42 protein-coding genes and 1 other RNA gene (1 of these 43 only partly in view) are annotated in these 49439 nt (G+C 34.2%); 32 read left to right on the top strand and 11 right to left on the bottom strand.

Annotated features, from left to right (window positions below; genetic code table 11):
* The first annotated feature begins 129 nt into the window (after positions 1-129).
* The 17 genes from hisA (at position 130) to pdxH (ending at position 16695) form a co-directional block, all read left to right on the top strand.
* The gene (gene hisA / locus J8281_RS15450) at positions 130-861 is read left to right on the top strand and encodes a 1-(5-phosphoribosyl)-5-[(5-phosphoribosylamino)methylideneamino]imidazole-4-carboxamide isomerase (RefSeq protein ID WP_210198553.1); all 732 of its coding nucleotides are present in this window, start codon (positions 130-132) and stop codon (positions 859-861) included.
* Complete coding sequence (locus J8281_RS15445; RefSeq protein ID WP_210198552.1) at positions 854-1195, top strand: tRNA-binding protein; 342 nt, start codon at positions 854-856, stop codon at positions 1193-1195. The genes hisA and J8281_RS15445 overlap by 8 nt, the downstream gene beginning before the upstream one ends.
* Before the next feature lie 234 nt (positions 1196-1429).
* Positions 1430-2185, top strand: coding sequence for an imidazole glycerol phosphate synthase subunit HisF (gene hisF, locus J8281_RS15440; RefSeq protein ID WP_210198551.1), 756 nt, complete (start codon positions 1430-1432; stop codon positions 2183-2185).
* Between the two features lie 150 nt (positions 2186-2335).
* A complete protein-coding gene (locus J8281_RS15435) occupies positions 2336-2587 on the top strand; it encodes a hypothetical protein (protein WP_210198550.1) in 252 nt (83 codons plus the stop codon).
* On the top strand, positions 2587-2853 hold the full coding sequence (locus J8281_RS15430; protein WP_210198549.1) for a type II toxin-antitoxin system RelE/ParE family toxin: 267 nt from the start codon (positions 2587-2589) through the stop codon (positions 2851-2853). The genes J8281_RS15435 and J8281_RS15430 overlap by 1 nt, the downstream gene beginning before the upstream one ends.
* The gene (gene hisIE, locus J8281_RS15425) at positions 2854-3468 is read left to right on the top strand and encodes a bifunctional phosphoribosyl-AMP cyclohydrolase/phosphoribosyl-ATP diphosphatase HisIE (RefSeq protein WP_210198548.1); all 615 of its coding nucleotides are present in this window, start codon (positions 2854-2856) and stop codon (positions 3466-3468) included.
* Between the two features lie 92 nt (positions 3469-3560).
* On the top strand, positions 3561-3950 hold the full coding sequence (locus tag J8281_RS15420; RefSeq protein ID WP_210198547.1) for a hypothetical protein: 390 nt from the start codon (positions 3561-3563) through the stop codon (positions 3948-3950).
* Positions 3951-3952: 2 nt separating this feature from the next.
* On the top strand, positions 3953-6403 hold the full coding sequence (locus J8281_RS15415; RefSeq protein ID WP_210198546.1) for a gliding motility-associated C-terminal domain-containing protein: 2451 nt from the start codon (positions 3953-3955) through the stop codon (positions 6401-6403).
* Positions 6404-6406: 3 nt separating this feature from the next.
* A complete protein-coding gene (locus J8281_RS15410) occupies positions 6407-7327 on the top strand; it encodes a type IX secretion system membrane protein PorP/SprF (RefSeq protein ID WP_210198545.1) in 921 nt (306 codons plus the stop codon).
* Entirely contained in the window at positions 7328-9421 is a 2094-nt protein-coding gene (locus J8281_RS15405) for an OmpA family protein (RefSeq protein WP_210198544.1), read from the top strand.
* 20 nt (positions 9422-9441) lie between these two features.
* Positions 9442-10482, top strand: coding sequence for a hypothetical protein (locus tag J8281_RS15400; protein ID WP_210198543.1), 1041 nt, complete (start codon positions 9442-9444; stop codon positions 10480-10482).
* 158 nt (positions 10483-10640) lie between these two features.
* On the top strand, positions 10641-12467 hold the full coding sequence (rpsA, locus tag J8281_RS15395; RefSeq protein WP_210198542.1) for a 30S ribosomal protein S1: 1827 nt from the start codon (positions 10641-10643) through the stop codon (positions 12465-12467).
* 394 nt (positions 12468-12861) lie between these two features.
* Entirely contained in the window at positions 12862-13401 is a 540-nt protein-coding gene (gene pyrR, locus J8281_RS15390; protein WP_210198541.1) for a bifunctional pyr operon transcriptional regulator/uracil phosphoribosyltransferase PyrR, read from the top strand.
* Between the two features lie 254 nt (positions 13402-13655).
* Positions 13656-14585 (top strand): aspartate carbamoyltransferase catalytic subunit, encoded by a 930-nt coding sequence (locus tag J8281_RS15385; protein WP_210198540.1) that lies wholly within the window; start codon positions 13656-13658, stop codon positions 14583-14585.
* 4 nt (positions 14586-14589) lie between these two features.
* Entirely contained in the window at positions 14590-14925 is a 336-nt protein-coding gene (locus J8281_RS15380) for a ribonuclease Z (protein WP_210198539.1), read from the top strand.
* Positions 14926-15044: 119 nt separating this feature from the next.
* On the top strand, positions 15045-15950 hold the full coding sequence (locus J8281_RS15375; protein WP_210198538.1) for a ribonuclease Z: 906 nt from the start codon (positions 15045-15047) through the stop codon (positions 15948-15950).
* A 100-nt stretch (positions 15951-16050) separates the two neighbouring features.
* Positions 16051-16695 (top strand): pyridoxamine 5'-phosphate oxidase, encoded by a 645-nt coding sequence (gene pdxH, locus J8281_RS15370; RefSeq protein WP_210198537.1) that lies wholly within the window; start codon positions 16051-16053, stop codon positions 16693-16695.
* 162 nt (positions 16696-16857) lie between these two features.
* Here pdxH and J8281_RS19995 read toward each other — a convergent pair whose 3' ends face one another.
* Positions 16858-19053, bottom strand: a complete 2196-nt coding sequence (locus J8281_RS19995) for an OmpA family protein (protein ID WP_210198536.1) — start codon at positions 19051-19053, stop codon at positions 16858-16860.
* Between the two features lie 473 nt (positions 19054-19526).
* Here J8281_RS19995 and J8281_RS15360 point away from each other — a divergent pair, with 473 nt between their 5' ends.
* The 4 genes from J8281_RS15360 (at position 19527) to J8281_RS15345 (ending at position 23810) form a co-directional block, all read left to right on the top strand.
* Positions 19527-20012: a histidine phosphatase family protein gene (locus J8281_RS15360; RefSeq protein ID WP_210198535.1), complete on the top strand. Its 486-nt coding sequence runs from the start codon at positions 19527-19529 to the stop codon at positions 20010-20012.
* On the top strand, positions 20012-22117 hold the full coding sequence (gene ppk1 / locus J8281_RS15355; protein ID WP_210198534.1) for a polyphosphate kinase 1: 2106 nt from the start codon (positions 20012-20014) through the stop codon (positions 22115-22117). Before J8281_RS15360 ends, ppk1 begins: the two co-directional genes overlap by 1 nt.
* A gap of 5 nt (positions 22118-22122) precedes the next feature.
* A complete protein-coding gene (locus tag J8281_RS15350) occupies positions 22123-23037 on the top strand; it encodes a Ppx/GppA phosphatase family protein (protein WP_210198533.1) in 915 nt (304 codons plus the stop codon).
* Positions 23038-23249: 212 nt separating this feature from the next.
* Positions 23250-23810 carry a porin family protein gene (locus J8281_RS15345; RefSeq protein WP_210198532.1) on the top strand — a complete coding sequence of 187 codons (561 nt, stop codon included), beginning with the start codon at positions 23250-23252 and terminating at the stop codon, positions 23808-23810.
* Positions 23811-24006: 196 nt separating this feature from the next.
* Here J8281_RS15345 and J8281_RS15340 read toward each other — a convergent pair whose 3' ends face one another.
* The 4 genes from J8281_RS15340 to J8281_RS15325 all read right to left on the bottom strand — a co-directional run bounded on the left by J8281_RS15340 (position 24007) and on the right by J8281_RS15325 (position 27696).
* The gene (locus tag J8281_RS15340) at positions 24007-24588 is read right to left on the bottom strand and encodes a tRNA-(ms[2]io[6]A)-hydroxylase (protein ID WP_210198531.1); all 582 of its coding nucleotides are present in this window, start codon (positions 24586-24588) and stop codon (positions 24007-24009) included.
* Positions 24589-24764: 176 nt separating this feature from the next.
* Positions 24765-26549 carry a DNA polymerase III subunit gamma/tau gene (locus J8281_RS15335; protein WP_210198530.1) on the bottom strand — a complete coding sequence of 595 codons (1785 nt, stop codon included), beginning with the start codon at positions 26547-26549 and terminating at the stop codon, positions 24765-24767.
* A gap of 599 nt (positions 26550-27148) precedes the next feature.
* Positions 27149-27439 (bottom strand): type II toxin-antitoxin system RelE/ParE family toxin, encoded by a 291-nt coding sequence (locus tag J8281_RS15330; RefSeq protein WP_210198529.1) that lies wholly within the window; start codon positions 27437-27439, stop codon positions 27149-27151.
* Positions 27439-27696: a hypothetical protein gene (locus J8281_RS15325; protein WP_210198528.1), complete on the bottom strand. Its 258-nt coding sequence runs from the start codon at positions 27694-27696 to the stop codon at positions 27439-27441. The genes J8281_RS15330 and J8281_RS15325 overlap by 1 nt, the downstream gene beginning before the upstream one ends.
* Positions 27697-28085: 389 nt before the next feature.
* Here J8281_RS15325 and rnpB point away from each other — a divergent pair.
* An RNA gene (gene rnpB, locus J8281_RS15320) (RNase P RNA component class A) lies at positions 28086-28396 on the top strand.
* A 105-nt stretch (positions 28397-28501) separates the two neighbouring features.
* Positions 28502-29629 carry an N-acetyl-alpha-D-glucosaminyl L-malate synthase BshA gene (gene bshA / locus J8281_RS15315; protein WP_210198527.1) on the top strand — a complete coding sequence of 376 codons (1128 nt, stop codon included), beginning with the start codon at positions 28502-28504 and terminating at the stop codon, positions 29627-29629.
* Between the two features lie 39 nt (positions 29630-29668).
* On the opposite strand, the gene J8281_RS15310 is transcribed toward bshA, so the two are convergent.
* Both J8281_RS15310 and J8281_RS15305 read right to left on the bottom strand, forming a co-directional pair.
* A complete protein-coding gene (locus tag J8281_RS15310) occupies positions 29669-30175 on the bottom strand; it encodes an outer membrane beta-barrel protein (protein ID WP_210198526.1) in 507 nt (168 codons plus the stop codon).
* A 102-nt stretch (positions 30176-30277) separates the two neighbouring features.
* Complete coding sequence (locus J8281_RS15305) at positions 30278-31090, bottom strand: DUF1338 domain-containing protein (protein ID WP_210198525.1); 813 nt, start codon at positions 31088-31090, stop codon at positions 30278-30280.
* A gap of 327 nt (positions 31091-31417) precedes the next feature.
* Between J8281_RS15305 and J8281_RS15300 the strand changes: the two genes are divergently transcribed.
* Positions 31418-34357, top strand: a complete 2940-nt coding sequence (locus tag J8281_RS15300) for an FAD-binding and (Fe-S)-binding domain-containing protein (RefSeq protein WP_210198524.1) — start codon at positions 31418-31420, stop codon at positions 34355-34357.
* Here the strand turns inward: J8281_RS15300 and J8281_RS15295 are convergent.
* On the bottom strand, positions 34354-35196 hold the full coding sequence (locus tag J8281_RS15295; RefSeq protein ID WP_210198523.1) for a UDP-2,3-diacylglucosamine diphosphatase: 843 nt from the start codon (positions 35194-35196) through the stop codon (positions 34354-34356). The two genes, J8281_RS15300 and J8281_RS15295, sit on opposite strands and share 4 nt — an antisense overlap.
* 202 nt (positions 35197-35398) lie before the next feature.
* Between J8281_RS15295 and aroC the strand changes: the two genes are divergently transcribed.
* The 4 genes from aroC (at position 35399) to J8281_RS15275 (ending at position 40318) form a co-directional block, all read left to right on the top strand.
* On the top strand, positions 35399-36463 hold the full coding sequence (gene aroC / locus J8281_RS15290; protein WP_210198522.1) for a chorismate synthase: 1065 nt from the start codon (positions 35399-35401) through the stop codon (positions 36461-36463).
* A gap of 512 nt (positions 36464-36975) precedes the next feature.
* A complete protein-coding gene (locus J8281_RS15285; protein ID WP_210198521.1) occupies positions 36976-38304 on the top strand; it encodes a dicarboxylate/amino acid:cation symporter in 1329 nt (442 codons plus the stop codon).
* A 51-nt stretch (positions 38305-38355) separates the two neighbouring features.
* Positions 38356-39798 carry an aminotransferase class I/II-fold pyridoxal phosphate-dependent enzyme gene (locus J8281_RS15280; RefSeq protein ID WP_210198520.1) on the top strand — a complete coding sequence of 481 codons (1443 nt, stop codon included), beginning with the start codon at positions 38356-38358 and terminating at the stop codon, positions 39796-39798.
* A gap of 106 nt (positions 39799-39904) precedes the next feature.
* On the top strand, positions 39905-40318 hold the full coding sequence (locus tag J8281_RS15275; protein ID WP_210198519.1) for a hypothetical protein: 414 nt from the start codon (positions 39905-39907) through the stop codon (positions 40316-40318).
* A 649-nt stretch (positions 40319-40967) separates the two neighbouring features.
* On the opposite strand, the gene J8281_RS15270 is transcribed toward J8281_RS15275, so the two are convergent.
* The 3 genes from J8281_RS15270 to gcvT all read right to left on the bottom strand — a co-directional run bounded on the left by J8281_RS15270 (position 40968) and on the right by gcvT (position 43521).
* Positions 40968-41381: a thiol-disulfide oxidoreductase DCC family protein gene (locus J8281_RS15270; RefSeq protein WP_210198518.1), complete on the bottom strand. Its 414-nt coding sequence runs from the start codon at positions 41379-41381 to the stop codon at positions 40968-40970.
* Between the two features lie 56 nt (positions 41382-41437).
* Entirely contained in the window at positions 41438-42253 is an 816-nt protein-coding gene (locus tag J8281_RS15265) for a sugar nucleotide-binding protein (protein ID WP_210198517.1), read from the bottom strand.
* A gap of 185 nt (positions 42254-42438) precedes the next feature.
* Complete coding sequence (gene gcvT, locus J8281_RS15260; protein ID WP_210198516.1) at positions 42439-43521, bottom strand: glycine cleavage system aminomethyltransferase GcvT; 1083 nt, start codon at positions 43519-43521, stop codon at positions 42439-42441.
* A gap of 528 nt (positions 43522-44049) precedes the next feature.
* Between gcvT and J8281_RS15255 the strand changes: the two genes are divergently transcribed.
* The 4 genes from J8281_RS15255 to J8281_RS15240 all read left to right on the top strand — a co-directional run.
* Positions 44050-44622: an RNA polymerase sigma-70 factor gene (locus J8281_RS15255; RefSeq protein WP_210198515.1), complete on the top strand. Its 573-nt coding sequence runs from the start codon at positions 44050-44052 to the stop codon at positions 44620-44622.
* Between the two features lie 65 nt (positions 44623-44687).
* On the top strand, positions 44688-45662 hold the full coding sequence (locus tag J8281_RS15250; protein WP_210198514.1) for a FecR family protein: 975 nt from the start codon (positions 44688-44690) through the stop codon (positions 45660-45662).
* Positions 45663-45833: 171 nt separating this feature from the next.
* Positions 45834-49112: a TonB-dependent receptor gene (locus J8281_RS15245; RefSeq protein ID WP_210198513.1), complete on the top strand. Its 3279-nt coding sequence runs from the start codon at positions 45834-45836 to the stop codon at positions 49110-49112.
* Positions 49113-49124: 12 nt separating this feature from the next.
* On the top strand, positions 49125-49439 hold the 5' portion of the coding sequence (locus J8281_RS15240; RefSeq protein WP_210198512.1) for a RagB/SusD family nutrient uptake outer membrane protein. 1092 nt of this gene lie beyond the right edge of the window; 315 of the gene's 1407 nt are visible here — the first part of the coding sequence; the start codon lies at positions 49125-49127; its stop codon lies beyond the right edge, outside the window.

Genomic DNA, 49439 nt, shown 5'->3' with positions numbered 1-49439 from the left:
ATTTTTATAAAGTTAAATGATAAGCTGAAACAAGTTCAGCTTGACAAACACTTTTTAGATAGCTTAACAGATATTCAAATAAAAGGTAACACGTTTCGTTTTTCAACTTTCTAATTTCAACTTTAATATATGCGAATCATCCCAGCCATAGATATCATAGACGGAAAATGCGTGCGTCTCTCTAAAGGAGATTACAACACCAAAAAAATATATAATGAAAATCCTGTAGAAATTGCAAAGGAATTTGAAGACCACGGAATTCAATTTTTACACTTAGTAGATCTCGACGGGGCAAAATCTAAGCATATCGTAAATCATAAGATATTAGAACAAATTGCCACAAAAACAGCGTTAAAAATTGATTTTGGAGGCGGTTTAAAATCCGATCAGGATCTTAGAATTGCTTTTGAAAGTGGTGCAAACCAAATAACAGGAGGAAGTATTGCAGTAAAGAATCCCGAAGCGTTTATCTCTTGGTTGCAGACCTATGGATCAGATAAAATTATTTTAGGAGCTGATGCAAATAATGAAAAAATTGCTGTCAGTGGTTGGCAAGAGGAGAGTGATAAAGCGTTAATTCCCTTTATACAACACTATCAAAACGAGGGTGTAGCCTATGTAATTTGTACAGATATCAGTAAAGATGGGATGCTGCAAGGACCATCTTTCGAATTGTATAGTAGAATACTATCTGAAACCCAAAACCTAAAACTTATAGCTTCTGGAGGCATATCAACATTCGATGAATTGCCAAAATTAGCCGAGTTAGGTTGCGAAGGAACAATTATAGGAAAAGCTATTTATGAAAATAGGATCTCCCTGAAACAATTAGAACATTTTATACTAGAAAATAATGCCTAAAGAAGAAATAAACTGGAGTGACTTTGCGAAGATAGATATAAGGATAGGAACTATCGTATCAGCAGAGATATTTGAGGAAGCACGAAATCCGGCATACAAGCTAAGTATTGATTTTGGAGATATAGGAATAAAGAAATCCTCGGCTCAGATCACTAAATTATATGAAACCAATGATATTGTTGGTAAACAAGTGGTTGCTGTGGTTAATTTTCCACCAAAACAAATTGCTAATATCATGAGTGAATGTTTGTTATTAGGTGGTTTAGGCATAAATAAAGAAGTCGTTTTATTACAACCTGAGCGTTTCGTACAAAATGGAACCGAAGTAGGATAAAAATAATGATACCTTAAACGTAAGACTTTATACTCAATATCAATACTGAATACCGAATACCGAATACTGAATACTGAATACTGAATACCGAATATTGAATATTGAATATTGAATATTGAATACTGAATACTGAATACTGAATACTGAATACCGAATATTGAATATTGAATATTGAATATTGAATACTCAGTACTTAATACTTAGTACTTAGTACTAAATACTATATACTAACCTATGTTAACAAAAAGAATCATTCCTTGCCTCGATATAAAAGACGGGCGTACTGTAAAAGGAGTCAATTTTGTAGACCTACGAGATGCAGGAGACCCTGTAGCATTGGCAGACATATACTCAAAAGCCGGAGCCGATGAATTGGTTTTTCTTGATATTTCGGCAACCGAAGAAAAACGAAAGACCCTAGCAAATCTTGTATTACGCGTAGCTGAAAAAGTAAATATTCCATTTACAGTGGGTGGTGGTATATCTTCGGTAGAAGATGTAGATATCCTTTTACAAAATGGTGCCGATAAAGTTTCCGTAAATTCTTCAGCCGTAAAAAACCCAAAGCTGATCAATGATTTAGCAGCAAAATTTGGAAATCAATGTATTACTGTAGCCATTGATGCAAAACAAATTGATAACGAATGGAAAGTACATTTGGTGGGAGGAAAAGTACCTACAGCACTTAACTTGTTTGAATGGGCAAAAGAAGTAGAAGAGCGCGGAGCAGGAGAAATTTTATTTACCTCAATGGATCATGATGGAACAAAAGATGGCTTTGCCAATGAGGCATTAGCTAAATTGTCTGAAGAGCTCAATATCCCTATTATCGCTTCTGGCGGTGCTGGAAGCATGAAACACTTTGTAGATGCATTTAAAAAAGGAAAAGCTGATGCAGCTCTTGCCGCTAGTGTTTTTCATTTTAAAGAAATAGAAATTAAAAACCTAAAAGAAATATTGCAAAATCATCATATATCGGTAAGGTTATAACAGCATCTTTTAAAACACAATTTTTTGAGCCTTATTTTAAATATGCTCTAATTAAAAACTAGTACTTTATTAGTTTCAACGAGCAAAGAATTAGTTAAGTTTGAAATATGTATATAATGTATACTTTGTATATTTGTAAAAAACGAAATAATGAGAAAAAACATAGACTTAGATGAATTAACACTTACCAAATTAAAAATAATCTCGGCTTTTGAAAATCTCAGTGTTAAAAAATTGATAGAAAAAGCTGTAGAAACCTATGTTTTAGAAAAAGAAAAAGAAAGTATTGAAGCAATGACTGATGAGGAAAAACAAGATTTTGGTTTGTGGTTACTTCTTCAAAAAGCCGATACATCTGAGCAGGTATCTAAAAATGATATTTTCAATATTTTAGATGCTTAATGAAAACTATTTATCTCCGTAGCTTCGAAAAAGATATCAAAAAGATCAAAAACAACAAAATAAAGACACAACTTAAAAATGTTCTATTAGACATAGAAAAAGTAGATTCTGTTGACGATATAGCGAATATCAAGAAGTTAAAAAGTTTTGATGTAGCTTATCGAGTTCGTGTAGGTCAATATCGCCTTGGAATGTTCATAGAAAATAAAACCGTTACTTTCGCTCGCTTTGTAAAGAGAGAAGATATTTATAAAATTTTTCCTTAAATGAGTACATCAAAATTCCATTTTTCCATTTGGAAACAATCAAAAGAAACTTTAATTCCAGCTATTATTCAAGATGCAACTACCAAAAATGTACTTATGTTAGGGTATATGAACAAGGAAGCCTATGAAAAAACGATTGCAACGAATAAAGTAACTTTCTATAGCCGTTCAAAACAACGCTTGTGGACAAAAGGAGAAGAAAGTGGTAACTTTTTACATCTTGTTGATGTTAAAAACGATTGTGACCAGGATACTTTACTCGTTTATGTAAATCCTGAAGGTCCTACCTGCCATACAGGTTCAGATACTTGTTGGAGTGAAGATAATAATCAATCTTTTGGGTTCTTGTCAGAGTTAGAAGAGATCATAAAAGACAGAAGAGAGCATCCGGATAACGAAATATCATATGTAGCTTCTTTGTTTCGAAAAGGAATAAATAAGGTAGCACAAAAGGTTGGCGAAGAGGCAGTCGAAGTTGTTATAGAGGCCAAAGATGATAATGAAGATTTATTTCTTAATGAAAGTGCAGACCTACTTTTTCATTACTTAATCCTTTTACAGGCAAAGGGATATGAATTAAATGATATTGTAAAAGTTTTAAAATTAAGGCATTAATTAAGTTTTAAAATATAAGTTATCCAAAACCGTTAAAGTTTTACGGTAAAAAGATATTTTTTTTACTTTTGCCCCACCTAAACCAATTTATTTTGAAAGCAAAAGGCAATGTGCTAGGCTTTTTTGGGAGAAGCCTATCAATTATACTTATTGTATTCTTTCCCTTTGTTTCCTCTTATGCACAATGTACGCCAGATCCAGCGACAATTGATATTGAGGTATGTAGTATGGAAACCCTTGATTTTGATGGCGATACTAATCCTGATGGTATCATTAGTATGTATGATGAAACCAGTACTACCTCTGTAGATGGTACATGGACAATCGCTCCAGAATATGCAGCGGCTTTTGATTCAAGTACAGGTAGGTTATCTACCTGGGGCTTACAAAATTCGACAGTTACTGCTACAGAAAATGAATACTTTTTTGAATTACGAAACGCTAGCTGTGGTGACGTTGTACTAAAGACAGCAAGAGTATAATCTTGGGGCCTTATTCCGGAGTAGCATTACCGCGTTCTGGAGCGCTTAATGTGAATGCACAAGGGTGTGATTCTGAGACATTTTTATTATTTTCTGCATTTGTTCAGGATAATACGATTCCGCCACCTCATGCGAATGGAGAATGGATATATAACGGTTCTAGTCCGAATTTTGTAGGATTTAATGAAGATCAAACTGGTTTTGAAGCTCGTATCCCTTACGGATTTACTTCAGAAACACCATTCATAGATCAGGAAGCTTTTGAATTTACATATAGAGTTCCTGGAATCTTGCCTTGTGATCCTTTTCAAGAAACCACAGTTCGTATCGCGATTGTACGACAAGTGGATGCAGGATCTGCAAACTTTATTAATATCTGCGAAGATGAAATACTAGCAGGCGATTATGATGCAGATATCAATTTACGAGATGATATATACCTTAACGGAGAGGATAACGAAGGCATTTGGTTGCCAGGTTTAGATCCCACAGGGCAAATAGCAGATGAGAATGACCCAATTATTAATCTTAAAGAGTTATATACTACCTTAACCGATGGAGGAAGAAACCTCCGTTTTGGCTGTAAAACTTATGATTTTCATTATAAAGTGGATCAAAGAGCTCGAGTGTGCGAAAATGACACAAGTATCGTTTCTTTTAAGATATATGAACAACTACGACCCTTTCGCCAACCCAATCCGCCACCACGAATTTGCACAAATCAGGGACCAGGGAATTTGAATTTGTTTAGTTTACTAGAGTTTTCAGAAGAAACTAATGCCGATGGAGCAACTATTGATTTTACCTATGCATCAGACAGCGCAACCAACTGGCGATTGCTTAGTGGTCCGGCACCTAGTGGTTTCGATTTAGAATTAGAACAGTTGCTTACAGAATTAGGGAATCCTAACCCAGAATATACACATTTAGGAACGATTAACACTCAAAACGCTCCACCCGGAACCTACGTGTTTGAATATGCTGTGAGTCCTGCTATCAATTGTAAAGACGAAAATGATGTTTGTGATCCATATAGTGGGGGAGCAAGTACCTCTTGTCTAAATCCGTGTGCAGTCGAGACTGCTACGGTCACTATAGAAATATTACCTTTTGATTATGCAGGAGAAAATACTTCAGATATTTCTATTTGCGAATCTGTCGGTCAAGTGGATTTAAGAAGTCTTTTAAATACAAACGGTTTTAATACGATATCGAATTCGGGAGTTTGGACAAATATTTTTGGTGATGTTGTTCCAAATCGCTATAGTATACAAGAACGAGATATCGCGCAAACATTAACCTTTACCTATACTACAACAAACGCTTCAGGTTGTGAAGCTAGTGCAACGCTGGTATTTACTGTTGATAAAGAACCTAATGCGGGAGAGGATGGTACTATAACTTTATGTTCTGATGACCTTACCGTAACGCTTTTTGAAGTCCTGGGAGGAGATCCAGATACTACAGGAGTATGGACGGGACCATTTGGATATACTTCTCCGGATCACTTAGGATTTTTTGATGCAAGCGATACCATGCTACCAGTACTAGGTGAAGGCGTATATACGTACACTGTTCCTGCTAATGGAGACTGTTCTGATCCTGATCAGGCTATAGTAACTATTTCTGTAGTAGAGCCCTTAACTATTGGGACCGATAGAGCAGAAACGTTTTGTAAAATTGATGGTAGGGTAAATCTGTTCTCATTATTAGATAGAGATACTCCACGCGGAGGAACCTTCGAAGATACAGATAACACCGGGGCTCTGTTAGCAGATGGCGTTTTGGAATTTGAAACATTAACCAATGAAATTTACAATTTCAGATACGTGCTGTCGAATGCGGCACCTTGTGATCAGTCATCGCTCATTGTTTCGGTTCAAATCGTAGATTTACCGATTCCGAATGTACCCGATCAGGAATTTTGTATTCTGGATGCTGTACGTTTAGATGATATTGAGGTAGATGTCTTAAATTATAATTGGTATGATTCTTTAGAAAGTAGCACTGCTGTTGTAGATAATCCGATTTTATTGGATAATCAAATATATTATATTACAAATGTTGATGTAGATGGCTGTGAATCAGAACGCCTTCAGGTTACCATGAATATTCTAAATACAGGTGAACGGTCTTCGACAAATGAATTATGCGCATTTGACTTTCAAGATGGTGTTACACCTAATGGCGATAATCAAAATGATACTTTTGACTTGCTTATCGAAGACGAGTTTAACCTACCAGAGGCTTTTCCTGATTTCGAATTGAAAATTTTTAACCGTTACGGAACGCTGGTTTATGATGCAAGAAAAGATACTGAAGAATTTCGGGGTGAAAGCAATGTTTCAGTACGATTAGGAGATGACCTTCCATCCGGAACATATTTCTACATTTTTACACCAAATTTCGAAAATAATTTACCTATTCAGGGAAGTTTTTACCTAAGCAGATAAACAATGATAAAGTTAAGACTAATTGTAATCATAAGTGTGGTTTTCTGTGTGGTTATTTCGGCGCAGCAAGAACCCCAGTACTCTCAATACATGTATAATATGAGTACCGTAAATCCGGCTTATGCTACAGGACAAAGTGGTTTGATTTCTACGGGAATATTGTACAGACAACAATGGACCGGTATCGAAGGTGGACCAAGAACAGCGAATGTTTTTGCCAATATTCCGATAAGTGAGAAGATAGAACTTAGTGTAAACTATGTTAATGATAAAATAGGAGACGCGATTCCGGTAAACAATGATTACGCCAATATTGACTTTGCATACGTAACCAGAATTTCAGACAGAGCACGACTTTCGTATGGATTAAAAGCAGGTATCAATAGTTTTAGAATCGATCCTTCTGGATCAAATGTAGCCAGCGATCCTGTATTTATGGATAATACGGCCACTACGCAGCTAAATATAGGTGCAGGACTATACTTGTTTACCAGTAACTTCTATGCTGGGGTATCTTCACCAAATTTACTTCCTAGTGACGTGGATTTTAATGGTATAGGTGTGGCTCAAAATAAAACGCATCTTTATGGAATTGCAGGATTTGTGTTCGATTTTGTTGATGAGGTACGATTAAAGCCTTCATTAGTGGTCAAGCAAGTGATTGATTCTCCATTAACCTTCGATGTTTCGTTAAACTCAATGATTTATGATGTCTTTGAACTAGGAATTTCATATCGATATACAGATTCATTTATTGCATTAGCAGGATTCAATATAACTTCGAGTCTTAAAGTTGGATACTCTTATGATTTTAGTGTTAGTGATTTAAGCGGTTATAATAACGGAAGTCATGAAATTGTGCTGTTGTATAATTTCGATCTGTTAAGATTTGGTAATAAACATACTTCTCCAAGATTTTTCTAAATGGCAAATACAAAAATAATACTCGTATTGTTGTTATTGGCAACTCAAATTGTAGTTTCACAAAGAAAGAGTAGGGCTGATCGCTTTTTTGAACAAGGCGATTATATAAACGCAGCTAAACAATATGAAGAAGAATTGAATAGAGAAGGATATACTAAGCATATTTTAGAAAATATAAGTACTTCCTACTATAACACCTTTCAATTCAGAAAAGCATATCGATATTTAAGGTATCTAACTTCAGGAAAATTTTATAACCGTGATAAGACCTACGACAATCGATATAATTATATGATGTATCAGGTGGTTTCTGCCTTGGGGGAGTATGACAAAGCAATAAAATATCTCGCTACCTATACTGAAGAAAGAAGTCAGGAAAACTTTAATACATCAGAAGCTATTGCTATTATTGAAGATTTCAAATTAAAAGATGATGATTACAAAATTGCACCCATCAGCTTTAATTCAGAAGCTTCAGAATTTGGAGCAATTAAAAAAGATAGTACAGTTTATTTTACTACTGATCGCTTTCCTCACGGTGTTCTTGATAAAAAGTATAAATGGACGCATCGTCCATTTCTTGATATCTACAAAGTTAGTGTTGATGACAAAAATCAACCAGTTTCAGAGATCACTTCTATTTCAGAAGCTATTAACTCTAAATTGCATGAAGGTAATTTCTGTTTCTCGAATGACGGTAATACAATTTATCTTTCAAAAAGCAATGCCGAAAAAGGTAAAAAGAAATATGACAGCCTAAACAATAATGCTATTCATCTCTATAAATCAATTAAGGTTGAGGGTACATGGTCGGTACCAGAAAAATTAGAATTTAACCATACACAGTATTCTATAGAGCATCCCTCGATCTCTGTAGACGGATCAAAATTGTATTTTGCCTCGAATATGCCGGGAGGTTATGGTGATTTTGATCTGTATTATGTAACTGTGAATGTAGATGGAACCTTTGGTCAACCTATTAATTTAGGACCAAATATCAATACCGAAAACAGAGAGCAGTTTCCATTTATCTCGAACGACGGACATTTGTTTTTTTCTTCAAATGGTCATCTGGGATTAGGTATGATGGACATTTTCGTTGCTGAAGCAAAGCAAGGAAAATTTAATACCCCGATTAATCTGGGAGCTCCTATTAATTCGAGTTTTGATGATTTTTCGTTGTCATATTACAACGCAACTGATGGTTTTTTTGCCTCTAACAGGAAAAAGGGAAGTGATGACATCTATGAATTCACGCAGATAGGAGAAATTTTTCCAAGAGAATACAGAACCAGGTTCGAGGTAAGAGATTTTGCAAATGATGGGTATATAGCTAATGCAGATGTAGTTCTTTTTGATACTAATAATGAAAAATTATATGAAAGTCAGTTAGATGCTATCGCTGCTTTTGATATTAAATTATTCCCTGGAAAATACAATTTCAAAGCAGCCGCTCCAGGCTATAAAACCAAAACTAAAGTAGTACTTGTCAAAGAAAAAGACGAAGCGATTTATGTAATTTATCTGGATAAGGGAACAGATATTACAAGTACCGAGAATGTTAAACGTAAAAACACCAATAGTAGTAGTGAAAGTAATACAAAGACAAACGAAATAACTAGTACAAACATACACACAGAAACGAAGTTAAGGTCAACAGAAATTACCAAAGCAAAACTGAGAGAAACACTTCTGGAAGATACCGAAGGCCCACCAGTAATAGAAAAAGACGGTAGGTTGTTTTTTAAAATGCCACCTATTTATTTCGATTATGATAAATGGAATATTCGTTCTGATTCGAAAAGGGTATTAGATGAACTAGCAGCCAAACTTGAAAAATATAAATCGGTTTATATTAAAATCAGTTCACATACCGATAGTAGAGGTACAGATTCTTACAATCAAGTACTTTCTGAAAAAAGAGCAGAATCTACCAGAAATTATCTGGCGCTTGTAGGGTATGTAAATGCTCGAAGAATTCAATTTATAGGTTTTGGAGAGTCACAACCACTCATTGATTGTGATAACAAAGTATGTTCTGAAGAAGATCACCAAACCAACAGACGAAGTGAATTCGAAATAGTGAAGTATTAAATCAATTTTAAAATAATATTATGAAAATCAGGGTTTTACTTATATTGGTCATTGTTGTTACAAAGACTTTTTCTCAAGTTTCAGTAAGTTCCAAGCATTATGGAAAAGTAGGGAAAATAGATTCTAAAACTTTTCAACGTTTTAAAAACACTACAACAGTTTTTGTTCTATCTAAATTTTATGATCAAGAGGCTTACAAGGCTATATTAAATGAGGTATGGACTGTTACTCCTTATATTATTGCGGATATCAATAATTTCAATATAGAGGATTATTTGAATGATGATAATTCAATAGTTCATATAGGGGCATTCCAAAAAGAAATTACTAGAAAAAGTGGAAGTATTAGTATTAGAAGATATATATATATTGATTTTAACATGTACGACAATGAAAAAATACTAGATAAACTTAAGAATATAACTTCTAAACAAAAAGAAAGAAAATTTCAGAAAATTTTAAATAAATACGAAATTCCAATCGCCCGCTTTTATATTTACCCTAAAGGTGATGCATGGGGAGACATAGATAAAGTTATAAATGACAAGATAGTAATAACTAAGAGTAAAATATACTCAGATGATATGTTTTACAATTATAACCCCGGATTTTTAAAAAATTATTTTCAGAAAGTTAATTCGTTGATAGAGAGTGAACAAGAGTATTGGTTATATGATAATAGTTATCTGCCAGAGCTAAAAAATTTGTCGACTACAAAACTATTTGTACCATCCTATTTAGATAATAAAATAAATCCTACTTTCTATATACCTGTTGGAGATAAAAAAGAAGACTATATATCTAAACTTTTCAAAAATTATACTTTCGAATATGAAGTAATGTCGGAAGAACATATAAGTGCTAAAATTTTGAAAGGCGAAGAATTTTATTATGTGAGGTATGCAAGAATGAATTCAGAGAGGTTTCTGGAAGTAGTCAATTCCAAAACTGGAGAAATTATTTATCGTGATTATATAACGGGTCTTTCAAGTAATTTAAAACCGAAGCATATCGAAGACTTAAAGAAGAAAATAAGTAAAGCGATCAAAAAAAATAATTGATAAATGAGGATTTGTAATTGATTAGAACTTATTGTATTTTTGCACTCCTTTTTGGTGAATAAGAGAATCTAAAAAGGATACATATAATTAATTTTAACGCTTCTGTATAGTTTTCGCTTTGATTCTCAATACTGTACAGGATACAAATTTAATCTTCAATGTCTGAAGAAACTAAAAACGCAGACGTTCAGGAAGTGGAAACTAAAAATGCAGCTCCTGCTGTATCTCCACAACAAGAAAATCCTGAGCAATTTTTAAAAGATTTTAACTGGCATAATTACGAAGAGGGTATTGATCCTATTGCTGATTCTAAACTCGAAGAGTTTGAAAAGTTAGTAGCAGAGAATTTTGTAGATACCCTTAATGACGAAGTAGTAGACGGTACTGTGATTAATATTACAGATCGAGATGCTATTATTGATATTAATGCTAAAAGTGAAGGTGTTATCTCGCTGAACGAATTTCGCTATAACCCTGATCTAAAAGTAGGTGATAAGGTAGAGGTGTTAATCGATGTACGTGAAGATGCTACAGGTCAATTGATCTTATCTCATCGTAAAGCTCGTGTTATCAAAGCATGGGATAGAGTTAATGCCGCTCATGATACTGGCGAAATCGTAAATGGGTTTGTAAAATGCAGAACCAAAGGAGGAATGATCGTTGATGTATTTGGAATTGAAGCCTTCCTGCCAGGTTCTCAGATCGATGTAAAGCCTATCCGTGATTATGATGCTTATGTTGGAAAAACTATGGAATTTAAAGTGGTAAAAATTAACCACGAATTCAAAAATGTAGTAGTTTCTCACAAAGCACTTATCGAGGCAGATATCGAGGAGCAGAAGAAAGAAATTATCGGTCAGCTAGAAAAAGGTCAGGTATTAGAAGGTACTGTTAAGAATGTTACTTCTTACGGTGTATTTGTTGATCTTGGAGGCGTTGACGGACTTATTCATATCACAGATCTTTCTTGGTCACGAATCAATCATCCTAATGAGATTGTAGAACTTGACCAGAAACTAAACGTAGTAATTTTAGACTTTGACGAAGCCAAAACACGTATTCAGCTAGGTCTTAAGCAATTGAAACCTCACCCATGGGAAGCTCTTGATAAAGAACTTAAAGTAGGTGATAAGGTGAAAGGAAAAGTTGTAGTTATCGCAGATTACGGTGCTTTTATAGAAGTAGAAGAAGGTGTAGAAGGATTAATTCACGTTTCTGAAATGTCATGGTCTACTCATTTACGTTCTGCACAAGACTTTGTAAAAGTAGGGGATCAGGTAGAAGCTGTTATTCTGACTTTGGATAGAGAAGAGCGTAAGATGTCGTTAGGTATCAAGCAATTAACTCCGGATCCTTGGACAGATATTACCTCTAAGTATCCTGTAGGTTCTAAGCATAGCGGTATAGTAAGAAACTTTACAAACTTTGGTGTTTTTGTTGAGTTAGAAGAAGGAATTGATGGACTTATTTATATCTCGGACCTTTCTTGGACCAAGAAAATCAAGCACCCATCAGACTTTACTAACGTTGGTGATACACTAGATGTGATTGTTCTAGAACTTGATGTTGAAGGACGTAAACTAAGTTTAGGTCACAAACAAACTGAGGATAATCCATGGGATACCTATGAGACTGAATTTGGTGTAGGAACCAAACATACTGCAAAAATTGCAGATATTGTAGATAAAGGTGCTACTATCGAATTTAACGATAATATCGTTGCTTTTGTACCTTCTCGCCATCTAGAGAAAGAGGACGGAAGTAAAATCAAAAAAGGTGAAGAAGCAGAATTCCAGATTATAGAATTTAATAAAGAATTCAAAAGAGTGGTAGCTTCTCATACTGCATTGTTTAGAGAAGAGGAAGCTAAAATCGTGAAGCAAGCTGCAAAGAAGGCTGCTGCAAATTCAGCAGAAAAAACTACGCTTGGTGATATCGATGCACTAGCTGATTTGAAAGCAAAAATGGAAAAAGGAGGGAAGTAGTTCTTCTTCCTTTCAAAATAAAAAAAGGTCGTTTGTTATAAACGGCCTTTTTGATTTTGGTTTGTACTGTATCCATAGCTACAACTATGATTGAGTTTTTTTGTCTAAACAAAAAATGACTGCTTTTTATTTGAACAATTTTAAAGTATAACGGGTATTATCCCGAGTTCGATGATTATTTTATTGAATAGTATTCATTTACTTTCGCCTGTCTGGTCGAGCGCAGTCGAGACCTGTTTAATGCACCTAAAAATACTCTTTCGACCTCGCGTAGGATAACTGAAGCAAAAAAGATTTTCTAATGCATATAGTGAGTTAAAGTTCTAAGACTCATAATGTGTTAAAATTCTAATTTTTCCTTATTTTTGTACTCCAAAGTTTCATTTGGGTAATTATGAGTCAAAAACTACTACTTAGTGCAAAAGAAATAGATATTATTCTGCACCGTTTGGCTTGTCAACTTATCGAAAATCATACACACTTTAAAGATACAGTACTTATTGGAGTGCAACCTAGAGGTACATTTTTGGCAGATCGAATCAAACAGATTTTGGTGAATGACTATACAATTACAAATGTATGCCTAGGTTATCTAGATATTACTTTTTATCGAGACGATTTTAGACGAGGAGAGAAACCATTAGAAGCCAACAAAACACATATCGATTTTGTAGTAGAAGATAAGCGAGTCGTTTTTATTGATGATGTTTTGTATACAGGCCGAAGTATTAGAGCTGCCTTAACTGCAGTGCAATCTTTTGGAAGACCTTTGGAAATAGAATTGCTAACACTAATCGACAGAAGATTTAGCAGGCACTTACCTATACAGCCTAATTATAGAGGTCGGCAGGTGGATGCTATTAATCAAGAAAAAGTGAAAGTACACTGGGTAGAAAATGAAGGAGAAGATGCAGTATATTTAATTAATCCTTAAATCAGACTTATGCAGGAGACCTTCGTTATAAAGGTTGAAAAAGCATTAAAACCTGCTTTTTTCTTAGTTTTGACATAGCAGTTTAACCTGAGTGGAGTCGATGGGATAAGGTTAAACTTAAAAATGTAATCGTAAGGTTAGGTTTTAGGATTTTCAAAATGTAGTAGATTTTATAACGGATAATCCCGGTTAAACTAAATAAATTTCAATAAGTATATTAAATTAATTGTATCTAAATATTTGAAAGTAGAAGAATGAGCGAACTAAGTGTAAACCACTTATTAGGAATAAAGTATCTGAAAAAGGAGGATATTGATTTGATTTTTGAGACAGCTGATCATTTCAAAGAAGTGATTAATAGACCTATTAAAAAGGTTCCATCACTACGAGATATTACTATTGCTAACCTTTTTTTTGAAAACAGTACGCGCACACGATTATCTTTTGAATTGGCCGAGAAAAGACTTTCTGCCGATGTTGTTAATTTTTCTGCAGCCTCATCTTCAGTTAAAAAAGGAGAAACGCTTATTGATACGGTCAATAATATTTTATCTATGAAAGTAGATATGGTGGTTATGAGACATCCTAATCCGGGTGCTGGTGTTTTTCTTTCTAAACATGTAGGGGCCAGTATTGTAAACGCCGGGGACGGAGCACATGAGCATCCTACCCAGGCGCTCTTAGATACGTATTCTATACGCGAACGATTAGGTGAAGTAAAAGGAAAAAAGGTAGTTATAGTTGGGGATATTCTCCATTCTCGAGTAGCGCTATCGAATATATTTGCGCTACAATTACAAGGCGCCGAAGTAAAAGTTTGTGGTCCTAAAACCTTATTGCCAAAATATATCGACAAGCTTGGTATTACGGTAGAAACCAATTTGAGAAAAGCACTTAATTGGTGTGATGTGGCAAACATGTTGCGTGTTCAAAATGAGCGAATGGAAATAAGTTATTTTCCTTCATCAAGAGAATATACACAACTATTTGGAGTAGATAAAAAGGTATTGGATAGTTTAGATAAAGAAATTGTAATCATGCATCCGGGACCCATCAATCGTGGCGTAGAAATTACGAGCGATGTGGCAGATTCTAATCAGGCCATTATATTAGATCAGGTACAAAATGGAGTTGCAATACGTATGGCAGTTATATATCTTTTAGCGTCAAAAATTAAACGATAAACTTATGATTTTCAATAAGGAAGGTTCTACAACAATTATAACCCAAGAGAAAACAACCATCGTAGAGTTTGTAAAAGGTCTAGAGAATAAATATGATGTTCTTAAAAACGATAATATCATTGTTAATCTCTTTTCATTACAGCAAATTTCACCAAAGGATATTCAAGAATTCTTAAGGATTTCTAACCAGCATAAAGCAGCCAAACGCTCTTTTGTTATTGTTACCGATAAAGTTTCTTACGAAGAGGTGCCAGAAGAGATTACTATAGTACCTTCTTTACAAGAAGCTTATGATTTGGTAGAAATGGAGGAAATCGAAAGGGATCTAGATTTCGAATAGTCTAAATGATTGTCTGCTAGCCTTAATTACACCGAGGCTTTTTAACGAAAAAATTCGAAGTTTTTTCTATAAGGATTTGTGTTATTTTATATTGATTTAGCTCTAAATAAAACTTAAATTTGAAAATTACCATATTAGGCTGTTACTCGGCGACACCCAGAACATTTACCAATCCTACTGCCCAGGTTTTAGAAATCAATAACCACATCTTTCTTATTGATTGTGGTGAAGGCACACAAGTACAACTAAGACGAAACAAAATTAAGTTTTCAAGAATAAAGCATATTTTTATTTCACATTTGCATGGAGACCATTTTTTTGGTTTAATAGGTTTGATATCGACCTTTCGACTTTTAACCAGGGAAACACCTTTACATATCTATGGACCTAAAGGAATTAAAGAAGTAATCACATTACAATTAAAATTATCCAATTCATGGACCGACTATCCGTTGCATTTTCATGAGCTTACCAATATGGATACTGAAGTGATCTTGGAAGACGAAAAAGTGAGAGTTAGCACCATTCCTTTACAGCATAGGGTATATTGCAATGGATTTCTGTTTCAGGAAAAACCCGGGGATAGAAAACTGTTGATGAGTAAAGTTCTGAATTATGATATTGATGTCGCTTATTATCGATCCATAAAAAAAGGGAATGACGTGGTGTTACAAGATGGTTCTGTCGTCTTGAACAAAAATATTACCGAAGATCCAAAACCTGTAAAAAGTTATGCGTTTTGTAGTGATACGAAGTACGATGAAGCTAAAGTTCCGTTACTGCATAACTGTTCGGTATTGTATCATGAATCTACATTTTTAGAGGTACATCAACATCTCTGTGCCAAAACCGGTCATAGTTCTGCAAAAGAAGCTGCTTTAATTGCAAAAAAAGCAAATGTAGGAACACTTATTTTAGGGCATTATTCTACGCGCTATGGTGATATTGAGTTATTCCGCGAAGAAGCAAAAACGATTTTTGATCGTGTTGAAATAGCTGATGATGGTAAGGTTTTTACTTTTTAAAACAAGTGATACCAATTCTACATATGATTTGGGTTAAAATCATAATATTTGGAATCGATTTACACAAGTAAATAGTACATTTGAATACTAATGACATATTATGAACAGAGATCTTACTGATTATAGAAAATCTTACGAGAAAAATACCTTAAGTGAAGACAATTTACCTGATACCCCATGGAAACTCTTTTCTGATTGGTTTAGAGAGGTAGAAGAAGACGGTGGTGTTGAAGAAATTAATGCGATGACGATTGCCACTATAGGTCTAGATGGCTTTCCGAAAAATAGGGTAGTGTTGTTGAAACATTATGACGAACAGGGTTTCGTTTTTTACACAAATTACAGTTCAGAAAAGGGAAAATCACTATTGCAAAATCCAAAGACTTGTTTATCTTTTTTTTGGCCCAATGTAGAAAGACAGGTTATCATTAAAGGAGAGGCTATAAAGCTTGCTACGTCAGAAAGTGAGCAATACTTTGCATCCAGACCCAGAGGGAGTCAACTTGGTGCATGGGCATCAGACCAAAGCGCTATTATTTCGTCTAGAGAATCTCTTGAACAAGCATTGCAGTCTTTAGAAAATAAGTATCAAAATAAAGATATACCGAAACCGCCATTTTGGGGAGGGTTTAGGGTAATCCCGAATACTATAGAATTTTGGCAAGGCAGAGCAAATCGTTTGCATGATCGTATTCTGTATTCCCTTGAAAATAAAACATGGATAACAAATAGATTAGCTCCTTAAATTAGGGAAACTCCGCCTATACTTTCGAAAATCAAAGTAAACTACCTCGGAACAAGCCAGCAAGATATTGGTAAGAAACTGAATTTTAATTTTCGAAACTAATCATTAGGGTATTATACCCGTTAATGGTGTCATTTAAATAGTGTAGTAGATAAGTTGGTCCTACATGATTACAAAACTTGATCTTCGGTTTTTCTGATACTCATCTTCAGAACAGTCCTGACCATCTTTACAATCATTAACAGGGCGACTTTCACCAAAACCAATATAAGATACTATTCTGTTTTTAGATATATTTTTACTAATAAGATAGTTATAGATAGATTCTGCTCTCTTTTGCGAAAGATCTAAGTTATAATGTTCACCTCCTCGACTGTCTGAATGAGTTTCTATTTTAATAATCATTTCAGGATATTGTTGAGTCATTACCTCCACAACACGATCCAATTCTACTTCAGCTTTCTTGGTGATGTCCCATTTATCAAAGTCGAAATAAATTTCATTAAGATGAATAAGGTCGTTAATAGTTTTAGTTAATTTTAATCGAGACGTTAAAGATGACTCAGGATCTTTTTTAACTTGTACGATGTCTTCGGGTTGTATACCGCCATTATCAGATTGATTGGATTTTTTGGTCTTATCAAAATCTCCTGGTGCTACCTGTGCAAGTTTGCCATCTAACTGTTTTTTAGGGATGGCAACCAAACTGCTTGCATTTGGACAGTTAAGTGTGCTTATATCGATAGCAAGTCTAAATTGGTAGTAATCAGGTAAATTACATGCATTGATATGATTATACCCTTTTGAATATTTTGTCGTTTCATTTAAAGTACCATTAAATTCGGCAATTACAGGTTGATCAATTATGGTGATATCGTCTATAGAATCAATAGATTCGCAGGAGGTATCTACAACCACGTTGTACTTTATATGAAAAGGTTCGCTGTCCATTTTTACCATCTTATTCGGAACTATGAAACTTAGCGTACCAGAAGCTTTATCAAATTTGGTTTTTATTTTTTTAGATGGAAGTACAAGAGATTCTTCAGAAAAAATAACGTTTGTTGGAAGCACATCCTTGATGATCGTATTTTTTGCATCATCATTACCATCGTTGTAAATAGTAAGATTATAGGTAAGTTCTTGTTTTGGAGATAAAACATCCTCAGGATGTACATAACTTTTATCTGCGTATTGTGATCTTTTTATAATTTGAATGGCAGGTTCATAAATATCGACACTAAAAGCAACAGCCATTACCGAATACCCATCATTGTCTGTAGACAACCTAAATTTAGCTTCCGTTTGATTATTACCTATAATACTATTACGAATATTTTTTATTTCAAATAAATCGGCATCGTATCCTAAGGTGTTAGAACTTGCAGGAACTCTAGTTCTTACATTTCTACCATTTTCGGTAATATTAGCATTAAAAAAATTGTTCATTGGGTTGGCACCGTCTGTCAAGCTTTTGTATTTATGAGTTTCATTTGACATTACTTGAAAACGATCTCCTCGTATCCCTTTGTCACCTTCAAAAGCGATCACTCCAATTTTTCCATGTACCGCTCCATTCGGAATGGTTTGAAAATTATCAAAAGAAAAAGCTACAGGTTTTGCTTTAGAATCTATATTTACAAAACCGTCGTATACATAAAATCTTTTTCTAGGTTTTGTATGATCTTCGTAAATAATAATCATAGTCCAACCACCTGTAAGACCATTACCTAATGTTTGATCGTTATTCACCTCAGATGTAGTTGCAGGAATATTAGCAAGCGTATACGTTCCAAAAGGATTGTCTAAATCTAAAACTTCTTCAGTAATATCTTTAAAACAAGAATATTGCTTAAATAAAGCATCACTATCCTTATAATAATCATGAATTATCTGCCCATCAGTAATATCGGAGTATGATTGATGATCTGGGTATTTTATTTTGATGGATGTAATATCATGATCACGCTTTTCATCGGCGTAAGCTGCCGTCCAATATAAGCCTACATGCTTAATAGCATTACACTGTGCATCAATCACAAAATCTGCACTACTAGAGTTAAACGTGGTAGGATCGTTATCTATATCGATAAAGCCCATTTGAAACTGATTATTCAGTCCTCCTTCATTATAGCTTTTATTCGGATCAAAAATACCTGATCCATCATCATTGCTTACTTTGCCTAAAATAGTATTGGATACAAATTTAAAATCTCCTCTAAAAGTAAACTCTGTACGCTTTTTTAGAGGAACTTCTACTTGCCCATGACTCATAAAAGAACATACGAGGTATGCTATGAGTAGGTGTATGATTTGAAATCGGGCTTGACTTCTTACTATTTTTCTATCTTTTTCCACTTCTCTATCTTTTTACCCTTTAAATGATAATGACAATTACTATTCAAACTGTCGCTGGGAAACACTTTAATCTGAGGGAAAACCGTATGTAAATTTATATGATAGCACTTAATAATTTAAGGAAAAAACATGTTTTTCGATATAAGTGATGCTTTTATCGATTAAAAACAGATGTTTATGGTATTCATTTTCAATCATTTGTGCCCTTTTTAGTTTATAAAAATCATAGTTTGAATATTAATTTATTCAACTTTACAGTCTTAAAACTGTTTACCTTTTCTTAAAGAACGCTTTTTATAATCTAAATATTTAGAATTGTTAAACCTTATGCTTAAACTTGTATTCTTATAACTTTTTTTTTGAAAAAATAGTATCTGGTAGATAAACTAAACCCTGGTGTTGAAGTTGTTATTGATCAAAAGATTTCTGGAAAGAATCCAATTGGAATATTGATAAAAAATAAAAATAGGTAAATGAAGACTTTATACATGATAAGGCATGCTAAATCCTCTTGGGAGTTTGATGTGTCAGACAAAGAAAGACCTCTTAATGCAAGAGGGTTAAGAGATGCCGATTTAATTGGTGAAAAGCTAGGGACTATAGTAAAATCGATAGATAAGGTGTTGAGTAGTCCTGCGAAAAGAGCACATCATACAGCTCAAATAGTAGTGAAGCACTTATCCTTTCCTGAAGAAATTTTAGAAGTAATTTCTGATTTGTACGATTTTGAAGGCAATCAGGTTCTTGATGTTATTAAAAATTGTGACGACAATATTAATGATTTGATGATTTTTGGGCATAATCATGCCTTTACTTCTATCGTAAATATGCTTGGGAGCGAAAGGATCGACAATGTGCCAACAGCAGGAGTAGTCGTTTTGCAGTTTGATGTGGAAAAATGGCAAAAGATTAATGTAGGAAAAACCTTATTAATACTTTTTCCTAAAGCATTGCGATAATGATAGATGTTGTTACTAATCAATATGTGAATAGAGAATTAAGCTGGTTACAATTTAATGCCAGAGTACTTCAGGAAGCTGCAGATGATAGTGTTCCACTACTAGAAAGGTTACGATTTATTGGAATATTCTCAAACAATCTTGATGAGTTTTTTAAGGTGAGATATGCAACAATTAAAAGAATAGACCTCGCTGGTAAAGATGGAAAAAACGTATTAAAGGGAACTACGGCGAGCGATCTGTTGGAAAGAATTACAGATATTGTGATCAAACAACAGGCTCAAAGTTTAGAAACCATTGAAGAGATACGCAACAAACTCAAGGATCACCATATTTTTATTATTGATGAGAAGGAAGTAGCTCCTGATCAGGATGCTTTTATTCGAAACTATTTTGTAAGTAAGGTTAGTCCTGCCTTAGTTACCTATATCTTAAATGATCTCGAACAGCTTCCTCACCTTAAAGACAGTGTAGCATATCTTGCCGTAAAACTTGTGCTGAATGAAAAAATACCAAAGGAAGGAAGAATCTCAAAGATTTTGCAGCAAACCACTAAAGAACGAATCTATGCGCTTATCGAAATACCAAAAGATACAGATCGGTTTGTGGTACTTCCTGAAAAAGAAGGGAAGCAATATATCATTATGCTAGATGATCTCATACGATATTGTATGCATATCAATTTTAGTATCTTTAATTATAATAGAGCTTCAGCTCATATGATAAAAATAACCAGAGATGCTAAGTTGGATTTTGATAATGATCTTAGTAAAAGTTTTATTCAAAAAATATCAAGTAGTGTAAAATCCCGTAGAGATGGCGAACCCGTTAGATTTGTATATGACAAAACTATAGAAAAAGATACCCTTGATTTTTTAATGCAAAAAATGGGAGTAGATAATAGCGATAGTATTATTCCTGGTGGGCGATACCATAATCGTAGAGATTATATGAATTTTCCAGATTTGGGAAATCAAGATCTTGTTTATCAGCAAATTACACCCTTAGCTATACCTGGGCTCGTGCTACAAGGCAGTCTTTTGGATAAAATTGCAAAAAAAGACTTTTTACAATACACACCCTATCATACATTTTCATATACAGTAAAATTTCTAAGAGAGTCGGCTATCGATCCCAAAGTAAAGAGTATTAAAATTACGATTTACAGACTAGCTTCTATATCTCACATTGCGAGTTCATTAATTAACGCCGCAAAAAACGGAAAAAAAGTAACAGTACAAATCGAGCTACAAGCCCGTTTTGATGAAGCTGCCAATATTACATATGCCGAGCAAATGCAAAGAGAAGGCATTCACTTGATTTTTGGAGTTCCTGGGTTGAAAGTACATTGTAAAGCTTGTGTAATTGAACGTGAAGAAAATGGAAAATTAAAACGATATGGTTTTATAAGTACTGGGAATTTTAATGAATCTACTGCGCGAATATATACTGATTATACACTATTCACTACCAATGAAGCTATCTTAAAAGAAACCAACAAAGTGTTTAAGTTTTTTGAAATAAATTATAAAGTAAATCGATACAAGCACTTATTGGTTTCTCCACATTACACGCGGTCTTCTTTGGTGAAGTTGATCGATAAAGAGATTGCAAACAGTAAAGAAGGAATCTCGGCTTCTATCAAATTGAAACTAAATAGCTTGAGTGATTATGATATGATTGATAAATTGTATGAGGCTAGTCGGGCAGGTGTAACTATAGACTTGATCGTTCGCGGAATATGTTGTTTGATACCCGGTATACCAGGAATGAGTGAGAATATTAGAGCAATAAGTGTAGTCGATAAATTTTTGGAGCATCCACGCTTATTCATCTTTGAAAATGGAGGCAAAACAAAAGTATATATTTCATCTGCAGATTGGATGACACGCAACCTTGATAGAAGAGTTGAGATTTCATGCCCTATTTATGATGAAGATATCAAGCAAGAGCTTATAGAAACGTTTGATATTAGTTGGAATGATAACGTAAAGGCAAGAAGATTTTCTAAAGATCAGGATAATGCGTACATTCGAAATGATAAGACGAGAATAAGGTCACAAGTTGCTATTTATGACTATTATCTTAATAAATTAGGAAATTAACTATTTTGTTGACTATAGAAAAATATGGAGCCATAGACATAGGCTCTAATGCAATCCGGTTACTAATAAGTAGTATTCACGAAGAAGAAGGTCAAACCACACGATTTAAAAAAACCAGTCTCATTCGGCTTCCAATTCGTTTGGGTACCGATGTATTTAAAACCAACCGTGTTTCAGAAGAAAATATTACAAGAATGATTGATACGATGCAAGCGTATCGTTTACTGATGAAGACTCATAAAGTGGTTCGATATAAAGCTTGTGCCACATCGGCTATGCGGGAGGCTGAAAACGGCAAAGAAGTGGTCGCTTTAATTAAAGAAAAAACCGGAATACATATTAATATTATTGACGGAAAAGATGAAGCAGCTATTATTGCAATGACCGATCTTCACGAACTTATTAATACAGATGCCACCTATTTGTATGTCGACGTAGGTGGTGGAAGTACCGAATTTACATTATATCATAATGGAAAAACAATTACATCCAAGTCCTTTAAACTAGGAACAGTAAGGCTACTTGAAGGTTTGGTACAAGAAAGTATATGGAATGATGTTGAACGATGGATCACACAACATACCAAAAACTACACAAGGGTATCCCTGATAGGTTCTGGAGGGAATATTAATAATATTTTTAAGAATAGTGGGAAAAGCCCGGGAAAACCTATTTCCTTTTTATACTTAAGTTCGTATTATAAATTATTAAATTCACTTACGTATGAAGATAGAATTTGGCAACTCAATCTCAACCAGGATAGGGCAGACGTTATAGTACCAGCCACGCGTATTTATTTGTCTGCAATGAAATGGAGTAAAGCAAAAAACATTTTCGTACCTAAAATAGGTCTGTCTGATGGGATTATCAAATCTTTGTACAATAGTAAATTGAAAGAGCAAAATAGTCGTAAAACTTAGTTTTCTTGCAATTAAGTTTCTTGAATATCTTAATTTGACAACGTTTAATAATTTAAACCCAGAAATGGGTTCACTTTAAATTCAGTATATTTACTTTGTAATTCGTAAATGTTCGAGAGCTTACTATGGATCAAGCTATATCAAAAAACCATGATCATTTATGTGTAAACAACCCATTATCTACAGTATATAATGAACTTAAATCTAGCTTTATGAAAAGAAAATTACTAGTAACAACTTTATTTGTAGTATTTGCTACTTTATTAATTACAGCACAAGAAGCTTCTTACGGAGTACGATTGGGTGCTAATCTTAGCAGTATCAACTCTGATGATATCCCTGAAAATCTGGAAGATAGCCGTTTCGGAATTGTTGTTGGATTTCTTGCTGAGTATCCTATGTCTGAAAGACTAAGTATACAACCAGAGTTTCAATACTCTGCTCAAGGAAATGATGATGAATCACTGCGTGTAGATTATTTGCAAGTACCTATCCTTTTTAAATATCATCTTGCTGATAAATTTAATATACATCTTGGTCCGCAAGTTGGACTTAAAATATGGGAGTGGGAACAAGATGGTGAATTAGAAGCAGACTTTTCTACTTTTGATTTTGCACTGGTTGCAGGATTGGGTGTAAACCTTACCGAAAATTTCTTTGCAGACCTTCGCTATGGTTTTGGTTTAACTAATGTATTCGATGAAGAACGCATACCCGATGGATTTGAAGGAAATAATCGAAATATACAGCTGTCGTTTGGGTATAGGCTGTAATCAATAGAATTCCTTCGAGACTCTGTTTAGTTTGTAGTGAACAGACATTAAGGCTTATAGAATCAAGAGCCGAGACAAAAAGATAGTCTAGTTTCTTGATTCTCAAAGCGAAGCGATATTTATTCTAATATCCCAGGCGGCGCTGCCTAAGAGTAGTTCATTACCATAAACTTTTAAAGAGGAAATGGTATTATGACTAACCGTGAATAGTTTCCTGTGTGCTTAGACCTTCCATAATTTTAGCTTCAAAAGTAAGTAATTCCTGCCATTTTAGATCTACTTCTTTGCGATCACCATATTGCCTTGCAAAATTTAAAAACATCGTATAGTGGTTAGCTTCACTTACCATAAGATCTCTGTAAAACTTGGCCAATACCGGATCTTTCAGTTCTTCAGATAATAATTTGAAACGTTCACAACTTCTGGCTTCAATAAGCGCTGCATACAAGAGTCTATGGACTAATTGAGTGGTTCGGCTTCCTCCTTTTGGAAAAAAAGTGACTAATTTGAGTACATAATCGTCTTTACGATCTCTACCCAAAACCCAACCTCGTTCTATAATTTTGTCATGAACCATTTTAAAATGACTAATTTCTTCTTTAACCAACTTTGTCATTTCTTGTACGAGTTCTGTATATTCTGGAAAACTTACAATTAATGATATCGCTGTAGCAGCCGCCTTTTGTTCGCAATACGCATGATCTGTAAGAATTTCTTGAATATTTTTTTCTACGATATTCACCCATCTAGGGTCGGTAGGAAGTTTTAAGCCAAGCATTGTATTCGATTTTTTTGGTATGTTAAGCTGTAATACCTGCCCGCCTTATTCTAAATAAAATGGCAGGCGGGGATTTTAAAATGTATAATTCGGGTTTAAGACACGATATTTTAGCAAAGGTATAATAATATTAGAATAATATTAGCATGGCTTAGCATTGAAGTAGACGAGTGTAGCTATATATCCAGGTCAAAAGATGACCTTAATTTATCAATAAGCGGGTTTTTCTCTCTCAGCTTTTCATATTTATCCTGCGGTGTAAAGGCATACTTTTTAGAAGCTTCTTCGTTAACAGTAATAACAAGTTCGACACTATAATTATTTAATTTTTTATATAAGAAATGAAAAAAACCTGGTAGTGCTTGCTCCAGATCAACTTTCATAGATTGATTAGGGAGTTCTAAATGAATTTTATCTTCTTTGAGCACAGGAATATTCATGGCAAACATAGAACCTAAAATACGTTCTCCTTTCTTGTCTTGTATTTTACCATACTCAATCCAAACAGCCTGCATTTCAGATTCGGTAAAATCCTCTGTAGGTAAATTTTTTGGATCAACTATGCTATCTGTCTTTTTACCTTCGTGCTCTTTTTTCTTTTTAATGCTACTCAATGAAAGTCCCGACGTTTTTCGTTCTCGGGTAATCATTGGCTTCTTTTCTAGTAGTACCGGGTTTGCTATTTGAGTTTCTTCTGAATGTAGCGACTCGGTTGTTTCTACCAGATTAGTTTTTTCTTCAATTGTTTGAGAAGGTGCAGTTTCAAGATGATGTATTATTTCTCGATGTTGCGAATCAGCTTTTTCTTTTACGTCTTTCGGAATTTTAACAGCTTTAATTCCCTTATCTTTGAAGTAGGAAGGAGGAATTATGTAGGGTTGCTCATTTTTTTTTTCTCCGTCCGGTTGATGATGGACAGAGGCAAGTTGCATCAAACACAATTCGACCAACAGTCTTTGATTCCGACTGTTTTTATAGTTCAAGTCGCAATCATTAGCAATATCAATACCTTTAATCAAAAATTGCTGAGTGGCTTTTTGCGACTGTTCTAAATATTTTGTTTTCGTCTGAGGGCCCACCTCTAGTAAATCGATGGTCACTTGATTTTTACAAACAAGAAGATCTCTAAAATGCGAAGCCAGCCCTGCTATAAAATGATGACCATCAAAACCTTGAGCCAAAATTTCATTAAATTGCACCAACAACTGCGGAATATGATGTTCTAAAATTAAATCTGTTGTTTCAAAATACGTTTCGTAATCTAGTACGTTTAGATTTTCGGTAACGGCTTGCCTTGTCAAGTTTTTTCCACTAAAACTAACTACTCTATCAAACATGGATAAAGCATCCCGCATGGCACCATCTGCTTTTTGAGCTATAATTTGCAGCGCATCTTCCTCCGCATTGATTCCTTCTTGAGCTGCTACTTTCATTAAATGATTCTTGGCATCTGTTACCGTAATTCTTTTGAAATCAAATATCTGGCAACGTGATAAAATGGTGGGAATGATTTTATGCTTTTCTGTAGTTGCTAGTATAAATATAGCGTGTTTAGGAGGTTCTTCAAGTGTTTTCAGAAATGCATTAAAAGCAGCTTGGGATAGCATGTGTACTTCATCAATAATATACACTTTATATTTTCCTACTTGTGGTGGGATGCGCACTTGATCTATAAGACTTCGAATATCGTCTACAGAGTTGTTAGATGCAGCATCCAGCTCAAAAATGTTAAAAGCAAAATCTTCGTCGGGATGCTCCTTGCCGTCCTGATTAATTTTTTTTGCCAAAATTCTTGCACAAGAGGTTTTACCCACACCTCTCGGACCGGTAAATAGTAGGGCCTGAGCAAGGTGATTATTTTCTATAGCATTAAGCAGTGTATTGGTAATAGCCTGTTGCCCTACGACATCTGCAAAGGTTTGAGGCCTATATTTACGTGCTGATACTATAAAATGTTCCATTGTAGCAAAGTTAAAAATTGCAGTTAAACTTAAAATCCTGTCGTATTCTTTTTATACGGTAGTTATCAACATAGTATTTTAACCCGTAATAGATTTTATAATGCATAATTCAGTTTTAATAGCATCTATCAAATCGTTAAATGAACACTTAATATATAAAATATGGATATAATCTTACACATAGCGTAAAAATATACCAGTATCAATTAAAGTATCTGAAGTTTTTTAATCTGACGTTAAGTATATAGTTCTAACTACTTTTGAGACCAATAAGAAAATGCTGCGTGAGAGTCTCCCTAATTTTCAAGCCATTATCACCTCGCTCGCGCCAGAATGTTTCTGATGCCGTCAAAAATGGGCGGCAAGAGTAAGAAATATTATAGAAATATTCATAATCTATTTATGAAATAGGTCGTGGTTTTGTTTTTACCGCTGGTTCCAGTTGTCAGAGCTTTGTTTCATTGCCCCCTGATGCCACTAGTATGGGCTACCGCTAGTTTTCAAAACTAGTGGCGGTACAGCTTGGCAAGGTAAGAGTGATAAAAATGTAGTTACAACAGCCACGACATATAATTGATATAGGTTGCAGTTTTTGTTTTTTAAAAAGTCAATTTTTGCGGGTCTTGATAATTGTTCCAAAAGCGTAGCAATGTAATGGTATCGGCTTGTACTTCATAGAACAGGGTAATTTGTTTTACGACCACTACATGATAGATATCTTCACGATTAGTGGGTTTAAAGATAATGTTGCCAGTTTTTACCTGCTCGATGAGTTCTTCTACTTTGTCCACAAAAGCAGCAGCATCTTTAATGGTCCATTCTTCAAGTAAGTAATTGATATTGTTCCAGTACTCCAAACTGGCTTGGCTAGACCAAATAATTGCTGTCATTACCTGTTTTTGAATAGTTGAGGAAATCGTTTTCTGGTCTCTTTCATTACTTCTTCGTGGGACATTCCTCCATCTTTTTTAACCGATTCTAAGGCCTTGTCAATAGCTTTTTCCTGCGTGTCAGAAAGGATATAGACATCTTGCTGTAAATCTTTTTCTAAACCCCTATATTTTTCTTTAATTCTATTCCAGTCTTCTATGGGTATAATTACACTTTTCGGTGTCCCATTGCTATCTGATATATATTGTAAATCCATAATTTTTAAATTTTTAAGAAGCGTAAGCTCTTTTGGTTTTAAAATCCTTTAAAAAAGTATTTATAGTAAGCAACAAAGCTTAATTTATCTTATAGTGAACGGTAGTAGCTACAGGTACTGTTTTATTGTTCTCATACCGGGAGACAATCTTCTTATCCATACTGATCATTTTCCCCAATTCTTCTTAAGAAAACTTTTTTTCATTTTGATTACTAGATAATCTTTCACCAAATGCTTTCATGATAATTTTATCATAAAACTATAATATTATAAAATAATACTACTACAAAAGTATAGATAAAATAAGTGTTTTTACAATGTTGTCTACATTATCTGTTAAAATATGGCAAGTCTAATCATCTAATACAATTATTATAATACTTTTACACCAAGCAGATCACCTTATCGCGGCTTTGGTCGAGGAAAGTCCGGACACCGTAGCGCAGTATAGCGGGTAACGCCCGTCCGTCGCAAGACGAGGACAAGTGCAACAGAAAGTATGTACAGGTAATGCTGTAGTGAAACCAGGTAAACTCTATACGGTGCAACGCCATGTAAACCAGCTTTAGAGGGTTGCGCGCCCAATGTTGGAGGGTAGGCGGTTAGAGCTAGTAAGTAATTGCTAACCTAGATAAATGATAAGGGTCTTGAAATCGTGGTATCTCAGGAAACAGAATCCGGCTTATGATCTGCTTTTTTAAATAGATAGATAGTGTAGACTTACTAATTTGATAAAAAAGTTTAAACCCCATCAAATTTTACTCTCAATTTTCTTGTACCTTGTGCCCAAAAGAAAACGAATATCATGAAAATTGCTATTGTTTGTTACCCTACTTTTGGGGGTAGTGGTGTAGTCGCCACCGAACTCGGGATTGCTCTCGCCAAATTAGATCATGAAGTACATTTTATAACATACAAACAACCGGTTCGACTAGACTTGTTGAATCCCAATATTCATTTTCATGAAGTAAACGTTCCTACGTATCCTTTGTTTCTTTATCAGCCATATGAACTTGCCTTGTCGAGCAAGCTAGTAGGTATGATTAAAAAATATAAGATAGACGTATTGCATGTACACTATGCCATCCCGCATGCATATGCAGGATATATGGCAAAAAAAATGTTAGAAGAAGAGGGAATACATATTCCTATGGTGACCACACTTCATGGTACCGATATCACTTTAGTGGGGAATCACCCTTATTACAAACCGGCAGTAACCTTTAGTATTAATAATAGTGATATTGTAACCTCAGTGTCTCAAAATTTGAAAGAAGACACCTTACGATTATTCCGAATTCGAAAAGAGATACAGGTAGTTCCCAATTTTATAGATGTAAGTCATCAAAAAACTGATTTTACCGATTGTCAGAGAGAGCTTATGGCCACACCAGAAGAACGTATCGTAACACATATTAGCAATTTTAGAGCGGTGAAACGAATACAAGACATTATTGCTATTTTCGATACGATACAAAAAAGAATGCCGGCTAAGTTATTAATGATAGGAGAGGGGCCAGAGCGCAAACCGGCTGAAGAAAAATGTAAAGAATTGGGGATAAAGGATAAAGTTATTTTCTTCGGAAATAGTAATGAAGTCGATAAAATCCTATGTTTTTCAGATTTATTTTTACTTCCTTCAGAAAGAGAAAGCTTTGGTTTAGCTGCTCTCGAAGCCATGGTCAATAAAGTTCCTGTTATATCGAGCAATGCCGGTGGAATTCCTGAAGTAAACAATCACGGAATCTCTGGATTTTTAAGTGAAGTAGGCGATATTGACGATATGTCTAAAAATGCAATCGAGATCCTTAAGGATGACTACACACTGGAAAAATTCAAACAAAATGCGTATCACGAGGCACAAAAATTTGATGTAAATGTAATCGTTCCTAAATATATTGCTTTATACGAAAGTGCGTTAGCAATAACTTAGGAACGATTCTATATATCTAAAAAAGAGTGTCTAACTTACTTAGAACTTATATCTAACAGATAATCCCCAGTCAATTTCAAGATCATCAGTATTATCAGTAACACCAAATTCTGGTCGAATATCAAAAGATAACTGCAGAGGGATGGCAAAGTTATACTCAATTCCTACAGTACCTGCTATAAAAAGATCAAACTCGCTGTCGCTTTCAGTAAAGTCAGAATCAAAAGTAAGATATCTTAATGAGGCACCTGGACCTACATACCAATATAGCCCTTTATTAATCCCGAATACCCAGTGATATAATCCCGTCAGTTTATAAAGATCAAAATCTAAGCCTCCTTCATCTTCACTGCGCCATCCAAAATCTAATTCGATACGGTTGTCGCTACTTACCATACGTTGATAAGTTGCTTCTAGACCAAGTCCCGTATCGTCTTTATCACCTAATCTAAGACCAATTGCATTCTTAGACAAACTTTCTTGTGCTTCTGTAATCCCTGTAAACGCAATAAAGAAAACTACAATAATTAAAATTTGTTTTTTCATAATAATAAATTTGGTTTCGTTGTTTAAACGCGTCGAATATAACGTGACAAATGTTGTATTATGCCAATTGCAATCTTAAATTTTTGTTAATATTCTATTCTTCTATCGTGATTTCATATCTGTACTTTCGAATATTTTATCGGCTGAATCGGCTATAAACCCATTAAAAAGAGTACCATCCGGTTTTTTGTAACGAAACGCAAATTCATAATAACATGAGGTGATTTCTTTAACACTTTCTTTGAATTTTACAGTCACGGTATCAGCCAAAATACTCGATTGCTCTAAAAGTAAAGACGGACTCCCTTTTATTTCACCACCAGAAGAATTCATTTTAAAATCATTCGACTTCAAGAAATCATTTACTTCTTGTAGCGATTTGAATGACTTTAAAGAATTAATGTTTATGGTAAAATGATTAGAACAAAAACCGTTAACATACATCCAGGCGGCATACTCAGATTCCTGTAAAAGTTTTTCATATACCTGAAGTGAAGGAGTTGCCCAAACGCGACCTTTTAAAATCAGCTTCTCATCCTCAAATAGTTGAGGATCGACTTCATCCAAAATCAAATGAACGTGTTTTTGAAGTTCTTCAGAAAATTTTTCAACTAGTAATTCACTAATGAAAATTTTTGGTGCATAAGCATCCGTTTGATGTTCAAAATGTTTCGCGTACAGTTTCTTTTTTTTAAAATGATATTCGCCTTTTGGTACATAACCTATGGCCAAAAAAGGTTGAGCGAGAACATCAATACCTACTCTTGGATCATTAAAGGTACGTATGGCAATATGGTCGTTTTGTACAGTTTCTCCTTTTTCTTCAAACATCTTTTTTACCTTTAAGGCAGAGGGTGTCTTTTTTACATATTGCTTCCATAATTCCTGAAACAAATCAGTAGTAGCTATTTTCATATTTTACAGTATTTTTAATTAATAAAACAAAATTTTCACAATCCTAATTATTGTATACGTTATACAAGATAATATATTGAACTGGTTTAAACTTTTTTCAATTTGCTAAAAAAATGCCGTTTTTGCACCTAAATCAAAAAAGTTTAAACCAATTCATTGTAAAATTACTAGTTTTGACAACGTGTCGGTATATTTTGACATTAAGTTGAGTATAAATTAGCAATCCTACAGTGGGGAAGGTGTGGCAGGAACAGATCGCTTTATTTGTTTTGATACTCATTTTTAAGCGACAAGTTTCATAGGATGGTACTGTAACACGATAAAATCATGAAGAATAGAAAAGCATTAGAAATACTAAATCAACAACTAGAAGGAGAACTTTGTTATGATGATCTTAGTAAGGCTTTATATGCCACAGATGCTTCTGTATATCGCAGCATACCCTTGGCTGTCGCATTTCCCAAATCTGATCAGGATGTTAAAATATTGATAAAATTCGCTTCTGAAAATACTATAGGTCTCATCCCAAGAACTGCCGGGACTTCGCTTGCTGGTCAGTGTGTAGGTGATGGTATTGTAGTCGACGTATCGAGATATTTTACTAAAATTCTTGCAGTAGATCCAGAAAAAAAGACGGCTGTTGTACAACCTGGAGTTATTCGCGATGATCTTAATCGATATGTAAAACCTTATGGTCTGTTTTTTGGTCCTAACACATCTACTTCTAATCGATGTATGATTGGTGGTATGGTAGGTAATAATAGTAGCGGAACAACATCGATACAATATGGGGTCACTCGAGACAAAGTTTTAGAACTACATACTATTTTGTCTGACGGAAGTGATGTCGTTTTTTCTGAAATTTCTGCAACAGCGTTTCATAAAAAGAAAGCACTGCCTACACTCGAAGGTAAAATCTATCAATACATAGCTAATGAATTTTCTTCAGAAGAAGTACAACAACATATCCTGGATAGTTTTCCAAAACCAGAAATACATCGTCGTAACACGGGATATGCCATTGATGAATTAATTGATAATGAAGTGTTTGCTACTAATAGTGAACCTTTCAATATGTGCAAGTTATTAACGGGTAGCGAAGGAACCTTGGCATTTACAACGCAAATTACAGTACAATTAGACGAATTACCTCCTACAGAAACTCTCATGATTGCAGCACATTTTGCTACTATCGATGATTGTATGAATGCTGTTGCACCTTTGATGAAGCATAATTTGTTCACTTGCGAAATGATGGATAAAACCATATTAGATTGTACCAAAAATAATTTGGAGCAGGCTAAAAATCGCTTCTTTATTGTTGATGATCCTATGGCTATTCTGCTATTAGAGTTGCGAAGTGATACGATTAAGGAACTTAAGCATCAGCAACATGAAGTATTAGAAACATTGAATAATTTTACTTCTAGTTATGCAAACCCGATACTGCAACATAAAGAGATCAATCAAGCGTTAGAACTGCGCAAAGCAGGCTTAGGTTTATTAGGAAACATTGTGGGTGACAAGAAAGCAGTGGCTTGTATCGAAGATACAGCGGTGGCTATATCTGATTTGGCTGATTATATTGCCGAGTTTACCGTTTTGATGGAAAAACATCAACAACAATCGGTATATTATGCCCATGCCGGAGCCGGAGAAATTCATCTTCGGCCTATTTTAAATCTGAAAAAGAATGAAGATGTAGTGCTTTTTAAGAAAATTACCGATGATGTTGCTGCTTTAGTTAAAAAATACCGTGGTTCTATGAGTGGCGAACATGGGGATGGTATCGTTCGAGCCCGTTACATTCCGCTAATGATCGGAGAAAAAAATTATGAAATTCTCAAACGTCTTAAAAACACTTTTGACCCCCAATGTATTTTAAATCCAGGTAAAATTGTAGATGCCTTTCCTATGGATCAAAAACTGCGCTATGAGATAGATCGCAAAGAACCTGAAATTACTACTCTTTTCGATTTTACCGATTCTTTAGGAATTCTTCGAGCTGCCGAAAAATGTAACGGGAGTGGAGATTGCCGAAAATCAGTAGAAGCCGGGGGTACCATGTGCCCTAGTTATAGAGTCACCAAACAAGAAAAAGATACTACAAGAGGTAGAGCAAATGCATTGCGCGAGTTCTTAACCACTAGTGATAAAATAAATAAGTTTAATCATAAAGAGCTTAAAGAAGTTTTTGATCTTTGTCTTAGTTGTAAGGGATGTGCTAGTGAATGTCCTTCTACAGTAGATGTAGCCTCATTAAAAGCAGAGTTTGAGTATCAATATCAAAAAGAAAACGGAGTTTCATTAAGAACAAAACTCTTTGCCTACAATACAAAATTAAACGAGCTGGGAAGAAATGCAGTAAGCCTTACCAACTTTATGCTTGGGAATAAACTCACTTCTAGCCTTATTAAAACGGTTTTTTCGATATCCAAACATAGAACTCTCCCTCGTTTAAGCAAGCAATCTTTAGAAACCTGGTGTAGCAAAAACCTCGAAAGCATACAACCAAAAAGACCGATTCGAAGTATTTACTTTTTTATAGATGAGTTCACTAATCATTTGGATACTGGTATAGGAATTGATGCTATTACACTATTAACAAAGTTAAATTATGAAGTTCGCGTAGTGCATCATAAAGAAAGCGGTAGATCTTTTATATCTAAAGGTTTGCTAGAGCAAGCCAAGCAAATAGCAAATCATAATGTTACTATTTTTTCAGATATAGTTACAAATGAAAGTCCGCTTATTGGTCTTGAGCCTTCAGCTATTTTAACTTTTAGAGATGAGTATTCAAGACTTTCAGATCATAAGGAACTTGCTATATCATTAGCAAAAAACACCTTCATGCTAGACGAATTTATTTCTTCTGAGATTTCTAGAGGTGTCATAACGTCTAATCAGTTTACCACGAAAGCTGCTACTATAAAATTGCATGGTCACTGTCATCAAAAGGTACTTTCTAACATACATCATAGTTTTACGATATTAAATCTCCCCGATAATTTTAAAGTTACCATTATTCCCTCGGGTTGCTGCGGTATGGCAGGATCATTTGGTTATGAAAAAGAGCATTATGACCTTAGTATGAAAGTGGGGGAGCAAACCTTATTCCCGGCTGTTCGAAAAGCAAGCTACGACACTTTGATTGCTGCTGTAGGAACCAGTTGCAGGCATCAAATTTGGGACGGAACCAAACGCCAGGCGTTGCATCCTGCCAGTATTCTTAGAAATGCGCTATGCGATGAAACAGAACAACATTAATCTTTTACTATTTGTTGAATGGTAGCTACTAGTATTTCTGATTCTAGATGATCTATATCCTTCAAATCATCTTGTACATCTGTTTTCGTGGCAAACTGTTCTTCTTGATAATGAACTAATTTCCACTTTTTGTCATGATACTCTAACGAAGTTAAATTTTCGATCCAATCACCAGAATTTAGGTAAACGCATGATCCCTTTTTACTAGTAAACTTTCGCATTTGTGGTTGGTGTATATGTCCGCAAACTACATATTGATAGTTATTTTCAATAGCCAACTCTGCAGCAACGTCTTCAAAATCACTAATGTATTTTACAGCTTTTTTTACGCTATTTTTTATAGTTTTTGACAATGAAAATTTTTCTTTACCCAAACGTATGAGAACCCAATTCATAACTTGATTACATACAATAAGCATATCATATCCCCATCCACCTAATTTTGCAAGCCATTTTGCATTTTGAATAGAAGCATCAAAAACATCACCATGAAAAAACCACGCCTTTTTTCCGTCAAGCTTCAGAACCAGTTTGTCTACCAATTTAAAATCCCCAATTTGGGTATCACTAAATTTTCTAAGCATTTCATCATGGTTTCCAGTGATGTAAATAACTTCGGTACCTTTAGCAGCAAAAGATATGATCTTTTTGATCACTTTTAAATGTGATTTGGGAAAATAACGTTTCCTGAATTGCCAAATGTCAATAATATCGCCGTTTAAGATAATTTTTTTCGGTTTAATACTATTTAGGTATTGAAGTAGTTCTTTGGCTTGACAACCATAAGTTCCTAAATGAACATCTGATATAACCACAAGATCGACAATTCTCTTTTTCATAGATGATACTTGGCCTTACAAATAAACTATTCAATTTTAAAAAATTTGTTAAGTTAATATGATAAGATTGTTATCTATTTCGAATTGACGCTTTACGTTACTCGTTCTTTCAAAATCTACAATGGATTAGTAGCGTAATAATATACATTTTTCTATGATCTTTTTGGATTGGAACAATTACATTTGTGAAAATTTATAATTTATGGCCGGAAACTCATTTGGAAAACTATTTAAACTTTCTACGTTTGGTGAATCTCATGGTGTAGCCATTGGCGGAATTATCGATGGATGTCCGGCAGGAATCGAACTTGATTTGGATGCTATTCAACAAGAACTGGATCGTCGTAAACCTGGTCAATCAGCGATTGTAACCCAGCGAAAAGAGCCAGATACCGTAGCATTTTATTCTGGTATTTTTGAAAGCAAAACAACGGGAACCCCCATTGGATTTGTTATCCAAAATGCTAATCAAAAATCAAAAGATTATTCTCATATCAAAGATTCTTATCGGCCTTCGCATGCCGATTATACCTATGACCAAAAATACGGCATTCGTGATTACAGAGGTGGAGGAAGATCATCGGCTCGAGAGACTGCTAGCCGAGTAGTTGCAGGAGCAATTGCCAAACAGGTTTTGCCTGATATCAAAATAAATGCTTATGTAAGCAGCGTAGGTACGCTTCAACTACAAAAGACACACACCGAACTAGACTTTTCTCTTACCGAAGATAATGCAGTGCGTTGTCCAGATCCGGATATGGCACGTCAAATGGAACAGTACATTAAACAAATACGAAAAGAAGGAGATACCGTAGGAGGTGTAGTAAGTTGTGTTATTAGCGGTATGCCAATTGGTTTGGGAGAACCCGTATTTGATAAGCTTCATGCAGAATTGGGTAAAGCCATGCTTTCAATTAATGCTGTTAAGGGATTCGAATATGGCAGTGGATTCAAAGGTGCAATGCTAAAAGGGAGTCAACATAATGATTTATTCAATGCCGATGGCTCTACACAAACCAATCTGTCCGGAGGTATTCAAGGAGGGATCTCTAACGGAATGGATATTTATTTCAATGTCGCATTCAAACCTGTAGCTACGATTATGCAAGATCAAGAAACAATTGATAACAAAGGTAATACTGTCACTATGCAAGGTAAAGGAAGACACGACCCTTGTGTAGTACCCAGAGCAGTTCCTATTGTAGAAGCTATGGCTGCATTGGTTGTAGTTGATAATTGGTTACTAAACAGAACGGTTAAGAAGTAGGAGTGGGCTTATTTGGTTTTGGAGTTTTTGAGTTTTTGAGTTTTTGAGTTTTTGAGTTTTGAGTTTTTGAGTTTCAGAGTTTCAGAGTTTCAGAGTTTCAGAGTTTTTGAGTTTCAGAGTTTTGGAGTTTTGGAGTTTTGGAGTTTTGGAGTTTTGGAGTTTTGGAGTTTTGGAGTTTTGGAGTTTTGGAGTTTTGGAGTTTTGGAGTTTTGGAGTTTCAGAGTTTCAAAGTTTTTGAGTCTTTGAGCCTTTGAGTCTTTGAGTTTCAGAGTTTCCAAAGAAATAAGCTTAAAACTGCCCAAAACACTCTCAAACCTTGACAGATCACGTTTACGGTACTCTAGTATGGCTATGCTACTATAATACACTCGCCAAAAATCATGTCTTAAAACTCAAATTTTCAATAACGTTCAGATGAAACGCTTACATGTATATATACTAAAAGTGTTATCGTTTTTTTATTTTTAATTTATATCTTCGAAGCCTTTAGGCTAAAAATTTTAAACATTCACATGAAAAAAATTGCGTTACATTGGAAGATCATGATCGGAATGCTACTGGGCATCGTATTTGGATTTTTAATGACCACCGTTTCCTGGGGAAAAGAATTTACCGGTGACTGGATTGCACCACTAGGTACGATTTTCGTGAATTTATTAAAGCTTATTGCTGTTCCGTTGATACTGGCTTCTTTGATCAAAGGAATTTCAGACCTCAAAGATATTTCAAAATTCAAAACTATAGGAGGGCGAACTATTGGTATTTACATCATCACTACGATAATAGCCATTACTATAGGATTACTGATAGTAAATGTGACCAAACCTGGTAACGGAATCACAACAGAGACCATAGATAAATTGACCTCAGAATATGCTAATAACGCTAAAATTACAGAACGTATCAATGAAGCTGGTAGACAAAAGGAAAGCGGTCCGCTGCAATTTATAGTAGATATGGTTCCCCAAAATGCAGTTGCCGCCATGAGTGACAATAAGTTGATGCTGCAAGTCATATTTTTTGCTATATTTTTGGGTATTAGCATGCTTCTTATTAATCCAACGCAGGCAGAACCTTTAAAACACTTTTTTGATAGTCTTAATGAAGTTGTTCTTAAGATGGTAGATCTCATTATGTTAACTGCTCCATATGCCGTATTTGCACTGTTGGCTAATGTAGTAGTAACTTCTGATGATCCTGATATTTTGTTAGCCTTACTAAAATATGCTGCTGTTGTATTAACGGGATTATTACTAATGATTGTTTTTTATTGTTTACTCGTTTCAGCAATCACTAAAAAATCACCATTTTGGTTTTTAAAACAGATAAGTCCTGCGCAATTATTAGCATTTTCTACAAGTTCTAGTGCGGCGACCCTGCCTGTTACTATGGAAAGAGTTGAAGAGCATATTGGAGTAGATAAAGAAGTATCGAGTTTTGTATTGCCCGTAGGTGCAACGATTAATATGGATGGTACTAGTCTCTATCAAGCGGTAGCATCGGTATTTATTATGCAGGTATTATGGCCAGAGGGATTAACATTTAGTAATCAAATTACCATAGTGTTAACCGCTCTATTAGCTTCAATAGGCTCTGCTGCGGTACCGGGTGCAGGAATGGTAATGCTGGTGATTGTTTTAGAAGCCATTGGCTTTCCTTCTGATAAATTACCTATAGGGCTTGCTTTGATTTTTGCAGTAGACAGACCTTTGGATATGATGCGAACAGTAATTAACGTAACCGGAGATGCAACTGTGTCTATGATCGTAGCAAAATCTGTAGGAAAACTAGGTGAACCTCATGTTAAAGAATGGGATGATCACTATGAGGAAGTGAAGTAAGAAATAAGAAGACTACACTATATATTACATCATAAATAGGTCATTTCACTAATGCATCAACACAAAGAAAAGGAAATAAAAAAAGTACTACACGATGTATATGATTCCACTAGCTTCAGAAAATTGGGGCATCAAGTGGTAGATATGATTGCAGATCATATAGAAAAGGTGCAAACAGACATAAATCATCCTGTTCTTAATTATCAGGATCCGGAAAAAGAATTAGAGTTTTGGAAACAAGATTTTTCTTCAAATTCAACTATTTCAGAAGTATTTAGAAATATTCTAGACCATTCTATTAGCGTTCATCACCCTCGCTATATCGGGCATCAAGTTTCTGTGCCAGCACTAGTCTCTGGAATCGCAGGACTTATGTCTGATACATTAAGTAATGGAACAGGAGTTTATGAAATGGGGATGGCATCGAACGCCATAGAAAAAATTATCACCGATCTAGTAGCAAAAAGAATTGGGTACAACACGCAAGCTTCGGGTTTTTTAACCTCTGGAGGTACATTAGCTAATCTCACCGCTCTTTTAGCGGCCAGAAAGGCTAAAGCACCCTCTGCGATTTGGGAAGATGGCCATCAGGAGAAATTGGCAGTCCTGGTGTCTGAAGAAGCACATTATTGTATAGATCGAGCTGCGAGAATTCTCGGGATGGGTAGTGATGGTATTATCAAGATTCCTGTCGATGATCATTTTCGGATAGATACTAAAATACTCGACACCTATTATCAACAGGCAAAGTCAGATGGATTTACAGTTATCGCAATCGTAGGATGCTCTTGTTCAACCTCGACAGGATCTTATGATAACTTAAATGCTCTAGCCGATTTTGCAGAAAAATATCAACTTTGGTTTCATGTTGATGGGGCGCATGGCGGAGCTGTACTATTTTCTAATCAATACCAACATTTGGTTCATGGGATATCGCGTGCTGACTCTGTAGTCATCGATTTTCATAAAATGTTAATGGTTCCTTCATTAAATACAGGGCTTATTTTCAAGAGATCTGAGGATGCTTATAAAACATTTGAACAAAAAGCGCAATATTTATGGGATTCGCAGCATACAACAGAATGGTATCACTCGGGAAAAAGGACTTTTGAATGTACCAAATCGATGATGGCAATTAAAATATATGCTATCCTTAAAACATATGGTGAAGAAGTTTTTGAACTTAATGTGGATACCTTATATAATTTAGCTTCATTATTTGCTGAACTCATAAAACAACGACCAAATTTTGAACTGGCATTACAACCTGAAGCAAATATTGTTAATTTTAGGTATCTTACTGCGAAAGATGAAAATCTGAATGCCTTTAATTCTAAACTAAGAGAACAAATTGTTACCTCTGGTAAATTTTATATTGTACAAACCCGGCTTAACGGAAATGTGTATTTAAGAACATCTATAATGAATCCCTTGACCCAAAAATCAGATCTTATTGCACTATTAGATTTTATTGAAATGCTGGTTGCATCTTAGTAGTATACGATCATGTTACTAATTTTGTTTGAAAAGAACATAACAAAATGATTCATTTGTAGTTATATAATATAATACTGCTAAATAGTATAATTACTCAGTTCTTATGAATCGCATTTTTCTATTAATTTGTATTGCCCTACACACATTATCAAGTTGTAGTAACGACGATAATTCGTCTATGAATCCCGATGCGAATATTCTTGATTTTAATGGTCAATGGCATCTAATAAATGTCAGTGGTGGATTTGTAGGGCTTGATCATAACTTTGATCGGGGAGTAGTGGTGTGGAGTTTTAATGATACAGGTAATACAGTAACTATTGTAAATAATAATAATGATAGTACCATACAAGACCTATTGCCAACAGGAACCTATAGGTATTCTATTATATCTGTGAGAGGTAATCAAGAATTTATTCTTGATGATATTAATCGAGGTAATTTCGAACGTACTGCGAACGGATTTAATATTACAGAATCATTTAAAGACGGACTGAAATTTATATTTCAACGCTAGCACGTTTATTCATCTTTCTTGATTGACACATTAGAGTAGGGGTAATTTCCCCTATCGAAAATCAGTTATACTCCCCTAATATTGTGTTATTCTTATCTATATTTTTGATGTATAGCTAAATCAAAATAAAAAACACTTACGATTTTATATTGATTTAGCTTAAGTAATCACACAAGTTAACATCAAAAAAATGAAAAAATTATTACTACCTATTGCTCTAATTACTTTTGCAATCATATGTCTGGGGATCATACACATCGATAATGTTAATCAACTGGATGCTCAATCCAAAGAGTTAAGAAAAAAACATCAACGTAAAACAAATTCTGAAATCAAGATAAAGGATTCTTCTACACATGTTTTGCAAGTTAGATGAAGATCAGAACTAGATTCGATCACTAATTCATACTAAATGAGTGTTACTATAGTATTTAGCAATAGAGTTAAAGAGAATAGTAAAGAAGTCCGATTGTAACCCTAGGTCTTATTAGTTTTGGAGAGTTATCATTAAAAATTAATGATCCTTAATAACTTAAAACCCAAAATAATGAAAAGAATACTGATACCAGCAATACTTTTATTTTTTACGATGATTTGTCTAGGTTATATTCATATAGATAATATGGATCAAATTGAAAAGAGCCAACAATTATTGGTCAATAAATAGTGCTTTTAATTCTGGGGTAGGAATCATACAACTTTCTTTTTTACCAAACCATTTATACCTGTTTTTAGCTACAAAATCATAAACCCAGTCTCTTATGGTCTTAGGAACTATAAGAAATACCGAAAACACCGGATAAATGCCTGATAATTGTTTTGTAATTTGTAGAGCCGCTGTTGATTTATGATAATATGCCAATTTGGGATCTATTAGTATAATAGAATCTATTGTAGCACTATCAATACTTCTTTCTGAAATTAATTTTTTTCCTATGTCACTTTGAAGAGAGGCATATCTAAACACATCATTTTTATCATGCTTAATTACGAAATTTATAGCGCTATCACATAAATTACAAACACCATCAAACAAGATTATTTTTTTTCCTTCTTCAACCATATTACAAAGATACTGAACTCATTTTTTTAAATACGCAATTAAGAGTTATTTAAGAATCACTTCAAAATTACAGAATCTATGACTTGTTGCGTGGTAATTTGAAGGTTTTTCGGAAGTTTGTTATCCCTGGGCAAAACAGCAAGATACCTATCATTGTTAGAATCAAAAACTTGTTTAAAAATGGGGTCATCTAGATTGAGAATACTGCAAATTTCTTGAATTAGATCAAAATGATAGATAAGATCAGTACTACCTAAATGAAAGATTCCCTTCTTGTTTCTATTAATGATATAATGAATCTGCTGAGAAAGTTTAACCATCGATGTGGTATTGATAATTACGTTTGGAAATACTTCGATAGGTGCTTTAAGCTCATAGCAAGTTTTTATTTCTTGTACTCTGGGAGTCATTGCGCCAAAAATCATAGGAACTCGGGCAATTACATATTTATGTAAAGGTAGGCGCATAAGAGCATTTTCAATCTTGATTTTGAATCTTCCGTATACGCTATCGCTTAATGTTTTATCAAATTCGTAGGAAGGATAATTGCTGAAATAATCAAAAACATTAGCACTAGATGTAAATATGAGTTTGCAGGTATGTTTTTGTATCCAGTAGATCATACGTTGGTGGGCATCCAATTGTGAATTAAAGTTCCCTCGAATTGCTGAAATTATGAGGGTAGGTTTTAAGTTATCCAAAAGAATGGAAATGTCTTCGAGTTCCATGTCATATTGAAAAAATTTTTGATTCTTTTCATAGAAAGTATTGTCGGTCTTATATGTTCCGTAGGTGTCAAAATAGGAGTTTAGCTCTTTATAAAGAGCATTTCCCACAAAACCACTAGCTCCTATGATTAAAATTCTTTTCAAAATATGGTATAAAAATTTAGTTTCAGTTATACATATGCATCCTTGAAACTTAACCTATTATTTTTTATTATAGAACTGGTTCAAACTTTTTTGATTTAGGCAGGACCGACTGATAAGAAGATGCCAGATGGTACGATTGCAAAACCGCATGTTTTTAGCAAATTAGAAAAAGTTTGTTCATGTTCTTATCCCTTGTAGAAAGGCAATTTTACAATTGTAGCAGGAATTGATTTTTTTCGTACTTGAATATATATTTTATTCCCGGATTTCGCTATTTCTGTCAGAACATAACCTAGACCGATTCCTTTTCCTAAAGAAGGTGACATAGTTCCCGAAGTTACGACGCCTATAATCTGACCATTTTCATTTACAATATTGTAATCGTGACGTGGGATGCCTCGTTCATTAAGTTCGAAGCCAATTAGTTTTCGTTCAGGTCCTTCTTCTTTTTCCTTTTTTAAAGCTTCGGAATTAATAAACGCTTTAGAAAATTTTGTAATCCAACTTAATCCAGCCTCTATAGGAGAGGTGGTATCATTAATATCGTTACCATAAAGACAATATCCCATTTCTAACCTTAGTGTATCTCTGGCTGCCAAACCTATAGGTTGTATTCCATAATCTGCTCCTGCTTCCAGAACTTTATCCCAAACTTGCTTTACTTCAGTATTCTTACAATAAATTTCAAATCCACCACTACCCGTATATCCAGTTGCAGAAATAATAACGTGTTCAATTCCTGCAAAATCTGAGACTTCAAAAGTGTAGAATTTCATAGCTTCAAGATCTACAGACGTTAATGATTGCATTGCTTTTGCGGCTTTTGGACCCTGGATAGCAAGTAGAGAATACTCATCAGATAAGTCACGCATATCCGCATTCATAGTATTGTGACTACGTATCCAATCCCAATCTTTTTTAATATTAGACGCATTTACCACCAATAGGTATTTATCCTCTTCAATTTTGTAAACGATTAAATCGTCAACGATTCCTCCTTTATCATTGGGTAGGCAGCTATATTGAGCTTTTCCATTGATTAATTTTGAAGCATCATTAGAAGTGACTTTTTGTATCAAATCCAACGCTGTAGGACCGGTTATTAAGAACTCACCCATATGAGAAACATCAAAAACACCTACGCCTTTGCGCACAGTTTCGTGTTCTGCAGTAACTCCTAAATATGAGACGGGCATAGTAAACCCTGCAAAAGGAACCATTTTCGCTCCCAGTTGAATGTGCGTTTGTGTTAAAGCCGTATTTTGCATAGTGAGATGATTTTAGTGTTTTCAAATTGATGCCGAAAGTAAAAAACTTTGATTAAGTTTACAATGGTTTTTACGATAATATGGATTATTATTTTTATATAAAAATCATGATGAAAATTATGCAATGGTTTATTTATTTTACACTCTAAAAAGAGTTGAATGTCACAATACCTCTTTAATAAAGTATAGCATAGGATATAAAATGTGTAATGGCATTTACGTAACTATTAATTGAAAATGAAACAACAGTAGTAGGGGTAAAATCCACTGAAGATGACTTGAAAGTACCATTATAAGATATCACATTTGTAATGACTGTTGTAAGCTTACTGATTCTATTTTAATGCCTATACAATCTAAAACAAGATAAGCACTCATATATCGAATTTATGTTAAAATACGTAAAGTTCAAGAATTTCGAATGAAATCATAAATAAAAATAGGGATCTAATATTTTTTATTAATTATTTGTTGTCAAAACGTTAAAAAAATAAAAAAAATTTTACCTTTATCAAGAATTAGTTTTTGGTGAAAAGGGAATTTCAGATAACAAACAAATATTTTATAAAAAATCTAAATGAGGGCAATAAAGAAGCTTTCAAGATTCTTTTTGAATTGTATTATCCCAAACTTTTATACGTTGCACAAAGCTATATTACCAATAGAGAAGATGCCGAAGAGATCATACAAGATGTATTTTTGAAAACCTGGAAAAAGAGAAAAAAAATCACTTCTAATGTCAATGGTTATTTATTTAAAATGACTAAAAACCTGTGTATTGACTATCTCAGATCGAAAAAATATAAATTAGGTAAAATTATAAGTACTGGTCAACTAGAAACATTTATTAATCTTTCTGCATTATCAGACGATAGTGCCATTTTAATTGTAGAGGAAGAGTTGGCTCAAACGATACAGAATGGTATTGAATTACTTCCAGAAAAATGTAAAAGAGTTTTTATAAAAAGTCGCATCGAAGGATTAAAAAATAAAGAAATCTCTGATGAATTGAATATTTCAATAAAAACTGTAGAAAATCACATGTCGAAGGCATTAAGACATATGCGCTTTCATTTACGTGAATTCTTATCTTTTTTTTAAAAACAAAAAAAATGTAGGGGGACTTATCTTTTTTTTCGTCTTATAATATATAAGATGAAAAGTTAATGCAAGAAAAGACAATACTACAATATATTAAGGGAGAATTAAGCTCTAGTGAAAGAGCATCTGTACTAGAATGGATAAGAAAGGATGTCCGTCATCAAAAAATTTTCAATGTTACCAAGGCAAAATATATAGCATCTACCATAAATTGTTTTGATAAAAATGACACTAAAGTTGCCTATGAAAGTTTCTATAAAAGAAAAAATTCGAAAAAGAAAAAAAAATACTATCCTATAGCTGCTGCGGCTATTTTGTTACCGTTGTTCACATGGTATACTTTTACAGGTTCCCTAAAGAATAATTTTTGGACAGGTACACATTATCAAAGCTCTGCTATCAAAACTGTAACCACTCAATTGGGAGCTCATAAAACTATTACATTACCCGATGGTTCTACAGTAATTTTGAATTCGAATAGCGATATAAGTTATGCTAAGAGCTTCTCTGATTCGCTTCGAATAGTACAACTTTCTGGAGAAGCTTTTTTTGATGTAAAAAGAGATACTACAAGACCATTTATTGTTCGTACAGATCAATTAAAAATTAAGGTTTTAGGTACTTCTTTTAATGTAAAGTCATATCCAGTTGATAAAAGCGTAGAAACTACTTTGGTCACTGGAAAGGTCGAAGTATTACGAAAGGCCAATGAGATTCCTATCGTTCTGGCACCATCCCAAAAAGCAATTTTTGATAAAGAAAAAAAGGATATTAGAATAAACGAAGTGAATTCAGAAAATGTAGTAGCCTGGAAAAAAGGAAAGTTAACTTTTGATCAAACACCTTTAAAACAAGTAGTGCTTGATCTTCAGAGAAAATACAATGTAGAATTTGTTATTGAATCAGACGCCTTACTGAAATATAAATATACTGGAGAGTTTGATAATTTAAATCTAACCGAAGTTTTAGATTTTCTCAAACTTTCATCATCCATAAATTATAAAATAGTAAAAAACAAAATTATGTTAAACTCAGAATAAAAAAAGGAAAGAGGATGCTGCAACATCCTCTTTATAGTTCATCTAATTAAACTCAGTACAGAATAATTAAAATCAAACAAAATTATGAAAAAAAAACGTTCAGATGTTTTCTTATACAGAAAACATTTAATAAGAATTATGAAAATATATTCTCTTCTTATTTGTCTCACGATGTCAAAGTTATTTTCATTTAATACGTATTCGCAAAATATTTCCATTTCTATTGATGACGTTACTTTAAAAGAAGCTATTCACAAAATTGAAGAAAACAGTTCCTATCGTTTTTTTTACAATAACAACTTAATCGACATTACAAAAAAAGTTTCTCTCAAAGTGACCAATCAAAAAATGAGTTCGGTATTGGTAGATCTTTTAAAAGAGACCAATATTGATTTTAGGATTTATAAAGATCATATTGTATTATTTCCTAGAAATCGGAAGACCTCTAATAAAGAGATAAAAGAGTTACTCAAGTCGATCAATAAAGAGAAATCAGAGAATAGAAAGAAGCATAATATTTCATTTCAAAATCTAATTCAAGGTATCGTAACAGGTTCTGATGGAATGCCTTTGCCAGGAGTAAATGTTGTTAAAAAAGGAACTAGTACAGGAACTCAAACTGATTTTGATGGGAATTATCGTATTGAAGCTAAGAGTGGAGATATTCTTGTCTTCTCCTATTTAGGATTTGAAACGCAAGAAATTACAATAGGCACCTCTTCATCTATTAATATAACATTAAAGGATGATGTAAGTTCATTAGAAGAAGTGATAGTTACTGGGTATGCGGTTCAACGAAAATCTAGAGTTACAGGAGCCGCAGTAACTATTAAACCTGAAGTTTTTCAAGGTAATCCTAGATCTGTGGTACAAGAAAGTTTACAAGGAAATGTTCCAGGGCTGCAAGTGGCATCTTTTACTGGTCAACCGGGTGTTAATCCAACAGTAAGAATACGAGGTGTAGGATCTTTTAATAATTCTGATAATATAGACGAAGCAGGTCCACTATACGTTTTGGATGGTTTACAAGTAAGCGCTGCTACTATAGCTACCATAAATCCAGGGGATATTGAGAATATTTCTATTTTAAAAGATGCAGCCGCGACCTCAATTTATGGGTCTCGAGCGGCAAATGGTGTTATTGTAATTACTACCTCTACAGGAAAATCTGGGGCTACCGTTATTCGATATAGTACTCAAACAGGATTCAGTACACCAACAGTTGCTTCTAGATTTAAACCACTTTCGACAGCAGAGCATTTAGAACTATTGCAAGAAGGAGCAATTAATGCAGGTAGAGTAAATACAGATGAAGAGGCTTTACAATTTGTAATTAATAATGCCAATTTCAATCCAGATGTAGATACCGATTGGTATGAAGAAATCATTAGAACGGGAAACTATAGACAGCATGATTTATCTATATCAGGAGGGTCTGAAAAAACTACCTTTTACTTATCAGGAGGGTATTTTAAGCAAGAAGGAGTTGTTGAATCTACAGATTTCGAAAGAATGAACGCACGATTGCGGTTAAATCATAGATTGAATGATAGAATTAAATTAGATGCAAACATTTCGTATAATAAAGATATTCAAAACGAAAGACCTCTTGGTGGCAATGATGAAAACCCAATAAGATCATTATATCGTGTGAGATCAGATCAGTCAGTTTTTAACGAAGATGGTTCTTTTAATCTTAGTTTTAATGATGAACATAATCCTATAGCAGAGGGAAGAACAGAAGTGTATAGAAATACCAGACATAGAATTTTAGGGGGTATAACTTTGGATTACGAATTGTTTAAAGGGCTAACCTTTCAAGCAACAACAAATATGAATACAACTATTCTGGATAATTTTATAAGGCTTCCAAGAAACTTTAGCGATTCTGCAGACGTGTTGGGTATTGGGGAACAGGATACCGACATTCTTTTCAATTATGTCGCTAGAGGCTTGGTTAAATACTTTATTAATTTTGATACTGATCATACGCTCACCACATTTGCTGGTTATGAAGTTAATAAAACTCGAAATAAGCGAACAGACGTGGTAGTAAATAACATTTTAGACGTATTTCCCGATTTAGAGCCAGGAGCAGAAAAAATCGAAGCAGGAACAAGAAGACAGATACAAGGCGTAAATTCTGCTTTCATCAATGGGGAATATTCATATGCTGATAAATATTTACTTAGTGGTTCTCTTAGAAGAGATGGTTCTTCAAAATTTGGAGAAAACAATAGGTATGGGGTTTTTTGGTCTGTTGGAGTGGGTTGGAATATAGCAAAAGAAGGTTTTATGTCAAATCAAAGTCTATTTAATGACTTGAAGTTTAGAGGGAGTTTTGGTATTAACGGTAACGACAACATACCTGATAATCGCAACAGGACTATTTTTAATGGTGACATATACACAAATAATCCAGCCTTCGTTCTAACTCAACTTGGAAATCCGGATATTAAGTGGGAAGAAAACGAAATTCTTGATATTGGTCTAGACTATGCTTTGTTCAATTCGAGAATACAAGGTAGTGTTGACTGGTATAAAAGAAATACGAAAGATTTGTTACAAGATGTAGAAATTCCTACGGTTAACGGGGATCTGGAGATTTTAAGAAATGTTGGTGAAGTAGAAAATACGGGATTTGAATTCGAACTAACCAGTCGTAATATTGTAAGTAATACTGGTGGTTTTGAATGGGATACAAATATTAACTTTAGCACAAATAGAAATGAAGTAGTTAAACTTGTAAATGATAACGCTCCGATTGTAGAGGGAACGAGTATAATTACTGTGGGCGAAGATATAAATACCTTTTATTTACCACTGTACGCTGGAGTTGATCCTTCAAATGGAGAAGCGCTCTGGTATCTCGATGGGAGTCGAACAGACGTTACAAATAATTACGGTCAGGCAGAACAAGCTATTGCCGGTAATGCTACTCCAGATTTTTACGGTTCTTTAAAAAATACCTTTAGATATAAAGGTTTTTCTTTAGCATTTCAATTTTATACAGCTTGGGGAGGCTCTATATATGATACTTGGGGACGTTTTACGAACAGTGACGGGAGTCGTGCTTCATCTACAACAGGTAATGTTAATCGAGGAACCTATGAGCGAAGATGGCAACAGCCTGGCGATGTTACAGATGTACCTGCTTTTGTTTTTGGTAATACACAAACAGGTTCTTCGAGTATGGCTTCTTCTAGGTTTCTTTATGATGGCAGTTATATTAGATTAAGAGAGGCAGAGATTGCTTACACTTTTTCTCCTAATGTAATCCAGAATATTTGGTTATCCTCACTTCGCATATATGTAAAAGGAAATAACCTTTGGACATATATTCATGATGATCGATTAGAACGAGATCCTGAGGCTGGTTTTAGCGGAAGATTGAACCAAAATATCCCTATATCCAAAACCCTATTTTTTGGATTAGATGTTTCTTTTTAAACTACACAACATATGAATACTATTATAAAAAATATTACAGTGATTTTTGCATTAGTTTTTGCTTTATCGTGCGAAGACACATTAGAAAGTACTATTCCCGCCGGAGTAGAAATAAGTGATACCGTTACTGATCTTGAATCTTTAGAAATAGCTACAAATGGTATATATACGAGATTAATTGATGGCGATGTATATAGAAGAGGGCTTATTGTAATAGCTTCTTTATTGTCTGATGAAGCGTCAATAGACCCTTTTGATAATAGAGGAAGATTTGTCGAATATGATACATATACAGTAGTAGCAAATGATGCCAGGGCAACAAATCTC

The organism is Aquimarina sp. U1-2 (genome assembly GCF_017897595.1).
In the GTDB taxonomy this organism is placed as follows: Bacteria; Bacteroidota; Bacteroidia; order Flavobacteriales; family Flavobacteriaceae; genus Aquimarina.
This window is presented reverse-complemented; position numbering and strand designations above follow the sequence as displayed.

Coding starts and splice junctions, on each gene's coding strand:
- ppk1 (WP_210198534.1), top strand. CDS start 20,012: ATGATAGATGTTGTTACTAATCAATATGTGAATAGAGAATTAAGCTGG.
- J8281_RS15445 (WP_210198552.1), top strand. CDS start 854: ATGCCTAAAGAAGAAATAAACTGGAGTGACTTTGCGAAGATAGATATA.
- J8281_RS15300 (WP_210198524.1), top strand. CDS start 31,418: ATGAAGAATAGAAAAGCATTAGAAATACTAAATCAACAACTAGAAGGA.
- pyrR (WP_210198541.1), top strand. CDS start 12,862: ATGAGTCAAAAACTACTACTTAGTGCAAAAGAAATAGATATTATTCTG.
- J8281_RS15435 (WP_210198550.1), top strand. CDS start 2,336: ATGAGAAAAAACATAGACTTAGATGAATTAACACTTACCAAATTAAAA.
- J8281_RS15345 (WP_210198532.1), top strand. CDS start 23,250: ATGAAAAGAAAATTACTAGTAACAACTTTATTTGTAGTATTTGCTACT.
- J8281_RS15430 (WP_210198549.1), top strand. CDS start 2,587: ATGAAAACTATTTATCTCCGTAGCTTCGAAAAAGATATCAAAAAGATC.
- J8281_RS15295 (WP_210198523.1), bottom strand. CDS start 35,196: ATGAAAAAGAGAATTGTCGATCTTGTGGTTATATCAGATGTTCATTTA.
- J8281_RS15305 (WP_210198525.1), bottom strand. CDS start 31,090: ATGAAAATAGCTACTACTGATTTGTTTCAGGAATTATGGAAGCAATAT.
- hisF (WP_210198551.1), top strand. CDS start 1,430: ATGTTAACAAAAAGAATCATTCCTTGCCTCGATATAAAAGACGGGCGT.
- J8281_RS15280 (WP_210198520.1), top strand. CDS start 38,356: ATGCATCAACACAAAGAAAAGGAAATAAAAAAAGTACTACACGATGTA.
- J8281_RS15405 (WP_210198544.1), top strand. CDS start 7,328: ATGGCAAATACAAAAATAATACTCGTATTGTTGTTATTGGCAACTCAA.
- pdxH (WP_210198537.1), top strand. CDS start 16,051: ATGAACAGAGATCTTACTGATTATAGAAAATCTTACGAGAAAAATACC.
- J8281_RS15330 (WP_210198529.1), bottom strand. CDS start 27,439: ATGACAGCAATTATTTGGTCTAGCCAAGCCAGTTTGGAGTACTGGAAC.
- J8281_RS15340 (WP_210198531.1), bottom strand. CDS start 24,588: ATGCTTGGCTTAAAACTTCCTACCGACCCTAGATGGGTGAATATCGTA.
- J8281_RS15380 (WP_210198539.1), top strand. CDS start 14,590: ATGATTTTCAATAAGGAAGGTTCTACAACAATTATAACCCAAGAGAAA.
- J8281_RS15410 (WP_210198545.1), top strand. CDS start 6,407: ATGATAAAGTTAAGACTAATTGTAATCATAAGTGTGGTTTTCTGTGTG.
- J8281_RS15360 (WP_210198535.1), top strand. CDS start 19,527: ATGAAGACTTTATACATGATAAGGCATGCTAAATCCTCTTGGGAGTTT.
- bshA (WP_210198527.1), top strand. CDS start 28,502: ATGAAAATTGCTATTGTTTGTTACCCTACTTTTGGGGGTAGTGGTGTA.
- J8281_RS15325 (WP_210198528.1), bottom strand. CDS start 27,696: ATGGATTTACAATATATATCAGATAGCAATGGGACACCGAAAAGTGTA.
- hisA (WP_210198553.1), top strand. CDS start 130: ATGCGAATCATCCCAGCCATAGATATCATAGACGGAAAATGCGTGCGT.
- J8281_RS15335 (WP_210198530.1), bottom strand. CDS start 26,549: ATGGAACATTTTATAGTATCAGCACGTAAATATAGGCCTCAAACCTTT.
- J8281_RS15400 (WP_210198543.1), top strand. CDS start 9,442: ATGAAAATCAGGGTTTTACTTATATTGGTCATTGTTGTTACAAAGACT.
- J8281_RS15310 (WP_210198526.1), bottom strand. CDS start 30,175: ATGAAAAAACAAATTTTAATTATTGTAGTTTTCTTTATTGCGTTTACA.
- J8281_RS15285 (WP_210198521.1), top strand. CDS start 36,976: ATGAAAAAAATTGCGTTACATTGGAAGATCATGATCGGAATGCTACTG.
- J8281_RS15245 (WP_210198513.1), top strand. CDS start 45,834: ATGTCAAAGTTATTTTCATTTAATACGTATTCGCAAAATATTTCCATT.
- aroC (WP_210198522.1), top strand. CDS start 35,399: ATGGCCGGAAACTCATTTGGAAAACTATTTAAACTTTCTACGTTTGGT.
- rpsA (WP_210198542.1), top strand. CDS start 10,641: ATGTCTGAAGAAACTAAAAACGCAGACGTTCAGGAAGTGGAAACTAAA.
- hisIE (WP_210198548.1), top strand. CDS start 2,854: ATGAGTACATCAAAATTCCATTTTTCCATTTGGAAACAATCAAAAGAA.
- J8281_RS15250 (WP_210198514.1), top strand. CDS start 44,688: ATGCAAGAAAAGACAATACTACAATATATTAAGGGAGAATTAAGCTCT.
- J8281_RS15270 (WP_210198518.1), bottom strand. CDS start 41,381: ATGGTTGAAGAAGGAAAAAAAATAATCTTGTTTGATGGTGTTTGTAAT.
- J8281_RS15275 (WP_210198519.1), top strand. CDS start 39,905: ATGAATCGCATTTTTCTATTAATTTGTATTGCCCTACACACATTATCA.
- J8281_RS15385 (WP_210198540.1), top strand. CDS start 13,656: ATGAGCGAACTAAGTGTAAACCACTTATTAGGAATAAAGTATCTGAAA.
- gcvT (WP_210198516.1), bottom strand. CDS start 43,521: ATGCAAAATACGGCTTTAACACAAACGCACATTCAACTGGGAGCGAAA.